The sequence below is a fragment of the Chromobacterium sp. ATCC 53434 genome (genome assembly GCF_002848345.1).
In the GTDB taxonomy this organism is placed as follows: domain Bacteria; phylum Pseudomonadota; class Gammaproteobacteria; order Burkholderiales; family Chromobacteriaceae; genus Chromobacterium.
Window position 1 is genome coordinate 4,295,420 of sequence record NZ_CP025429.1, and the last position, 55,783, is coordinate 4,351,202.

Genomic DNA, 55,783 nt, shown 5'->3' on the forward strand with positions numbered 1-55,783 from the left:
ACGTCCGATCATCTTGGCATTCTCATCATCTGGCCCGCGCCGGACTGGCGCGGCTGTCGGCATTATCCCACAAGCCGCGTCCGCGCCCACCCGGCTCGTCCGGCGAGGGCCAGCCCAGCCGCGCCAGCCCATGGCTGTCGGCTTTTGATATATCCAGACAGCCTATTCAAATATTAAAAAGTCACTGCGCTTGAAATAAGCCAAGTTCAGACTATTTTCCGGCATCCATCGGTGAATATTAACAAGAATGCTATTTCATTTAATTCGATGCTGGCCACGCCCTGGTGTTCAGCCGCTTTCGCTGCCATTCATTCAATAGGCAAGCAAATCGAAAATCAAATGTCATTCACAAGGACAGCGCCAATCCCAGCCCAGCCATTCCATAATCATTTCAACTGAGCATAATGAATCGGCAAGGCCACATTATCGGGAATCAAGAATATCAATACTGGGAATATCAGCCCAATCTTGCTGGGATCAGTTTTGATCGCGGTTGCCAAGCCGCCTTGATTCCCCATCGACAAGGAATGCATCCGTGAAGAAACTGCTTGCCGCCTCATGCCTGTTGGCATTATCCCATCTCGCCGCCGCCGCGCCTTTTTCCCCGCAGGAAACCAATTACATCAAGCTGGATTTCCAAAACCAGAACGGCAGCCGCAATATCTGCGGCGGCTCCTTGGTGGGAAAAGATCTGGTGCTGACCGCCTCGCATTGCATTCTGGACAACTGGACCGGCGTCACCGCCTACTACGGCCGCAATTTTGAAAACCAGGCCGGCGCCCGACGCGACAACGCCCAGCCCAACTGGATCAAGTTCGACCATCAAGGCGTCGCCGTCGACCTGGCCCTGCTCAAGCTGTCCCAGACCATCGCCGGCCGCAACGGCGCCCGCATCGTCCCGGTGGTGGCTCAGGAAGATTGCCAAGCCGGCATCGGCGCGATGCAGGCGCAGCGGCGGATGGACGACCAGGGCTATCAGCTGGGACAGAGCCTGATGCAGGTCAGCGTCGCCAACGTCGTCCGGCTGGGTCCGTCTCCGCTGGCCAACGGCGTCTCCCTGCTGACCAACGGCAACGTCGGCCGCGGCGGAGACTCCGGCAGCCCGCTGCTGTCGTCCAAGGGCGTGCAAGTGGGGGTATACAACGGCAACGCCGGCAATGCCTCCGCCTTCGCCGCGCTGTGCAAGTACGCCGGCCATATCCAGGCATGGTCGGAAACGCTCAGCCCGGGCGGCGGCCAGACGCCGCCTTCGGGCGACTGGGTATGGCCGGACGCCCGGCGCCGTTGACCGGCGGACATGAAAAAAAGCGGCCCGCAGGCCGCTTTTTTTTAATGGCCGGGAAGCGGCGCTCCGCCGGCCCCTGCGCTACACCAGCCGCCCGCCTTTCACCCGCAGTCCGCTCAAGGCCAGCTTGCCTATGGCCCCGCCGCTGTGGCCGGCGTGAGTCAGCGCCACCGCCAGCGCGTCGGCGGCGTCGGCCTGCGGCGTGCCGGACAGGTTCAGCATCCTGACCACCATGTACTGCACCTGCTCCTTCGGCGCCTTGCCCTGGCCGACCACCGCCTGCTTGACCTGCAGCGCGGTGTACTCGGCCACCGACAGGTCCTTCAACACCAGCGCGGTCATGCAGGCGCCGCGCGCCTGTCCCAGCATCAGCGTGGCCGCCGGGTTGACGTTGACGAAGACCCGCTCCAGCGCCGCCTCGGTCGGCTGATAGGTGTCGACCACCTGGTGTATGCCCTCGACCAGCACCTTGACCCGCTCCGCCAGCGGCGAGCCGCTCTTGGTCCGGATGGCGCCGGAGGCGACGTAATGGCGCTGGTTGCCGACGACGTCGATGACGCCGAAGCCGGTGATCAGGCTGCCGGGGTCGATGCCCAGGATGCGCCGCGTCATCGCGTCCAGCCGGCGGCGATGGCGTCGGCCTCAGCCAGCCGCTCCGGCGTGCCGACGTCCAGCCACAGGCCGGACTGCACCTCGCCGCGGATCCGGCCTTGCTCCATCGCCGCCAGCAACCATGGCAGCAGCGGGCTGGCCGCGCCGGGCCGGACGTCGCGGAAAAAGGCCGGGTGGTAGGCGGCCAGACCGCAGAAGGTGTACGGCATGTCGCCGTCGCCGCAAGCGGCCACGCGGCCATCGGCCCTCAGCGTCAGATCGCGGCCGGTCTTGTAGCCGGCCTTGGCCGTCAGCACCAGATGGGCCTGCGCGGCGTCGCCATCCAGGCCGGCGGCCGCCTCGACCAGCCGCTCGACCGGGAAATCGCTCAGCACATCGCCGTTCACCACCAGGAAGGGCGCGTCGCCCAGCAAGGGCAGCGCGGTGGCTATGCCGCCGGCGGTCTCCAGCGCCTCGCCTTCGGGCGAGTAGGCGATGGCGACGCCGAAACGCGATCCGTCGCCAAGCGCCTGTTCTATCCGTTCGCCCAACCAGGCGTGATTGATCACCAGCTCGGTGACGCCGGCGCGCGCCAGCCGCTCGATATGCCACGCGATCAGCGGCTTGCCGCCGGCCGTCAGCAATGGCTTCGGCGTGTGGTCGGTCAGCGGCCGCATCCGCTCGCCGCGGCCGGCGGCCAATATCATCGCCTTCATTGTCGTTCTCTCATTTCGGAAACAGCCGTTCGGCCGGGAAATCGCCCTCGTTTTCCCAGAAGCCGCGCTCGCTGCGCTCGGTCAGCAGCCAACGGCCGTCCTGCAATTTCAAGCGTCCGTAACGGACGCGGAAGGCCTGCCCGTCCCACTGCCCGCTGGCCGGAAAATCCGGCGCGCACGACAGCAGCAGAAAGCCGCCGCGGGTCTCGCGCCAGTCGCTTTTCAGCGCGCGCGCCATCACAAACGGTTTGGCCGCGTCGCGTCGCGGCGGCTGGACGAAGACCAGGCCGTGTTCGCCGACGGTGAACGGCCGCGCCTCGACGCCGGAGTAGGAGCCGAAGCCGGCGCCATGGTTCTCCTCCAGCAAGAAGACCGGCTTGCCGCCGTCGCTGAGCCGGGTGCGTTCCAGCTTGGACAGCCGGCCCACCCGCAGCCGCGACAGCTGGCCGCCCTGACTGTCGTAGATCCGCAACTCCGCCTGCGCCAGCGGCGGTTTCCGTTCGTCGTCGCCGTCGGAGGCGTCGTCGAGGCCCTGCGCTCCGGCGTCCTGGTACAGGCAAAGCTTGAACGACTGCGCCGGGAAGCACTGCCGCTGCTCGAGACCGGCGCCGACGGCGACCGTCGGCAGCAACAGCAGCGGCCACAGACGGCGCATCAGCCGCCCTTCACGCCGAGCACCGGGTAGCTGGACTGCAGCTCGGCGTCGGTATCGTCGCGGCCGACCAGGTCCACCAGCAGCTGGTAGAACGGCGCCAGCTCGCCATAGCGGCGCGTGGTCCGCTTCAGGTACTTGATGAAGCGCGGAATCTCGGCGCGGTACTTGTCCTTGCCGTCGCGGTGATGAAGCCGGGCGAAAATGCCGGCCACCTTCAGATGGCGCTGCACGCCCATCCACTCGAAGGCGCGGTAGAAATCGTCGAAAGCCTCCGGCACCGGCAGGCCGGCGGCGCGCGCCTTCTCCCAGTAACGGATGGCCAGATCGAGCACGAAGTCCTCCTCCCATTCGATGAAGGCGTCGCGCAGCAGCGATGCCACGTCGTAGCTGATCGGACCGTGCACCGCGTCCTGGAAGTCCAGCACGCCGGGCGCGCCGGCGGTCAGCATCAGGTTGCGGACGATGAAGTCGCGGTGGACGAAGACCCTGGGCTGGGCCAGCAGCGCCGGCAACAGCGCCTTGACGCCGGCGTCCCACAGCCGGCGCTGGGCCGCGCTCAGCGGCTTGTCCAGCTCCTTGGCGCAGAACCACTCCGGGAACAGCTCCAGCTCGCGCGTCAACAGCGCCGCGTCGTATTCGGGCAGCGCGCCGTCGCGGCTGCCGCGCTGGATCTCGATCAGCGTGTCCAGCGCCTCCAGCAGCAGATGGCGGTGCACCATCGGGCGCTCGTCGTGCTGCAGCGCGGCCAGATAGGTGACCTTGCCCAGATCCTCCAGCACCATGAAGCCCTGCTCGCGGTCGCGCAGGTAAATCTCGGGCACTTTCACCATGGCGAAGATGTCTCGCACCTTGACGTAGGCGTCGGTATTGATGTGTTCCGGCGGCGCGTCCATCACGATGCGGCTTGCGCCGTCGGGCCAGATCGCGCGGAAATAGCGGCGGAAGTCGGCGTCGGCGGCGGCGAATTCAACCTGGATTTCGTCGCCAGGGTATTGCTGCGCCAGCCATTTCTTGAGCTGTTCCAGTCTTTGCATGTCGCTTTATCGTGGTGCTGATAGAATTGAGCGATTTTATACTGCCCACAGCGGCCTGTTCACGCTAAATTTAGACGCGGCGCCGATCCTGCCGGCGTCGCCGAGACTTGGCGTCGACAAGCCCGAGCCCACAAGATATGGCTTTGTGCATGCCTAGACAAAAACTGAACCCGCTGGCGCTGGCCGTCGCCGCCGCCTTCGCCCTGAACGCCCATAACGCCCGCGCCGACGACGAGGCGCCGATCGCCCTGCCCACGCCGCCGAAGCAAGAAGGCCAGACCGTGGTCACCGCCGATAATCTCGACGGCGAAATAGGGGTGATCGTGCATGCCAAGGGCAATGCCGTGGCGACCCGCGACGACCAGAAAGTGGAAGCGGACTGGCTGGATTACTACCAGGCGAAAAACCGCGTCAAGGCCGGCGACCGCTTCCGCATGACCCGCGACGGCGACACGATAGACGGCACCACGCTCGATTACGACATCGGCGCCTACAGCGGCACCGGCATGGATCCGGTGTTCTCGATGAAGCGGCAGGACGCGACGCCGAAGGGCGCCAAGCCGGTGACGATGCGCGGCGACGGCAGCCAACTGGACTTCCAGGGCCAGAATCAGTACCGCGTTTACGGCAGCCGGATGACCACCTGCGATCCCGGCGACGATGCCTGGTATCTGCATTCGTCCAGCACCGACCTCGACTACAACAGCGGCGTCGGCGTCGCGCACAACGCCTGGATGCAGTTCTACGGCGTGCCCATCCTGTACACGCCGTGGCTGGATTTCCCGCTGAACGGCAACCGCAAGTCCGGCTTCCTCGCGCCGACGTTCAAGACCGGCACCGCCGGCACCGAGTTTGCGATCCCGTATTACTGGAATATCGCGCCGAACTACGACGCCACCATCACGCCGCACTTCAACGACAAGCACGGCAATATGCTGGCCGGCGAGTTCCGCTACCTGCAGCCCGACTACCGCGGCACCATCTATACCGAGCAGCTGCCGAACGACAAGGTGACCAACACTTCGCGCTATGCCTGGAGCGCGACGCACAGCCAGAATCTCGGCCACGGCCTGTCCTTCGGCCTGAACTACAACCAGGTCTCGGACAAGACCTATTTCACCGACTTCGGCGACCAGGTGGCGGTCGCCTCCAACGTCAACCTCGACCGCTCGGCCTGGGTCAACTACAACATGGACTGGACCGGCGGCGGCGCCAACGCGATGCTGCGCGTCCAGCACTATCAGAATCTGACGCTGAATCCGCAGCCGACCGACATCCCGTACGCGCGGATGCCGCAGCTGACGCTGAACGCCAGCCAGAAACTGCCGTCGAACTTCTCCGCCAGCCTGATCACCGATCTGACCCGTTTCGACCACCCCAGCCTGCAGACCGGCGACCGTTTCGTCGCCTACCCCAGTCTGACCTGGAACTTCGATCGCAGCTGGGGCTTCATCCGCCCGAAGATCGGCGTCAACTTCACCGAATACAATCTGAACGCCTACCAGGGCCAGCCTCAGGGCACGATCACCCGCACGCTGCCGATATTCAGCACCGACGCCGGGCTGTATTTCGACCGCGACACGCAGTTCATGGGCCGCGACCATCTGATGACGCTGGAACCGCGGCTGTTCTACGTCAACATCCCCAACAAGGATCAGAGCAAGCTTCCCAATTTCGACACCTCGGTCAACGACTTCAACTTCGCCCAGCTGTTCACCGAGAACCGCTTCTCCGGCTACGACCGCATCAACGGCGCCAACGAGATCACCACCGCGCTGACCAGCCGCTTCATCGACCAGAGCAACGGCCTGGAGCGGCTGCGCATCTCTATCGGCAAGCGCTACTACTTCAGCCAGCAGGACATCGTACTGGCCGGCACGCCCGCCCAGGTGACCAATACCGGCAACGACTGGATGCTGTCCGCCGGCGGCGACCTGAGCCGCTCGGTGCGGCTGGACAGCAACTACGAATACAACCCGACGATACAGGCGACGCAGCGCTATGACGTCCGGCTGCGCTACAACCCGGAGCCGGGCAAGATCGCCAGCTTCCGCTACCGCTACGGCGTCTACGAGCTGCAGGACGACAGCAACCTGCCCAACTATGGCGGTTACGGTCCGCTGCGCCAGGTCGACGTGGCCGCGCAATGGCCGATCGCCCGCCGCTGGTACGCCATCGGCCGCTACAATTACTCGCTGATCAGCCGCAAGCCTATTGATCAACTGGCCGGCTTTGAGTACAACGATGGCTGCTGGTCGGCGCGCTTCTATAGCCAGCGCTATGTCACCGACCTGACCACGACCCGGAACGCGATATTCTTCCAGCTGGAACTGAAGGGGCTGGGAGCCCTGGGCAGCAACGCTCTGCAAGACACGTTGCGCCTGGCCATTCCCGGCTACACCAAGACTAATGAGCAATAAAGCCTGACCATGAAAAAGACCCTGCTTGTCCTGTTGATTGCCGGCGCCATGCAAGCGGCGCTGGCAGCTCCCGTCTCCCCGGTCCCGGTGCGCGAAGTCGATCGCATCGTCGCCGTGGTCAACAAGAACGTGATCACCTGGCAGGAGTTGCAAGCCCGGGTGGATGAGGCGATCAAGCAACTGCAGGCGCAGAAGGTGACGCCGCCGTCCCGCGACGTGCTGGCGCGCCAGGTGCTTGAGCAGATGATCACCGAAGAGGTGCAGCTGCAGTACGCCACCAGCGGCGGCCTGAAGATAGACGACGCCGCCGTCGACCAGGCGATCGCCAACCTGGCCAAGCAGAACAAGCTGAGCAGCGACGGCCTGAAGGCCCAGCTGGCCAAGGACGGCATCACGATGAGCCAGCTGCGCGCCGACATCCGCCGCGAACTGACGATTTCGCGGCTGCGCGACAGCGAAGTCGCCTCGCGGGTATCGGTCAGCGACAGCGAGGTGGACCAGGTGCTGAAGAGCGCCCAGAGCGCCAACCGCACCGAATACCACCTGGCCAGCATCCTGATCAGCGTGCCCGAACGCGCCGACGCCAAGCAGATCGACGCGCTGTCGCAGAAGGTGCACAAGGCGCTGAGCGACCTCGACGCCGGCCAGCCGTTCGCCAAGGTGTCCGCCACCTACTCCGACGCGCCGAACGCGCTGAAGGGCGGCGACATGGACTGGCGCAGCGCCACCTCGCTGCCGGTGGAGTTCGTCCAGATGCTGGAACAGCTGAAAACCGGCGCGCATACCGATGTGGTCCGCACCCAGCAGGGCTTCTTCATCTTCCAGCTGCAGGACAAGCGCGCCGGCGGCGCGCCGATGATGGTGGAGCAATACCATGTCCGCCATATCCTGATCCGCACCAACGAGGCGGTGTCCGAAGCCGACGCCCGCGCCCGCATCGACCAGGTCCGCGACCGCATCATGCGCGGCGCCAAGTTCGCCGACATGGCCAAGCTGTATTCGGAGGACGGCAGCAACGCCAAGGGCGGCGACCTCGGCTGGGTCAATCTCGGCGATCTGGTGCCGGAATTCGAGAAGGCGATGGTGGCCCTGCCGGTCGACCAGCTGTCGCAGCCGGTGCGCAGCCCGTTCGGCTGGCACTTGATCCTGGTCGAGGGCCGTCGCAATCAGGACGTCTCCAGCGATCACGAGAAGATGGCGATCAAGCAGCAGATCCGTTCCCGCAAGATGGAACAGGCCTACGCCGACTGGGTGCGCCAGCTGCGCGACTCGGCCTTCGTCGAAGAGCATCTGGACGACAAGTGATGACGGACAGGCCCGTTCTGGCGGTCACCGCCGGCGAACCGGCCGGCATCGGCCCGGACCTGGCGCTGCGGCTGCCCGAGCTGGCGCCGGAAGCCCGCTGCGTCGTCGTCGCCGACCGCGGCCTCTTGGCCGGCCGCGCCGCGGCGCTCGGACTGGATGTCGGGCTGACCGACTACCGCGCGGGCCGGCCGGCGCCGGCCGGCGCGCTGGAGGTGCTGCACGTGCCGCTGGCCGCGGCGGCCGAGGCCGGCAGACTGAATCCTGCCAACGGCCGCTATGTGCTCGCCACGCTGGACGCGGCGATAGACGGCTGCGTATCCGGCGAATTCGCCGCGATGGTGACGGCGCCGGTGCACAAGGGCGTGATCAACGACGCCGGCGTGCCGTTCACCGGCCATACCGAATACCTGGCCGAACGCACCGGGACCAAGAAGGTCGTGATGATGCTGGCCGGCGGCGGCATGCGCGTCGCGCTCGCCACCACCCATCTGCCCTTGCGCGAGGTCGCCGACGCCGTCACCGCGCCGCTGCTGTTCGAAACCATCCGCATCCTGCACGCCGATCTGGTCGGCAAGTTCGGCATCGCCGCGCCGCGCATCCTGGTGGCCGGCCTCAATCCGCACGCCGGCGAAAGCGGCCACATGGGACGCGAGGAGATAGACGTCATCGAGCCGGCGCTGGAAGCGCTGCGCGCCGAAGGCATCCGCCTGATCGGCCCGCTGCCGGCCGACACGCTGTTCAACCCGGACAAGCTGGCCGCCGCCGACGCGGTGCTGGCGATGTACCACGACCAGGGCCTGCCTGTGCTGAAGCACGCCAGCTTCGGCGCCGGCATCAATATCACGCTGGGCCTGCCCATCGTCCGCACCTCGGTCGATCACGGCACCGCGCTGGATCTGGCCGGCACCGGCCGCGCCGATCCGGGCAGCCTGATCGAGGCGGTGCGGCTGGCCGCGCAACTGGCCGGCCGCTAACGGGCCCACTCGGCAGAACCGGCGCGCCGCGCGCCCAGGCGCCGCTGAGCGTCCTCCCCGGCCATTCTCCGACCCGCGCCTCGCGGCCGATGCCATCGGGCGTCTCTCCAGCCCAAAACAGCGCCGGCATCGCCGTCCCTCGCCATTCCCGCTGAATAAAATATCCAGATCAGCGTCAATGACGCCTGCCCGGTTCCGGCCGGCAATATCTTGATATAAAGAGGAAAAAACCCTGCCAAACGCGTATTTTTCGCAGCGCAGCAATTGGGATACACTGACAGACATTCCTCTAAATAAAATCCAGCTTGCGGACAAATGACAGCCATCACCAGCGAACAACGCCTGCGGGAGATCCCGTACAACTACACCTCGTACTCCGATCGCGAAATCATCATCCGCCTGCTCGGCGAACCGATGTGGCAGTTGCTGGACGCCTTGCGCGGCGAGCGCAAGACCGGCCGCTCCGCGCGCATGCTGTTCGAGGTGTTGGGCGACATCTGGGTGGTGGACCGCAACCCCTATCTGGTCGACGACCTGCTGGACAATCCGAAGCGCCTGTCGGCGCTGGTGGAGGCGATGCGCCACCGTCTCCACGAGGTGGAAAAGCGCCGCCACGGCAACGGCCGCGTCGAAGAGATGATCGCCGCCGCGCACGCGGCCGTCGACGCCTTCGCCCGCCAGTTCGACGAGACCCGCGAATTGCGCGCCCGCGTGCTGAAGAAGCTGACCCGGCTGACCCGCCGCGACAATATCCAGTTCGACGGCCTGTCCCGCGTCGCCCACGTCACCGACGCCACCGACTGGCGCGTCGAATATCCGTTCGTGGTGCTGAGTCCGGACAGCGAGGCCGAGATGGCGCCGCTGGTGCGCGCCTGCATCGAGCTGGAGCTGACCATCATCCCGCGCGGCGGCGGCACCGGCTACACCGGCGGCGCGGTGCCGCTGGACCGGATGAGCGCGGTGATCAACACCGAGAAGCTGGACCGCCACCTCGGCGTGGAGCACATCGAACTGCCGGGGCTCTCCGGCCGGCGCGCCACCATCTACTGCGGCGCCGGCGTGGTCACCGCCCGGGTGTCCGAGGCCGCGTCGGCCGCCAGCCTGGTGTTCGCGGTGGACCCGACCTCGGCCGAGGCCTCCTGTATCGGCGGCAATATCGCGATGAACGCCGGCGGCAAAAAAGCGGTGCTGTGGGGCACCACGCTGGACAACCTGGCCAGCTGGAAGATGGTGGATCCGGACGGCCGCTGGCTGTTCGTTGAACGGATAGGCCACAACTACGGCAAGATCCACGACGTCGACGTCGCCCGCTTCCGCGTGTCGCGGCTGGCCGACGACGGCAAGACCGTCGAGGAGAGCCGCGAACTGAACATCCCCGGCAGCGCCTTCCGCAAGGTGGGCCTGGGCAAGGACGTCACCGACAAATTCCTGGCCGGCCTGCCCGGCGTGCAGAAGGAAGGCTGCGACGGCATCATCACCAGCGCCCGCTTCGTGCTGCACCGGATGCCGGGCCACACCCGCACCGTGTGTCTGGAATTCTTCGGCACCGTAGCCGAGGCGACGCCGGCCATCGTCGAGATCACCGACCTGTTCAAGCCGGGCGGCGCCTGCCTGGCCGCCGGCGTGCAGCTGGCCGGCCTGGAGCACCTGGACTGGCGCTATGTGCGCGCGGTCGGCTACGCCACCAAGGCCAAGAGCCGCGGCCGGCCGAAAATGGTGCTGATCGCCGACATCGTCTCCGACGATGAGAATGCCGCCGCCGAGGCCGCCAGCCAGGTGGTCCGCATCGCCAACGCCCGCCACGGCGAGGGCTTCATCGCGGTGACGCCGGAGGCGCGCAAGACCTTCTGGCTGGACCGCAGCCGCACCGCCGCCATCGCCAAGCACACCAACGCGTTCAAGATCAACGAGGACGTGGTGATCCCGCTACCGCGCCTCGGCGACTACAGCGACGGCATCGAACGCATCAATATCGAGTTATCCATCGCCAACAAGATAGAACTGCTGGACACGCTGACCGAGTACTTCCACGGCCGGCTGCCGGTGGACAAGATGGACACCAACCTGCCGTCGGAAGAGCTGATAGGCGACCGCCGCGCCGCCGCGCTGTCGCTGCTGGCCGTCCATCGCGACCGCTGGCAGTGGCTGCTCGACCACATGGACGCGCCATTCCACGAATACGCCGCCCGCTGGCCGGACGCGCCGCGGGAAGGCGCCGCCGCGCGGCCGGACACCGTGTTCCACGCGCTGCGCGACTTCACGCTGCGCGTCAGCTGGAAACGCGAGGTGCTGGCCGAGCTGGAACAGCTGTTCTCCGGCAACGCCGCCGTCGGCATCCGCGCCGCCATCGGCGAGCTGCAGAAACACGTGCTGCGCGGCCGGGTCTTCGTCGCGCTGCACATGCACGCCGGCGACGGCAACGTGCACACCAATCTGCCGGTCAACTCCGACAACTACCGGATGCTGCAGACCGCCCACCACGCGGTCGAGCGCATCATGGCGCTGGCGCGCGCGCTCGGCGGCGTGATCTCCGGCGAGCACGGCATAGGCATCACCAAGCTGGAATTCCTCAACGACGACGAGATCGCCCCGTTCCGCAGCTACAAGCAGCAAGTGGACCCGAACGGCCACTTCAACCGCGGCAAGCTGCTACCGGGCGCCGACCTCAGCCAGGCCTACACGCCGTCGTTCTCGCTGTTGGGCGCCGAATCGCTGATCCTGGAACAGTCCGACATCGGCCAGATCAACGACTCGATCAAGGACTGCCTGCGCTGCGGCAAGTGCAAGCCGGTGTGCTCGACCCACGTGCCGCGCGCCAACCTGCTTTATTCCCCGCGCAACAAGATCCTCGGCGTCGGCCTGTTGACCGAGGCCTTCCTGTACGAGGAGCAGACCCGGCGCGGCGTCAGCCTGAAGCACTTCGAGGAGCTGTCCGACGTCGCCGACCACTGCACGGTCTGCCACCGCTGCGTCAAACCCTGCCCGGTGAAGATAGACTTCGGCGACGTGTCGGTGGCGATGCGCAACTTCCTCAGGAAGGCCGGCAAGAAGAAATTCAACCCCGGCACCGCGCTGGGCATGGCCTTCCTGACCGCCAAGGATCCGGCGACGATCAAGACCATACGCGCCGGCCTGGTCGGCGTCGGCTACCAGGCGCAGCGGCTCGGCAACAGCGTCGGCAAGCGGCTCGGCCTGCTCGCCGGCCAGAAGAAACAGCCGCCGGCCACCGTCGGCCCAGCGCCGGTCAAACAGCAGGTGATCCACTTCATCAACCGGCCGATGCCGGGCGGCCTGCCGAAAAAAACCGCGCGCGCGCTGTTGGACGTCGAGGATCCGCACATCGTGCCGGTGATCCGCAATCCGCAGGCGGCCGAGGACGCCGAGGCGGTGTTCTACTTCCCCGGCTGCGGTTCGGAACGGCTGTTCAGCCAGGTCGGCCTCGCCACCCAGGCGATGCTGTGGCATGTCGGCGCGCAGACGGTGCTGCCGCCCGGCTATCTGTGCTGCGGCTACCCGCAGACCAGCGCCGGCTACCAGGACAAGGGCGACGCGATCACCACCGAGAACCGCGTGCTGTTCCACCGCGTCGCCAACACGCTGAACTATCTGGACATCAAGACCGTGGTGGTCAGCTGCGGCACCTGCTTCGACCAGCTGGCGCACTACCGCTTCGAGGACATCTTCCCCGGCTGCCGCGTCATCGACATCCACGAATACCTGATGGAAAAAGGCGTCAAGCTGGACGGCATCCAGGGCCAGCAGTATCTCTATCACGACCCCTGCCACACGCCGATGAAGACCCACCAGCCGCTGAAGGTGGTCAACGAACTGATGGGCGGCGGCGTGCCGCTGACCGACCGCTGCTGCGGCGAGGCCGGCACCTTCGCCGCCAGCCGGCCGGACATCGCCACCCAGGTGCGCGCGCGCAAAGAGGAAGAGATCCACAACAATCTGCAAGCGCTGACCGGCGGCGCGGCGCCGGCCAAGCCGGTGAAGATCCTGACCTCCTGCCCGTCCTGCCTGCAGGGCCTGTCGCGCTACAGTCCGGACACCGGCACCGAGGCCGACTACATCGTCGTCGAGATCGCCCGCCACCTGCTGGGCGAAAACTGGCTGCCGGACTATGTGGCCCGCGCCCGCAACGGCGGCATCGAAAGAGTGCTGTTGTAAATCCGTTCCCGGCCCTTCCGCCCAGGAAGGGCCGGGGCTTGACCTTGCCGTTGCGGCAAGGTCCACACTGCCTCCATCCGCCACCACGCGACTCGATCGATGCTCACCATCGGACAACTGGCCCGCTGCTACCTGCCGGCGCAGGTGGCTATGCTCGGCCGCATCGTCATGCTGCGCGAACTGGGTCTGCCGCTGCGCGCTGACAGAGCTGTACATCCCGATACGCTGACCGATGGCACAGCTAGGCCCGGATCGGCGCCATTCCTGATCGGGCGCGCCGCGCGGAGCCCCGCCCCCCTCCCAATGCTTGCCCCCGGTGCTCAAGGCCTTCTCTGCCGGCGCCTGCCGATGCCGACGCCCCACGTTTTCCGCCGCTGACGATGCCGATGCGCAAGTGACGGCTTGGCGTGATGCGCGTAGCATCCTAGGCTGAAAGCCTGTTACGGGCTTTCAGCCATCCGCCACACTCCTCCGGAGGAGCCGCGTGTCCGCACCATTCGCGCCTTACCGCCTGGTCGTCATCGTCACGCTGCTGCTTCTGGGCGGCATCCTGCTGAACGCCGCGCTGTACTACCGCCAGACCAGCGACGACATCAGCCGCAGCCTGGTGGAGCAGGACCTGCCGCTGTCCGGCGACACCATCATGTCGGAGATAGACCAGGGCATACTGCGGCCGCTGTCGGTCGCCGAGCTGATGGCCCGCGACGTCTTTCTGCTCGACTGGCTGCAGCAGGGAGAGACAGACGCCAGCCACGCCAGCCGCTACCTCGCCGCCATCGACGGCCACTACGGCATCAGCGGCAGCTTTCTGGTGTCGGAGCGCACCCATCGCTACTACTACGCGCGCGGCGTGCTGAAGACCGTCTCCGCCAACGATCCGTCCGACAGCTGGTATTTCCGCAGCAGCAAGATGCGCGAGCCGCGCGAGATCAATATCGACTGGGACATGACCAATGGCGGCAAGGCCACCATCTTCATCAACCAGCGCATGGTCGACGCGCAGGGCAAGCTGCTCGGCGTCATCGGCGTCGGCCTGGAGCTGGACAGGCTGCGCGCGCGGCTGGCCGAATACGAGCGGCGCCTGCAACGCCGGATCTACTTCATAGACCGGGACGGCCGCATCATGCTGGACAGCGCGCCGCGGCCGCAGCGGCGGCTACAGGACCTGCCGGGCCTGGCCGGTCTGGCCGACGCCATCCTGGCCGGCGGCGAGCAGCCGCGACGGCTGGAATATCGGCTGAACGACAACCGCTACCTGCTGAGCAGCCGGCTGGTGCCGGAATTGGGCTGGCGCCTGCTGGTGGAGCAGAACGAGTCCGGTCCGCTGGAGCGGCTGCACCACCGGCTGCTGGTCAATCTGGTGATCAATTCCGCCATCCTGCTGCTGGTGGTGCTGGCGGTGCTGGCGACCTTGCACCGCCATCAGCGGCGGCTGCGCCAGCTGGCCACCACCGACCAGCTGACCGGCTGCCTGAACCGGCTGGCCTTCCTGGAATTGCTGCCCGGCTGGCTGCGCCATTGCCAGCGCATCGGCGCCCAGCCCCAGCTGCAGATTCTCGACATCGACCATTTCAAACAGGTCAACGATCAGCACGGCCATCAGGTCGGCGACCAGCTGCTGCGCGAAATCACCGAGCTGTTGCGCTCGCAGCTGCGCGGCAACGACCTGCTGATCCGCTGGGGAGGCGAGGAATTCGTCGTGCTGTCGGCCGGCCACGGCGACGACGACGCGCTGGCGGAACGGCTGCGCCTGGCGGTGTCGCGTCACGCGATGGACGCCGCGGCCGGCCCGATCCACGTCACCATCAGCATAGGCCTGTGCCAGTGGCGGGAGCCGGAAACGCTGGAGTCGGCGGTGTCGCGCGCCGACAAGGCGCTGTACGCCGCCAAGCAGGGCGGCCGCAATCGCGTCTGCCGCGCCGAACCGGTGAACGGCGCCGACATCGAGGACTCGGCGGCGACATGATAAATGATTACAATGTGGACTTTCCCCGCGAGGTCCGCCGATGTCTTCTATCCGCCTGCTGGTTCCCGACGACTACCAGAACATCGTCCCGCAACTCGCCGAACTGCATCGCCATCCGGACGTCGTCTGCCGCGGCGTCGGCGACCTGTCCCGCGCGCCCGACGCCGACGCCGCGCTGGCCGAAGCCGACGCGCTGCTGCTGATCCGCGAGCGCACCGTCGTCGACGCGGCGCTGCTGGCGCGCATGCCCCGCTTGAAGCTGGTCAGCCAGACCGGCAAGCTGGCGCGCAATATCGATGTCGACGCCTGCAGCCGCGCCGGCGTCGCCGTCGTCGAGGGCAGCGGCTCGCCGCACGCGCCGGCGGAACTGAGCTGGCTGTTGATCATGGCCGCGCGCCGTCGCCTGCTGGAATCGGTGGACAGCCTGCGCCACGGCGACTGGCAGGGACCGGCCGGCCGGGTCGTCCGCGACGCCACGCTGGGCATACTCGGCTTCGGCAAGATAGGCAAGCTGGTCGCCGGCTACGGTCGCGCCTTCGGCATGCAGGTGCTGGTCTGGGGCAGCGAGCGCGCCCGCGAGGAGGCGCTGGCGCTCGGCTACCGGGCCGCCGCCAGCCGCGAGGCCTTCTTCGCCGAGGCCGACATCGTTTCGCTGCACCAGCGACTGGTTCCGGCGACGACCGGCAATGTCGGCCCGGCCGACCTCGCGGCGATGAAGCCGGACGCGCTGCTGGTCAACACCAGCCGCGCCGAGCTGATCGCCCCCGGCGCGCTGCAGGCGGCGCTGGACGCCGGCCGCCCCGGCTTCGCCGCGCTCGACGTGTTCGAGCGGGAGCCGGTCTACGACACCGCCCACCCGCTGTTCGGCCGTCCCAATGTGCTGTGCACGCCGCACCTCGGCTACGCCGAGGAGGCCAGCTACCGCCAATATCTGGAAATCGCCTGCGACAACGCCCTGCGCTTCTTCGGCGGCGACACCGCCCACGTGCTCAATCCCGAAGTCCTGGGCTGAACGCCCGTCCCCGCGCCACAGGAGAACAAACATGTCCGATACCGCCCTGCTGATCATCGATGTCCAGGTCGACGTCGTCGAAGGGAAACAACGCGCCGCCCGCCTCGACGCCGTGCTCGACAATCTCAACCTCGCCATCGCCAAGGCCCGCCAGCGCGGCATGCCGGTGATCTTCGTCCAGCACGAGGAGGACGATCTGCCGCGCGGCTCCGACGGCTGGCAGCTGCATCCGAAGCTCGCCCGCGCAGCCGGCGACCAGATCGTCCACAAGCGCCACGGCGACAGCTTCTGCGAGACCGATCTGGCGCAATGGCTGTCGGCCCACGGGACCAGCAAGCTGTGGATAGGCGGCGCCGCGACCGATTTCTGCGTCGACAGCACGGTGCGCAACGCCGTGTCGCGCGGCTACCAGATCACCGTCATCGAAGACGGCCACTCCACCATCAGCGCTTTTGCCTTGAGCGGCGAACAAGTCATAGACCACTTCAATGCCATTTGGCGCGCCTCCAGCGCCACGCCGAAGCCGCTGCGGGTGCTGCCGGCGGCCGAACTGTAAGCCAGACGGAAGCGATAAAAAAAACGGCGGGGGCATGCCCCGCCGTTTTCCCGTCCTCCCCCTCCTACTTCTTCGCTGCCTTGGCTTTCGCCGCGGCGGCGGCCGCCGCAGCCGCGCGGCGCTTGGCCGCGGTCGCCGCGTCCTGCCGGACCTCGGCGCTGGTCTTCAGCAACGTCGCCTGCGCGTCGTCGCCGTCCAGCGACCAGCTGAACACGCCGCCGAGCTGCTGCTGGCGCACATAGTCCAGCTTGCCGCGTATCGTCGCCGGATCGTCGTAGCTCCAGAACTCGTTGCCGTCGTAGGTCCACAGCTGCTTGGCCACCGGGCTGTTGAACTGCTTCGCGCTGCGGTTCACCAGCACGCGGTAGTCCTCTATGCCCTGCTCGTAAGTGCCCTTGGCCGGGCCGGTGGCCACCTGGTACAGGCCATCGCCCTTGGCGCCCGCGGCCACGCCGGTCCAGCCGCGGCCGTAGAACGGCAGGCCGACGTTGATCTTGGCGCGCGGCACGCCGGCGCCCACCAGGGTCTTCACCGCGTCGTCGACGGTGTAGTAGACCTGGTCGCCGGTGACCGGCGCCGCCGGATCGCGGTAGAGGTTGGACTGGAAGTTGGTCGGTCCCTTGGCGTCCCAGCCGCCGTGGAAGTCATAGGTCATCACGTTGATCCAGTCGAGATAGCCGCTGTAGGCGGCCGGCTCGGTGTTGCGGATCTTGTCGACGCCGGAGCCGATCGCCACGGTCAGGTAGTAGCGGCGCTTGTTGGCCGTGGTCAGCGCGTTCAGCTGGTTGCGGAACTCGGCCAGCAGCAGCGTGTAGTTGTGCTTGTCGTTCGGATCGACGGTATTGGTCGGCAGGCCGCCGCCGCCCGGATATTCCCAGTCGATGTCGAAGCCGTCGAACACGCCCAGCGCCGAAGCCTGTCCGCCGGCGCTCTCGCCCACCGGCAGGTTGCCCTTGATGTAGAGGTCTATGCACGAGCTGACCATGGCCTTGCGGCCGGCGTCGGTGGCGGCGAACTGGCCGAAGTTCTTGGACCAGGTCCAGCCGCCCAGCGAGATCAGCACCTTCAGCGAGGGATTCGCCAGCTTCAGCTTGCGCAGCTGGTTGAAGTTGCCGCGCAGCGGATCGTTCCAGCTGTCGGCCTTGCCGTCCACCGATTCGTTGGCGGCGAAGGAGCGCTGGTAGTCGGCCCAGGCGTCGCCGCCGTCGCCGTTGCCGCTCTCGGCTCGGGTGACCATGCCGCACTTGCCATCTGCGTAGACATTGCCGAAGGCGTAGTTCAGGAAGGTCAGCTGCTTGTCGCCGCCGGCCTTGACCAGGTTGAACACCTTGTAGTTGCGGTCGTAGATGCCCCACTGGGTGAAGTAGGAGCCGACGTTGCGGCCGACGGTCGGGGTCGGTTCCGGCGGCACGCCGCTGCTGGGCTGGCCAGGCTGGCTGGGATCGCCGGGCGTGCACTCGCTGGCCGGACGCTGCTGCCAGGCGCCCCACTGATTGCTGCCCGGCTGCTCTCCCTGGGTCCACCAGCTGGCGCGCCAGGTCTGGCCGTTGAAGGTGGCGTAGTCGCCGGCGTTATAGACCTGGCCGCTACTCCAGGGCGAGCACGACGGCGCGGCCCAGGCGGCCTGCGCCAGCGCGAAAGCGGCGCCGACGGCCAACAGCGCGCGGGACAACGGAAAATTCAGCATGGTGGTTCTCCTCTTCTTGGACTGGATGGAAGGCAGAGGTCGATTCGCTCTTGCCGATGCAATCACCAGCATGAGCGCCTCACGTGGTATTACATTGGTATCAGAATCGAATATCCAGATCGGAATACAAGAAGAGAACTACTCGCCTGTCATTTTGAACAGGTTTTTACAATCACAATGGGCATATACGCAACAGAAAATTGAAAATGACGGCCAAAATAAAAAGGAGGCTGTTAGCCTCCTTCTCTCGCATCCGGCGATGACCGGGCCCGTCGGGCCGCCTTACTTCGGATTGTGGTGCTTCTTGTGGCCGTGATGATGGTGCTTGTGATGCTTCTTGGCGGCCTGCGCCTTTTGCGCGGCGGGCGCCGAGCTGGCCTTCTTCGCGTGGTGCTTCTTGTGATGCTTGTGATGCTTGGCCGGCGCGGCGGCCTTGGCGGCCGGCGCGGAAGCGTCGGCGGCGTAGGTGGCGGCGGACCCCAGGCCCAGGACGGCGGCCAGCAGAAGGGCGGTCAGTTTTTTCATGGTCATGCTCCCGAATCCGAGTGTGGGGATCTTGTTCCGGGGCGCCGTTTCCGGCGTCCTTGAATCCATGTTAGGCAGACCGCGCCATCCCGTCTGTGAGGCCTGTGTAAGCGGGTGTAACCAATCGTAATTCAGCGGTCCGACTCGGCCTCGGCCGGCGTCGGCGGGATCAGCGTCACCAGCAGCTGGTCTATCCGGTAGTTGTCGATGTCCACCACCTCGAACTTGTAGCCCTCGTATTCGACGCTGTCGGTGCGCTTGGGAATCTTGCGCAGCATATACATCATGAAGCCGGCGATGGTCTCGTAGTTCTCGTCGTCCGGGAACGACTCGATGTCCAGCGCGCGCAGCACGTCCTCCACCGGCGTCGCGCCGTCGACCAGCCAGGAGCGCTCGTCGCGGCGCACCACCTGCTCCTCCTGGAACTGGTTGACCAGATCGCCCATCACCGTGCTCATCACATCGTTCAGCGTGATCACACCGACCACCAGCGCGTACTCGTTCATCACCACCGCGAAATCCTCGCGCGAGGCCTTGAAGCGCTCCAAGAGCTCGGACAGCGTCAGCGTGTCCGGGATGATCAGCACATTGCGTATCGTCAGCTCGCGCTTCATCGACAGGCTCTGCTGATTGATCAGCCGCATCAGGATGTCCTTGGAGTCGACGTAGCCGATCACCGAATCGATCACGCCGTCGCAGACCAGGAACTTGGTGTGCGGATGCTCGGCGATCTTCTGCTTGATGCTGGACTCGTCCTCGTGCAGCGTGAAGTAGATGATGCTCTCGCGCGCCGTCATCGACGACGGCACGGTGCGGCTCTCCAGCTCGAACACGTTCTCGATCAGGTGGTGCTCCTTCTGCTGCAGCACCCCGGCCTCGGCGCCGGCGTCCATCATCGCCAGCAGATCGTCCGGCGTCAGGTCCTCGGGCCGCGCCGTCGGCACGCCGAACAGGCGGAAGAACACATTGGCCAGACCGTTGAACAGCCACACCAGCGGCCGGAACAGCTGCACGCAGAACATCATCGGCCGCACCACCAACAGCGCGATGCGCTCCGGCGCCACCATGCCCAGCCGCTTCGGCATCAGATCGGCGAACAGCACGAACAGCGAGGTCACGCACAGGAAGGACAACACGAAGCTCAGGTGCTCGACCCAGCCTGCCGGCGTCACCAGATGCAGCATCGTGGCGAAGTACGGCGTGAACGCCGCCTCGCCCAGGATGCCGGCCAGGATGGCCACGGCGTTCAGCCCTATCTGCACCACGGTGAAGAAATGGCCCGGCTGCTGCTGCAATTCCAGCACCCGGGCGGCATTGCCGTCGCCTTCCTCCGCCAGTTGCCGCAGCTTGATCTTGCGCGCGGCGGCCAGGGAGATTTCCGATACCGAGAAAAAGGCGCTGGCGGCGATCAGGACGGCAATGACAAATAGGCTGTTGACGAAACTCACGGCGATTCCCAGGCGGTTCTTACGATCGGAAAATGGCACGCCGGCATGCGCGCGGCGGACAGACAATCGTTTTAGTATAACAGACGCTTCGCCCTGCCCTGTTGACGCCGCTGCGCGTAGAATCAACAGCCTCTTATCAATACGGAGCCGAACATGGCATGCGAACTCTGCGGCGAGCCGAAAGGCGAGCTGCTGCACCAGGACGACAAGCTGCGGGTGCTGCTGGTCGACGAGGCCGGCTATCCGGGCTTCTGCCGCGTAGTCTGGCGCGGCCACGTCGCCGAGATGACCGATCTGGACGCGGCGGACCGCGCGCATCTGATGGACTGGGTCTACCGCGTCGAAACGGCGCTGCGCGCGGTGATGCGGCCGACCAAGATCAATCTGGCCAGCCTGGGCAATATGGTGCCTCACCTGCACTGGCACGTGATTCCTCGCTTCGCCGACGACGCCCATTTCCCCAGCCCGATCTGGGCCGCGCCGCAGCGCGGCGGCGCCGACCACGGCCGGCCCGGACTCGCCGACGCGCTGCGCGCGGCGCTGGCCGACTGAGCGGGCCCGGCTTGCCAAACGCCGCCGGCTGCCGCTAGGCTGGGGACTTTCCCTCGCTCAGGGTCCCCACCATGTACGCCACGCTGATCACGCCCGAACAACTGGCCGGCCTCGACGCCGACCGGCTGGTGCTGCTGGACTGCCGCTTCCAGCTGGACAACCCCGACTACGGCCACGCCGCCTACGAGCAGGGCCATCTGCCCGGCGCCCACTATCTGCATCTGGACTACCATCTGTCCGGCAGCAAGAACGGCCGCAACGGCCGCCATCCGTTGCCCGACGGCCAGCGGCTGGCGGTGGACCTCGGCGCGATAGGCGTCGACGAGCACGCCCAGGTCGTCGCCTACGACGACGGCGGCGGCCAGTACGCGGCGCGCGCCTGGTGGCTGCTGCGCTGGCTGGGTCACGAGAACGCCGCGGTGCTGGATGGCGGCCTGACCGCCTGGAAGGCCGCCGGCTTCGCCGTCGACACCGAGCCGCCGGGCCGCCGCTCTCGCCGTTTCGCCATCCGCCAGCCGCTGGTCGGCGCGGTCGACGCCGACGCGGTGCTGGCCAATCTGGACACGCCGTCGTTCACCGTCGTCGACGCCCGCAGCGCGGAGCGCTTCCGCGGCGTCGGCGAAACGGTGGACCCGGTGGCCGGCCACATCCCCGGCGCGGCCAACCGCTTCTTCATGAGCAATCTGGACGGCGATCAGCGCTTCAAGCCGGCGGCGCAGCTGCGCGCTGAATGGGAGGCGCAGCTCGGAGCCGGCTTCGACCCGGCCGCCATCGTCCACCAGTGCGGCTCCGGCGTCACCGCCTGCCACAATCTGCTGTCTATGGAAATCGCCGGCTATGCCGGCAGCCGGCTGTATCCGGGCTCCTGGAGCGAATGGTGCAGCGACCCGGAGCGGCCGGTCGCACGCTGAGCCCCCCTCTCCCCAAGCCCTCTCCCGCAAGGGGGAGAGGGGCTGCGAATCGCATCCAGTCTACCGCCCGGAAACGCACGCCGCGTGGCCGGCATCGCTCGCTTACGGTCAAGCGGCGCCTGTCTCGTGAAAACCACGACGGCGCAGCGCCCTCCCCTCTCCCCCCGCGGGAGAGGGGCCGGGGGAGAGGGGCGACATCACCCCAGAATCAGCCGCTGCAGCAGGCTCTGGCCCGCCGGCCAGCTGCCGAGGCCGGCCTGGCTGCCGATATGGCCGCAGGCGCCGGCATCGTGCAGTTCCGCGCCCCAGGCCGCCGCCATCCGCCCGGCCGCTTCGAAGCCGCAGAACGGATCGTCGCGGCTGGCGGCGACGATGACCGGCGCCGGCAGCCGCTGCGCCAGCGGTGCCTCGAAGCCGGAGAAGGCCGGCAGCGTCACGCCGGCCGGCAACTCGCCGCTGGCGCGCGCCACCGCTTCCGCGATCGGCAGCGCCGGCGGCGCGACCAGCAACAGGCCCTTCACCCTGCGCTGTTCCGACAGCGAAGCCTGCAGCAACCAGGCGACGGCGGTGTGGCAGCCCAGGCTGTGGGCGGCGATGACCAGCCGGCCCGGAATGCCGGCCGCGGCGGCGGACAGCCCCGCCACCCATTCGTCGCGGTCCGGATACAGCCAGTCGCGCTGCGCGGCCCGCCGCGCCAGCGGATAGCCGAGCTCCCAGCGGCTCTGCCAGTGCGCGTGGCCGGAGTCGCCCCAACCCGGCACCGTCAGCAATGTGACGTCATCGTCGTCCCACATCACGGCGCCCGCCGGTAATCGACGATCAGCGGCGCGTGGTCGGAGAATTTCTCGTCCTTGTAGACGCTGGCCGCTTCGGCCAGCTCCATCAGCGACGGCGTGACGATCTGGTAGTCGATGCGCCAGCCGACATCCTTGGCATAGGCCTGGCCGCGGTTGCTCCACCAGGTGTAGCCCGGCGCCTCCGGATACAGATTGCGCCAGGCGTCGCGCCAGCCGACGCGGCCCAGCAAGTCGGTCATCCACGCGCGCTCCTCCGGCAGGAAGCCGGAGTTCTTCAGGTTGCCCTTCCAGTTCTTCAGGTCGATCTCCTGGTGCGCGATGTTCCAGTCGCCGCAGATCACGATGTCGCGGCCGTCGGCGCGCAGCTTTTCCAGATGCGGCATGAAAACATCGAGGAAGGCGAACTTCACCTGCTGGCGCTCGTCGCTGCTGGAACCGGACGGCAGATACAGCGACACCACCGACAGCTTGCCGAAATCCAGCTGCAGGAAACGGCCCTCGGCGTCGATCCAGTCGACGCCCAGGCCTTCCACCACCGCGTCGGGCTTGTGGCGGGTGTACAGGCCCACGCCGCTATAGCCCTTCTTCTCGGCGTAGTGGAAGTAACCGGCCAGGCCGTCCGGATTGCGCATCCGTTCTGACAGGTCGCCGGCCTGCGCCTTCAGTTCCTGCACGCAGACGAAATCGGCGTTGATGGTGGCCAGCCAATCGAAAAAGCCCTTCTTGTCCGCCGAGCGGATGCCATTGAGGTTGGCGGAAACGATTCGAAGCATTGTGTCTCCCGTGCTATGCTTGCGGCGGTTTTTTTCAGCCGTTCAAACAGTTAACGATTCAGTGAGGAGTAAGGATGAGCGATTTCCGTCAGGATTTTATTCGTTTTGCGCTCGACAAGCAGGTTTTGAAGTTTGGCGAGTTCATCACCAAGGCGGGCCGCAAGTCGCCCTACTTCTTCAACGCCGGCCTGTTCAACGACGGCGCGTCCACGCTGAGCCTGTCGCGCTTCTACGCCCGATCCATTCTGGCCAGCGGCATCGAATTCGACATGCTGTTCGGGCCGGCCTATAAAGGCATCATACTGGCCGCCGCCGCCGGCATGGCGCTGGCCGAACAGGGTCGCAACGCGCCGTTCGCCTACAACCGCAAGGAGGCGAAGGACCACGGCGAGGGCGGCACCCTGGTCGGCGCGCCGCTGCGAGGCAAGGTGCTGATCATAGACGATGTGATCTCGGCCGGCACCTCGGTGCGCGAATCGGTGGCGCTGATCCGCGCCGCCGGCGCCGAACCGGCCGGCGTCGCCATCGCGCTGGACCGGATGGAGCGCGGCCAGGGCGAATTGTCGGCGGTGCAGGAAGTGGCCCAGCAACACGGTCTGCCGGTGGTGGCGATCGCCACGCTGAAAGACGTGCTGGGCTTCCTGGAAAACAGTCCGGAACTGGCGGCGCATCTGGACGCGGTCCGCGCCTATCGCGCCGAATACGGAGTCGATTACTGATGAAAACGCTTGCCGGATTGTCGCTGCTATTGTGCTCGCTGGCCCAGGCCGGCGTGTACAAGTGGGTGGACGAGACCGGCAAGACGCATTACAGCGACTCTCCGCCGCTGCAGAACCAGAGCCGCGGCGTCTCCGAGCTGAGCCGGCAAGGCGCCGTCACCCGGCAGGCGGAAACCGAGCCTCAGCGCAAGGCGCGCGAGGCTTCCGCCGCCGCCGCGCGGCAGGCGCTGCAGCAGCGCCAGGAACAGCAGCGCCACGACCAGGCCCTGAGCCAGAGCTATCCGACGCTGGCCGATCTGAAGGCCGACCGCGACAAGCAGTTGGCGGCGCTGCAGTCGGCGCTGCGGGCGCTGGAATTGCGCGCCCAGGGGCTGACGCTGCAGCAGCGCAATCTGCAGAAGGACGCCGACCTAGCCGCCCGCCAGCATCAGCCGCCGCGCGCCGCCACCCAGCACGATCTGCAGGTCTTGCAGCACGAGCAAAAGGACCTCGCCGCGATGCTCGCCGCCAAGCGCGCCGAAATCGACGCCTACCGCCAGAAAATGCAGCAGGATCTGCTGCGCTACCAGCAATTGAACGCCAAGTAAGTTACTGGCCGCCTTCCTTGCGCTGCCAGGCCTGGTTCAGCGTCTGCGTGGCCTGGTTCAGCCCCTGCTGCGCGCCGCTTTGCACGGCGCCGGCCGCCGCCAGCTCGGCATTGGCCTTGTCCAGCGCCGCCTGGGCGCCGGCCAAGCGCTGCTCGGCCAGCGCCTTGGCGTCCTCGGCCGCCTTCATCCTGGTATCGGCCAGCCGCTGCTGGCTCTGCGCCTGCTGGAACGCCATCTGCGCCGCCAGCAACTGCTCGTCGGCCGTCTGCGCCAGCGCGGCGCCCGCCCACAGGGCCGTCAGCAACGGCATGCTCTTGATCAGTGTCATCGAATCCCCCTTGGCCGCCCTCCGGCCATTCTGCCGCCATTATGCGGCAAGCCGGCCGGCAGCTCCATCGCGCCGGGCGACCGATCCGTCAACGCGGCCGCGACGGCCGGCCGAGCAGATAGGCCAGCACCGCCAGCTCGATCGCCGCCACCAGCCAGGGCACCCAGTGCGGGGGCCGCGCCAGCAGCAGCGCCGCGAAGCCGGCGCCCATGCCCAGCGCCGCGAAGCACTTGGCCTTGACCGGCACCACCCGCTGCTCGCGCCAGAGCCGCAGGCCGGGACCGTAGCGCGGATGCGCCAACAGCCTGGCCTCCAGGCGCGGCGACGACTTGCTGAAACAGGCCAGCGCCAGGATCAGGAAGATGGTGGTCGGCATCACCGGCAGCAAGGCGCCTATCACCGCCAGCGCCACCATCGCGAAGCCGCCCAGCAGATAGAGCCAGCGCACCGCCCGATGCGGCGCGGCGCTCAAGCGTACACCCGGTCCAGGTGGGCGTTCATGCAGGCGAAGGCCGCCACCGCGCCGGCGGTGACGCGCGCCTCGGCCTCGTCGTCCAGCTGCAGGCCGTCCAGCGCCGAGGTGAAGGTGCGCCAGTGCCGGGCGCGGCCGTCCGGATGGCCGGCCAGGTGGCGGGCGCCGAAGTTTTCGTCCAGGTCCAGTTTGCCGGCCAGCTTGTACAGGATGGCGGCGCCGAGCTTGGAGCCTTCCACCACGTACAGCCAGCCCATCGCGCTGGCCACGTCCAGGCTGGCGCTGACCGGCGCGGCATCGAGCTGAGGCAGCGGCCGGCCCAGATCGCCCATGTCGGCGGCGATGCTCAGATAACGGCGGCGCTCGGCCAGGTCGGAGAACAGCTTGGCCAGCTCCGGATTGTCGTACAGCGCGTCGGCGTCGCGCAGAAAGCGGTATTGAGCATCGAGGAAGCGCGCGTAATTGTCGCGGCTGGCGAACGGCTGATTGGCCATGATGCGCTGGTCGAGCTGATCATGGGTCTCGTGGGTGCGGGCTTTCAGGTCCTGGGTGCGGGTGCGTTCGATTACGGTGCTCATCACGGGTACATCCTGTTGCAGGGCGGAACATGGCCGCCGGCGATTAAATCGCAATGATAACCATTTTTATTTAAAAGAAAAAGCGGCAACGACGATGCGGCGGGAAAACGATGGGATCTAGAGGATGGAATACGTGGTGGGTCGTGCGGGATTCGAACCTGCGACCAACGGATTAAAAGTCCGCTGCTCTACCAGCTGAGCTAACGACCCGTTGTGGAATGCGTCTGGAGAGGTGCGGGAGGAGATGGTGGGTCGTGAGTGGCTCGAACACTCGACCTACGGATTAAGAGTCCGCTGCTCTACCAACTGAGCTAACGACCCATCGGCCTGCACTGAAAAACGAAATGAACTTGATTGGTGGGTCGTGCGGGATTCGAACCTGCGACCAACGGATTAAAAGTCCGCTGCTCTACCAGCTGAGCTAACGACCCGCACAACGTACGGCAAGCATGTCTTTGGATGGTGGGTCGTGAGTGGCTCGAACACTCGACCTACGGATTAAGAGTCCGCTGCTCTACCAACTGAGCTAACGACCCGTCCGGGACATGCTACTACACTATATCAAGCTTTCTCTTTGGTGGGTCGTGCGGGATTCGAACCTGCGACCAACGGATTAAAAGTCCGCTGCTCTACCAGCTGAGCTAACGACCCAACGAGAGTCCGCAACTATAGTGAAACCGATCAGGCGCGTCAAGCCATGTCGTGAAAAATATTTCGCGCGCGGCCTGTCTGCCGGGAACGAAACGCGCGCCGCGGAGGTCGCATCACGATGCGCCGCGTTCGCTCCCACTTGAAAGCACGCTGTCCGATACCCATGTCAGGTAGGCGGACAAGCCGAGCGCCAGCGGCAGGGCGACGATTTCCGGCACCTGGTACGGATGCAGCTGCGTCAATCGCCGCTCCAGCCTGTCGTAGACATCGCGACGGGTCTTGATCAGCAGCGGGATTTCCTCGGCCCGCTCCACCTGGTCCTGCCAGCGGTATACCGAGCGGCACGGCGCCAGGATGTTGACGCAGGCGGCCAGCCGCTCGTCCACCAGCGCCGCCGCGATCCGTTCGGCCACCGGCTGATCGGGCGCGTTGCAGACAACCAATAAACATTCGTCAGATGGAAAAGTATTCAAGATGCGCGCACTCCTGTTGTTGTTGCTGATCTACCCGTTCGCCGAAATCGCGGCCCTGGTCGCGCTGGCCGATCATATCGGCGGCCTCGCCGTCTTCCTGCTGGTCGTGCTGTCTTCGATGCTGGGCCTGTGGATGCTGCGCCACCAGAAGCTGGGCGCGCTGCTGACGCTGGGCAGCATGATGCGCCAGGGCGACAAGGTTTCGCTGTATTCGCTGCTGTGGCCGCTGCGCTACGCGCTGGCCGGCGTGCTCTTCCTGCTGCCCGGCCTGCTCAGCGATCTGGCGGCCATCCTGCTGCTGCTGCCGCTGAAAGGCCCGGACATCCAGCTGCGCACCGCGCCGCCGGCGCCCGGCGGCAACGCCAGCACCGGTGCCGGCGACGTGATCGAAGGCGAGTACAATCGCGTCGACGAGCAGACGCCGCCGGAACGCCGCATTCAGTGAACATCGAATTTCGCCAGCACCTCGCCCTCGGCCAGATCGCAGCGGATTTCCACCACCTTGTGGCAACTCTTGTCGCTGGGCTGCACGTAGCGCGTCAGGCGTACGCCGCCGGCTTGGCGGGACAGCCAGGGTTTCATCGCCATTTTCCGTCCAAAACGGGAAGTGTAGTTCAAAACGCGGCCCGCCAGAGCGGCCGTCACACAGGAGCATCGTCATGGATATCGGCATCAACGAACAAGACCGCCAGCGCATCGCCGAAGGACTGTCCCGGCTGCTGGCCGACAGCTACACCCTGTACCTGAAGACCCACAACTTCCACTGGAACGTCACCGGGCCGATGTTCAACACGCTGCACCTGATGTTCGAGACCCAGTACAACGAGCTGTCGCTGGCGGTGGACGCCGTCGCCGAGCGCATTCGCGCGCTCGGCCACTACGCGCCCGGCAGCTACGCCGATTACGCCCGGCTGACCTCGATTGCCGAAGCCAACGGCGTGCCCAAGGCCGAGGACATGATCCGCCAGCTGGTGGACGGCCACGAAACGGTGTGCCGCACCGCCCGCAGCATTTTCGAGGTGGTGGACCATGCCGGCGACGAGCCCAGCGCCGACCTGCTGACCCAACGCCTGCAGGTGCACGAGAAGACCGCCTGGATGCTGCGCAGCATGCTGGAAAAATAAGCGCGGACAGCGAAGGCGCCGCGCCATGCTTTGGTCCGGCGTCTCCGCGCCGCCGCCGTGCTACACTCCGGCAAAGTCCGGAATCTCGCCATGGCCGACCACCTGTACAGCACACGACCGAACGCCCCCGGCAACCGCCTGCTGTGGTTGACGGCGGCGTTGTCGCTGCTGGCGCATCTGCTGCTGTTCGGCGTCGGCGGCTTCTCGTCGTCCAGCCCGTTCGCCGCCGAGCCGGCGCCACGCCAGCTCAGCATCCGGCTGACGCGCCAGGCCTCGCCTACCGCGCCAGCCACCGCCCGCGCCGCCGAGGAGAACCACGGCGGCGCCGGCAACACCGCCGCTCCGGACCAGCTGCTCAGCCGCAGCGAACGCCACCGCCAGGCCGGCGAGCCGGCGCCGACGCCGCCGGTTCAAGCCCCGACGCCGCTCAATCCGATCACCCGGCCGGAACCGGCCAGGCCGCTGCAGCCGACGCCGGCGGTCAGCGCCGCCTCCTTGATGTCCCAGGTCCGCGATCTGGCCAATAGCAGCGGCGACAACGCCGTCGCCGACAACGACCGCGAGACCGGCCGCGACGGCGCCAACCTCGGCGAGGCCACGCGCGGCTATTCCTGGGCGCGCTACCAGGCCGACTGGCAGCTGAAGGTCGAGCGGATAGGCAATCGAAACTATCCGGAGGAGGCGCGCCGGCAGGGGCTGCACGGCGCGGTGACGCTGGAGGTGACGATAGCGGCCGACGGCAGCCTGCGCGGCCAGCGCGTCAGCCGCAGCTCCGGCAACGCCATTCTGGACGAGGCGGCCCGCCGCATCATCGACATGGCGGCGCCGTTCTCGCCGTTTCCGCCGGCGCTGGCGAAACGCTTCCCGACCCAGCGCCTGAGCCTGAGATTCATCTTCACCCGCGACAACCTGTTGTCCAGCCAATGAACAAGGATGCATCATGTTTGAAGTCAACCGCAGCATCGCCTTGCTGCGCCCGCAGGCGCCGTTCCTGGCCTGGCTGAAAAGCCTGCCCGGCGGCATCGATCCGCGACTGACGCTGGCCGAGCTCGCCGCCGGCGGCAACGCGCTGCTGATCCCGGCCGCCGACGACTACGACGACGCGCGCCATTTCGTCCAGCAGCGTTATCGCGAGCTGTTCGAGGCCGAACTGGCCGACTGGTGCGAGGACCAGAGCCTGTGGCCGCAGAACCTCAGTCCCAATCTGTTCCAGCAATGGTTTCAACTGGAGATCCACCCGGTGGTCACCGATCTGGCCGCCGAGCCGCTTGAGCGGGAGGCCTTCGCGCCGCTGGACCTGGACGGCAAGACCGAATAAGCGCCACGCCATACACAAGGGGGAAAACACATGGCACACCATACCCGGATCAAGGTCCGCGGCTATCATCTGGACCTGTTCGGCCACGTCAACAACGCCCGCTACCTGGAATTCCTCGAGGAAGCGCGCTGGAACAGCTTCGAGGACAGCGGCACGCTGCCGCAATTCCTGCAGAGCGGCCTGGGCCTCGCCGTGGTCAACATCAATATCGACTACAACCGCCCGGCGACGATGGGCGAGATGCTGCTGATCGAAACCACGGTCAAATCGATAGGCAACCGCAGCGCGGTGATACACCAGCGCGTGCTGCTGGACGGCAGCGACGCGCTGGTCGCCGAGGCCGACGTCACTTTCGTGGTGTTCGACACCCGCGCCGGCAAGGCAGTGGTGCTGGAAGGCCAGCTGAGAGAGGCGCTGGAACTGATACAGGCCAAGTCGGCCTGACACCGGATCGGAAATACGAAATGAAGAAAGCCCTGCTGATCGCCGTGGCGCTGCTGGTGGCGGCCGGCGTCGCCTACGCGCTGCTGTTCTCGAAAAATCCGGCGCCCGAGGTCAGCCTGACCTCGCTGAGCGGCGCCAGCACCAGCACCTCCGCGCTGAGGGGCAAGGTGGTGCTGGTGAATTTCTGGGCCACCAGTTGCCCCGGCTGCGTCGAGGAAATGCCGGAGATCAAGAAGCTGCACCAGCAATACGCCGGCCGCGGCCTCGATGTGCTGGCGGTGGCGATGAGCTACGACCCGCCGAACTACGTGCAAAGCTACGTCGCCAAGAACCAGCTGCCCTTCTTCGTCGCGCTGGACCCGCAGGGCGCGACGGCCAAGGCCTTCGGCGACATCCAGCTGGCGCCGACGACCTTTCTGATCGACAAGCAGGGCAATATCATCAAGCGCTACGTCGGCGTGATGAACTTCGCCGAAGTGCGGCAGCTGATCGAACAGCATCTCTGAGAGCCTGCTCAGCGCCGCCAAACGCCGCCCCGCTCGCCGGGGCGTTTTCTATCCGCCGCCGCACACCGGGCAGCCCGGATCGCGCGGCACGCCGATCTGCTTGAAGCCGCCGCCCAACGCGTCGTACAGCGTCAGCCGGCCCAGCGCCGGGCGGATGCCGGCCAACAGTTTGACCGCCTCCACCGCCTGCAGGCTGCCTATCGCGCCGACCAGCGGCGACAGCACGCCGAAGGTGGCGCACGGGCCGTCGTCGGCCTCGCCGTCTTCCGGAAACAGGCAGTGGTAGCACGGCGACGCCGCGTCGCCGCTGTCGAACACCGCCAGCTGGCCGGCGAAGCGCACCGCGGCGCCGGACACCAGCGGCACCCGCGCGGCGACGCAGGCGCGGTTGACGGCATGGCGGGTAGCGAAATTGTCGCTGCAGTCCAACACCAGATCGTGCGCAGCCACCTCTTCGATCAAGCGATCGCCGGATAGGCGCTCGGCCAGCGGCGCCACCGTGACCGACGGGTTCAGCGCCCGCATCCGCGCGGCCGCCGACTCCGCCTTGCCCCGTCCCAGGCTGGCGTTGTCGTGCGCGATCTGCCGCTGCAGATTGGACAATTCCACCGTGTCGTCGTCGACGATGGTGATATGGCCGACGCCGGCGCCGGCCAGGTACAGCGCGACCGGCGAACCCAGGCCGCCGGCGCCGACGATCAGCGCGCGCGCCGCCAACAGCCGGCGCTGGCCGGTGATGTCGATCTCCGGCAGCAGGATGTGGCGGCTGTAGCGCAGCAACGCCTCGTCGTCCAGTTCGCGTTCTTGCTCCATGCTCATGCTCCAGAATGCGAAACGCCAGCCGGAAAGGCTGGCGTCGATAAGTGATTTGTGTCGAGCAAAACGCCTGAGACAAGGCGCGCCTCCGCAGACAGTACCAATAGTCCGGCAAGGAGGCTCAACGCGGCATCAGGCGTTTTGCCTTACTCCTCCGCCACCTTGTCCAGCAAAGCGTCCGAGACAAGGAGCGCCTCCGCAGACAGTACAAATGGTACGGCAAGGAGGCGCAACGCGGTATCGGTCGTTTTGCCTTACTCTTCCGCCACCTTGTCCGGCAAAACGTCTGAGACAAGGCGCGCCGGCGCAGACAGTACAAATGGTACGGCAAGGCGGCGCAACGCGGTATCGGACGTTTTGCTTTACTCCTCCGCCACCTTGCGGGCGAACTTGATGCCCAGCTGCTTAAGCTTGCGGTACAGGTGGGTGCGCTCCAGGCCCACCTTCTGCGCCACCCGGCTCATATTGCCGTTTTCCAGCGAGATGTGGTACTCGAAATAGCGCCGCTCCAGCTGCTCGCGCAATTCGCGCAGCGGGATGTTGAAGTCGAAGCCCGACTCCTCCACCGGCTTCTCGTGGCGGAACTGCGCCAGCACCTTGTTGACCTCGCCGGCGTCGACCTCGTCGGACTCGGCGGTCAGCGCCAGGCTCTTGATGATGCTTCTGAGCTGCTCCAGATTGCCCGGCCAGTCGTACTGGCGCATCGCGTTCAGTGCCGCGGTGGTCAGCTTGCGCGCCGGCACCTGCTTCGACTCGACCAGCTCGACCAGGATCTGCTCGGCGATGAAGGTGATGTCCTCGGAATGCTCGCGCAGCGGCGGGATCGGCACGATGACGCTGGACAGCGCCGTCAGCAGCCGGTTGTCGCACTCCGGATCGACCAGCAGCTCCTGCAGCGGCCGGCTGCAGGAACAGAGCAGCCGGACATTGAAGCGGTCGAGCTTGGACAGCAGGAACAGCAGGCCCTGCTGCACGCGGCGGCTGTACTGGCCGATCTCCGGCAGATACAGCACGCCGTTATTGGCTTTCTGCAGCAACTCCAGCGGCGCGTCGGCCAGCTGCTCTAGCTTGGCCGGCGTCACCCACGGCGTGTTGCCCTGGTGGAAGAAGCGCGCCACCAGCTCGAAGCCGGAGCCGGACTCGCCGGTCAACAGCACCGGCGACTTGACCTTGGCCACGCGCTCCAACTGGCGCTTCAGCTCCTGTATCGGCTCGCTGCGGCCCAGCTTGTCCAGGTTCAGCGAGGTGTTCGCCTGCATGTCGCCGTACTTCAGCGCGCGCTGAACGGTGGTCAGCAGCTTCTGCAGGGCGATCGGCTTTTCCAGGAAATCGAAGGCGCCGATGCGGGTGGCCTCGACCGCGGTGTCTATGCTCGCATGGCCGGACATCATCACCACCGGCATATTGAGCAGGCCGGACTTGGCCCACTCCTTCAGCAGGGTGACGCCGTCGCAATCGGGCATCCAGATGTCGAGCAGCACCAACGCCGGACGCGTCTGGTTGCGCAACTGCCTGGCCACTTCGGCGTTTTCCGCCAGGGCCACGGTATAACCTTCGTCCTGCAGGATCTCGGAGAGCAGTTCTCGGATACCGATCTCGTCATCCACAATCAAAATATCGCTGCTACGCATTAGGCCTCCAGCAATGGCAGGGAGAGAAGGATACGCGCGCCTCGTCGTTCGGCATTACCCACGATGACCTGACCATGGTGTTCTTCCATAATCTTCTTGACCACGGCCAGTCCCAGACCGGTTCCCTTGGCTTTGCTGGTCACATAAGGCTCGAACGCGCGCCTGAGGATGTCGGGGCTGAAGCCCGCGCCATTGTCCTCGACGCAGACGAGCGCGTTTCCTTCTTCTTGTCGGCTGCTAATTTGAATCATCGGGATGCCAACGTCAAGGACTGCATCCTGAGCGTTCTGCATCAGATTATGCAGCACCTGGCGCAACAGGGCGGCATCGCCCATGACAGTCAACGGCACCTCTTCCAGCGCAATCTTAACAGCAGGATTGGATTCGTAAAGGGCCATCACCTCGCGAACCACCTGATTGAGATCAAGCTTGACCAGTTTGATCCTCGGCGCGCGGGCATAGTCGCGGAACGCGTCCACCATGCTTTTCAAGGCGCCGACCTGCTTGATGATGGTGTCGGTCGAGCGTTTCAGCATGTCGGCGTCCGCGCCTTCCAGCTTGTCCGCCAGCTTCATCGCCAGCCGTTCGGCCGACAGCTGGATCGGCGTCAGCGGGTTGCGGATCTCGTGCGCCAGCCGCTTGGCCACCTCGCCCCAGGCCGCGTCGCGCTGGGCGCGCCCCAGCTCGGTGATGTCGTCGAACACCAGCACATAGCCGTCGCTGGAGTGTTCCGGCAACCGCGCGCCGCGCACCAAGAGCGTGCGCTCGCCCTGGCTGGTCTCGTAGTTCAGCTGGGTCTGCCAATCGCTTTCGACGTCGCTGTCGGCATGCTCCATCACCGTTTCCACCAGCGGCGCCACCGCCGGGATCGCGCCGCCCCAGTCCGGGAAGCCGCGCTCGGCCAGTTGGCTGAAGTCTACCCCGAGTATGCGCGAGGCGCTGCTGTTGGCGGCGCGTATCTGCCAGTCCCGGCCGAAGGCGATGACGCCGGCCGACAGGTTGGCCAGTATGCTCTCCAGGTACAGCTTGCCGCCTTCCAGCTCGCTGCGGCTCTTGTCCGCCACCTGGCGCGCCTCGTCCAGCTGCTGGGTCATGCGGTTGAACAAGGTGGTCAGCATGCCCAGCTCGTCGCGGCGGTAGACCGGATGGCGCTTGGAGAAGTCGCCCTGCGCCACCGCCCGCGTGCCGGCCGCCAGTTCGGACAGCGGCGCCGACAGGCGCTCGGACAGGAACAGCGCGAAGGCCAGCGCGGCGGTCAGCGCCAGCAGCACCGCCAGCGCCAGCGTCAGCATGTAGAAAGTGCGCAGACCCTGGCGCGACAGCAACAGCTGGCGGTATTCGGAACGGGCGCTCTCTATCTGCTCGGCGTCGCGGCTGATGTCGCCGGGCGCCGCCTGCAACAGTTGCAGCACCCGCGACGATTCGTCCGGCGCCCGATAGGCCAGCAGCACCCGCAGGGCCAGGCCGTTATTGCCGTCGTTTTCTATGCTTTGCTGCGGCGCGCGCAGCTTGACGCCGCGCAGGGCCTCGCGCGTCGGCGCCGCCGGCGGCGGCCGGGAGCCGGAGGCGGCGAAAGCCACCAGCCGGCCGTCGGCGCGGCTGAAGACCGCGATTTCCTTCAGCCCCAGCTGCTCGCGCATCCGCTCCAGCTGCACCGGCAGCTGACCGTCCGGCAACGGCTCCACTTCCTCCAGCACCATCCGGCCCTTGCGGCCGACATCGTCGAGCACATAGTTCAGCGCGCTGCGGCCAAGCACCAGGCCGCGGTCCAGCGCCGCCTCGACGCGGACGTCGAACCAGCTTTCTATGCTTCGGGTCAGGAACTGCGCCGACACGGTGAACACCAACAGGCCCGGCACCAGCGCGACGCCGGCGAACATCAGCGCCAGCTTCTGCGTCAGCTTCGCGCCGAACACCCGGTTTCTGACCCGCTGCCGGAGCCGCCACAGCTGGCGGCCGACCACGCTGAGCAGCGCCAGCAGCAGCAGGCCGTTCAGGCCGAACACCCACCAGTAGTAATCGTTGAGCTTGGAGGCGTTGCCGGTCGCCACCGCCAGCAGGTAGAGCAGGATCGCGCCGACGGTCGCCATCGCGATGGTGGCGTAGCGCATCAGCCGGCGTCCTTGACGTCGAGCTTGATCCAGTCGGACTCCAGCGACCAGTCGTCGGAGCCGAAGGCGTTCATCTGGAACGGTTTGGGCAATTCGCTGATATCCAGCAGCAGCCGGACCTGGCCGGCGACCTGGCCCGGTTTCTTCGGATCCAGCGCGCCGGGCGTCAGCACGCGCCAGCCCTGGATCGCGCCGATGGCGGCCAAGGCTTCACGCAAGGTGGGATAGTAATTGGACAGGCTGCCTATGCTGACGCGGTAGCGGCCGGTCAGCGGCTGATAGGACAGCTTGAAGCCCAGTTGGGCGTGCGGATCGAACCACTCGCGCAAGCTGAGATAGTAGGCGGTGGTGCGCGGCCGCGTCAGCTGGAACTCCAGGCGGAAGCCCAGCACCACGCCCTGCTGCAGCGCCTCGCTGAGGCTGGGCGTCAGCTTGGTCAGAAAACGGGTGCTGACCGACAGCGTGCCGTCGGACATCACCTCGGCCTCGGCGCGGCGCGAAGCGATGGAGTCGGCCTGCGCCGCCGGCAACAGGCAGCACAACAGGGCCAACGCCAGACTAAGATTTCGCAAGCAGCGCGTAATAGAAGCCGTCATGTCGCTCACAGGGCAGCAGTTGCTCCTGCTTCAGGCACGCCGCATCCGGGTGGCGCGCGAGAAAGCTTTCCAATTGCTGGCGGTTTTCTTCGGGAAAAATCGAGCAGGTAGCGTATAGCATTTTGCCGCCGCTGGCGAGCAGCGACCACAGCGCGTCGGCCATCGCCGCCTGCTGGCGTCCCAGCGCGGCGAAATCGCCGGGACGGCGCAGCCACTTGATGTCGGGATGGCGGCGCACGACGCCGGAGGCCGAGCATGGCACATCGGCCAGGATGCGGTCGAACGGCTTGCCGTCCCACCAGTCCTGCGGCCGCGCCGCGTCGGCCTGGCGCAGCTCGGCGTTCAGGCCCAGCCGCTCCAGATTGTCGCCGACCCGCGCGAGACGAGCGGCGTCGATATCGAGCGCGGTGACTTCCAGATCGGCCAGCTCCAGCATGTGGCCGGTCTTGCCGCCCGGCGCCGCGCAGGCGTCCAGCACCCTCAGACCCGGCGCCAACTCCAGCCAGTGGGCCGCGCGCTGCGCGCCCTCGTCCTGCACCGACACGTCGCCGTCGGCGAAGCCCGGCAACTCGCGCACCGCCACCGGCTTGGCCACCCGGACGGCGTCGCCGCCCAGCGCCGAGGCGGCCATGCCGGCTTCCTCCAGCCGCGCCAGATACGCGTCGACCGTGCCGCGGCGGCGGTTGACCCGCAGCGTCAGCGGCGGATGGACGTTGCTGGCGTCGACGATGGCGCGCCATTCGCCGGGATAGCCGTCCTTCAGCCGCGCCACCCACCAGTCCGGGTGGTTGGACCAGGCCGCCTCATCGGCGGTCGCGGCGGCCAGCACCTCGTCGCGGCGACGCTGGAAGTTGCGCAGCACGCCGTTGACCAGGCCCTTGAACTTGCCGCGCGCCAGCAGGCCGGCCTGGGTCACCGCCTCGTTCACCACCGCGTACGGCGCGGCGCGGGTATGCTGCAACTGGTACAGCGCCACCAGCAGCAAACGCTCCACGCCCGGTTCCGGCAGCGGATTGGGCACCAGTTGGCGCAGGCAGTGGCGCAGCACGCCCAGATGGCGCAGGCTGCCGTAGCTGAGGTCCTGCAGCGCGCCGCGCTCGGCGGCGCTCAGCCCCGCCTGCTGGCGCTGGGCGTCGGCCAGCGCCTCGGTCAGGGTCGTGCCGTCCTCGATGCGGGCCAGGATGTCGGCGGCCAGTTGCTGGATATGATGCATGGCGATTCTTTCGATAAAACAAGGCCAGTCCGCGGGGACTGGCCGGGATGCGTGGAAGTCTGGCGCGCTCAGCGGCCGCCGCGCGCCAGCGCGTGCAGCCGCTCTATGCGTTCGGCGGTGTGCGGGTGGGTGCGGAACAAATCGCCCAGCGCGCCGCCGCCGGACAGCGGATTGATGATCATCATCTGCGCCGTTTCCGGATGGGCTTCGGCCGTCGGCATCGCGATGCCCTGGGCGTAATATTCTATCTTCTGCAGCGCGGCGGCCAGCGCCAGCGGATCGCCGCTGATCTCGGCGCCGCCGCGGTCGGCCTCGAACTCGCGCGCGCGCGAGATCGCCATCTGGATCAGGCCCGCCGCCATCGGCGCCAGCAAGGCCACCGCGAGGCGCGGCAGCCAGCCGACAGGCTGGCCGTTCTCGTCGCGGCCGCCGAAGAACATCGCGAAATTGGCCAGCGCCGAGATCGCGCCGGCCATCGTCGCGGAAATGGTGGAAATCAACGTGTCGCGGTGTTTGACGTGGGCCAGCTCGTGCGCCATCACGCCGCGCAGCTCGCGGTAGTCCAGCATGCGCATGATGCCGCTGGTGGCGGCCACCGCGGCGTTTTCCGGGTCGCGTCCGGTGGCGAAGGCGTTCGGCTGCTCCTCGTGGATCACGTAGACGCGCGGCATCGGCAGGCCGGCGCGCTGCGCCAGCTCGGCCACCATGCCGTAGAACTCCGGCGCGCTGCTGGCGTCCACTTCCTGCGCGTTGTACATCGACAGCACCATGCGGTCGGAATTCCACCAGGCGAACAGATTCATGCCGCCGCCGAACAGCAGCGCCAGCAACATGCCGCCCTTGCCGCCTATCAGGCCGCCGATCAGGACGAACAAGGCCATGATCGCGGCCATCAGCACCGTGGTCTTGAGCCAGTTGTCGTTCATGCTTTCCTTTCGAACCCGCTGTTTTACATCAGGCTTAGTGCGTCAAACGCCCAAACGGGTTCCCGCCGGCAGGCTCTTGCCGGCGACGAAGTCGCGCGCGGCCAGCCGCTTGCCGCCGGCGGCCTGCAGCAGGGCGACGCGCACCAGGCCTTGCCCGGCGCCGACCAACACCCCGTCGGCGTCGGCCGACACGACAACGCCCGGCTCGGCCGAGCCGGCCTCGGCGCTCGCCATCCACAGCTTCAGCGGCTCGCCGCCAAGCTGGGTGAAGGCGCCCGGCGCCGGATTGTAGGCGCGGATCGCCCGGGCGACGTCCTCGGCCGGCAGCGTCCAGTCCACCTCGGCCTCGGCCTTGGACAGCTTCTGCGCGTAGGTGACGCCGTCCTCCGGCTGCCGTTGCGGCCGGATCGCGTCCAGCCGGCCCAGCGTCTCGACGATGGCCTGGGCGCCGCAGGCGGCCAGCTTGTCGTGCAGCGTGGCGGCGGTCTCGTCGGCGGCGATCGCCACCGGGTGCACGCTCAGCATGTCGCCGGTGTCCAGGCCGACGTCCATCTGCATGATGGTGATGCCGGTCTCGCCGTCGCCCGCCAGGATCGCGCGCTGGATCGGCGCGGCGCCGCGCCAGCGCGGCAACAGCGACGCGTGGATGTTCAGGCAGCCGCGCGCCGGGATTTCCAGCACGTCCTGCGGCAGGATCAGGCCGTAGGCGGCCACCACCATCACATCGGCGCCGACGTCGCGCAGCATCTGCTGCGCCTCGAGGTTGCCGCGCAGCTTTTCCGGCTGTTCGACGCGCAAGCCGTGGGCCAGCGCCACTTCCTTGACCGGGCTCGGCTTCAGCTTCATGCCGCGGCCGGCCGGCCGGTCCGGCTGGGTCAACACCAGCGCGATCTGGTGGCCGGCGGCTATCAGCTCGCGCAGCGCGGCGGCGGCGAATTCCGGCGTACCGGCGAAAATCAGTTTCATCGTTCGGACTTTCCGCTACGAGCCTGTTTATGATCTTTTTGCGGCATCGGCGGTTTTCTGCCGGACGCAGGGCGCGGAAAACGGCCCGCCGCAGTGTCGCTCACTGCAAGGGGCGTTTGACAAAGCCATGCGCCGGCAGAAAACGGCCCCGAAGGGCAATCCAGCCTGCAGGCTGGACTGCGATGCTCGTAAAAAAGATCATAAACAGGCTCTAATGACAACGGCGCCGTCGCGCGGCGCCGCCAACTCCATGCCGTTCGGCCGGAGATTACATATTCTGTTTTTCGCGCTTCTTCAGCTTGGTCTTGATCCGTTGCTGCTTCATCTGCGACAGCCGTTCGACGAAGACCACGCCGTTCAGGTGATCGATCTCGTGCTGGATGCAGATCGCCAGCAGGCCGTCGGCCTCCAGCTCGTACGGCTTGCCGTCGCGGCCCAACGCCTTCACCCTGACGTGCTCGGCGCGGGTCACCTTGTCGTAGATGCCGGGCACCGACAGACAGCCTTCCTCGTAGACGGTCTCCCCGTCCTTCTCGACGATTTCCGGGTTGATGAACACGCGGCGCTCGTCACGCTCCTCCGAGATGTCCATCACCACCAGCCGGTAGTGGTAATCGACCTGGGTGGCCGCCAGACCGATGCCCTTGGCCTCGTACATCGTTTCGAACATGTCGTCGATCTGCTGCTGCAACGCGGCATCGAAAACCTCCACCGGCTTGGCCACGGTGTGCAGTCTCTCGTCCGGGTAATGCAAAATGTTCAACAGCGCCATTGCTTTTCATTCACTCCAAGTTGTCGTATCGCTGCGCCCGCGCCGATAATAGAGCCATCCGACGCAGCTTTCGTTCCGTTCCTGCCCCAGGCGCCCGCCTGGCGGCAACAAAAATGGGATTCATCCTTATGCGTAATCGCATTATATCGCTTGCGCTGCTTCTGGGGCTGGTCTCGCCGGCCTTTTCCGACGATCTGACGCTGAAATCCAACGCGCCGACACGCTATACCGTGGGCCGGGGCGACACGCTGTGGGGCATAGCGGGCCGCTATCTGAACAGCCCATGGCAATGGCCGCAGCTGTGGCGGATGAACCGCGGCCAGGTCCGCAATCCGCACTGGATCTATCCCGGCGACGTGCTGGTGCTCGACTACGCCGACGGACAGCCCAGGCTGTCGCTGGCCATGGACGTCCAGCGCGAGGTCAAGCTGTCGCCGCAGGTCCGGCCGGAACAGCTGGACCGCGCGATCTCCAGCATTCCCGCCGACGCGATCGAACCGTTCCTGGTCCGCCCGCTAGTGGTCGACGCGCAACAATTCGCCACCGGCCCGCGGTTGGTGGCCGGGCCGGACGAGCACCTCAGCATCAGCAGCGGCGACCGCGTCTACGCCAGCGGCGTCGGCGAAACCGGCACCTGGCAGGCCTATCGGCTGGGCAAGGAGCTGGTCGACCCGGACAGCAAGGAAGTGCTCGGCATCGAAGCGGTATATGGTGGCGATTTGATCGTTGACAAGCTGCGCCCCGACATCCAGTCGATGACCGTCGGCCGCGTCGCCGGCGAGGTGCTGGTCGGCGACCACCTGGTGCGCGCGCCGCAGGAACAATTCGTCAGCTATGTGCCGCACAGCCCGCCCGGCGGCCTGCGCGGCAAGATCATCTCCACCTACAAGGGCATAGACGGCGCCGCCCAGTATTCGACGGTGGCCGTCAACCTGGGCCGCCGCCAGGGCATGGAGCCCGGTCTGGTGTTCGGCGTGTTCAAGAAGGGCGGCGACATCGAGATCGTCGGCGCCGACGGCAAAAAGCGCCAGGCCCAGCTGCCGACCGAGCAGGCCGGCAAACTGTTCGTCTACCGCGTGTTCGACCGCGTATCCTACGCGCTGGTGCTGGACAGCCGAGGCGCCATCTACGTCGGCGACGGCATCGCCTCACCGGAAAGCGAATGAACGAGAGTATCGAAGACTGGCTGCGGCTGGCGCTGACCCCCGGCATCGGCCCGCTGGGCTTTCTAAAACTGATAGACGCCTTCGGCTCCGCCCGCCACGCCGTCGCCGCCCGAGCCGCCCAGACCGAGAAACTGGTGGGCCGCGAGGCGGCCGAGGCGCTGCGGGACGGCGCGGCCGACGAGGCGGTCGGCGCCGCCCTGGCCTGGGCAGACGGCGACGGCTGCCACCTGATCACGCTGCTGGACGCCGATTATCCGCCGCAGCTGGCCGAGGCCGCGTCGCCGCCGCCGCTGCTGTTCGCCCGCGGCCGACGCGAGCTGCTCTCGCGGACCATGCTGGCCATCGTCGGCAGCCGCGCCGCCACGCCGCAGGGCAAGCGCAACGCCGAGGACTTTTCGTCGGCGCTGGCCCGCCACGGCTACACCATCGTCAGCGGTCTGGCCAGCGGCATAGACGCCGCCGCCCATCAGGGCGCGCTGGCGCAGCCGGCGTCCACCGTCGCGGTGATCGGCACCGGCATCGACCGCGTCTATCCGGCGGCCAACCGCCAGCTGGCGCACCGCATCGCCGTCGAAGGCCTGATCCTGTCCGAATTCCCGCTGGGCATGGGGCCGCTGGCCGGCCACTTCCCGCGCCGCAACCGCATCATCGCCGGCCTGGCCCGGGGCTGTCTGGTGGTGGAGGCCGGCATCGCGTCCGGCTCCTTGATCAGCGCGCGGCTGGCGATGGAGAACAACCGCGACGTGATGGCGATACCCGGCAATATACACAACGCCCAGGCCCGCGGCTGCCACCGGCTGATCCGCGACGGCGCGCGCCTGGTCGAAAGCCCGGACGACGTGCTGGACGAAATCGGCCGCCTGTCCGCCGCGCCGCCGACGCCCCCCGCCACCCCGCCGCAGGCCACGCCGCTGCTGGCCGCGATGGGCTGGGAGCCGGTGCTGGCCGAGTCGCTGGCGGCCCCGCTCGGGTTGACGGCCGGGGAGGTTTACGCGATGCTGCTCGAACTGGAGCTGGACGGCCAGGTCGCCAGCCTCGCCGGCGGCCGCTTCCAGCGTCTGGCACAACTCTGAACGCCCGGCGTTCCATCATGAAAAATACCGATGTTTGACGTACTCACCTATTTATTCGAGCAATACAGCGATCCGGCTGCCTTCGGCGACCGTTCCGCGTTGACCCGGCAGCTGAACGCCGTCGGCTTCGACGACGACGACATCGGCGAAGCGCTGGACTGGCTGGACAGCGTCGGTTCGACCAGCGTCGAGGCCTATGCCGGCGCCGACGACGGCGACGGCCTGCGCGTCTACGCCGCCAGCGAGCTAGAGCATCTGCCGGCCGACGTGCGCGGCCTGATCCGCTTTCTGGAAGACAACGGCGCGCTGACCCCGTCCCAGCGCGAGATGGTGATAGACCGACTGCTGGAGCTGGACAGCGAAGAGCTGGATGTCGACAACGCCAAACTCTTGGTGCTGATGGTGTTGTGGGCGCAACAGGCCGAGCTGCCGATATTGCTGGGCGAAGCGCTGCTGGAAGCCGTGCACGGCGAGCCGACCATGCAATAACTTGTCAGGCCCCGCGCCGCGGCTTAACATGCCGCCGTCCGGCAAACCGGCTTTTCGCGACCAAGAGCGCCCTTGCGCTCTTGTTTCGTTTGACGGATATAACAAGATGTGTCCGCCGGAGACTCCGGCAATGGAATATTGAAAAGACAACATGCCCACCAGCCTCCTGATCGTCGAGTCGCCCTCGAAGGCGAAAACGCTGAAGAAATACCTGGGCCCGGACTTCGAAGTCCTGGCCTCCTACGGCCACGTGCGCGATCTGGTGCCGAAGAACGGCGCCGTCGATCCGGAAAAAGACTTCGCGATGAAGTACCAGCTGATCGCGCGCAACAGCAAACACGTCGACGCCATCGTCAGCGCGGTGCGCGAAGCCGACCACGTCTATCTGGCGACTGACCCGGACCGCGAAGGCGAGGCCATTTCCTGGCACTTGGTGCAGATCCTCAACAGCAAGAAGCTGCTGAAGGACAAGACCGCCCAGCGCGTGGTGTTCCACGAGATCACCAAGAACGCGGTGCTGGACGCGATCCAGAACCCGCGCGACATCGCGCAGGATCTGGTGGACGCGCAGCAGGCGCGCCGCGCGCTGGACTATCTGGTGGGCTTCAATCTGTCGCCGCTGTTGTGGAAGAAGATACGCCGCGGCCTGTCCGCCGGCCGCGTGCAGAGCCCGGCGCTAAGGCTGATCTGCGAGCGCGAGAACGAGATCAAGGCCTTCGTCCAGCAGGAATACTGGTCGGTCCATCTCGACAGCCACAAGAGCCGCACCAAGTTCTCGGCCAAGCTGACCACGCTCGCCGGCAAGAAGCTCGACCAGTTCGACATCCCGAACGAGGCCGAGCAGGCGTCGGTGCTGGCCCGGCTGCAAGGCCTGCCGGCCACCGTCGGCACCATCGAGAAGAAAAAGAAATCGCGCAGCCCCGCCGCGCCGTTCACCACCTCGACGCTGCAGCAGGAGGCCGTGCGCAAGCTGGGCATGACCACCGACCGCGCGATGCGCACCGCGCAGCAGCTGTACGAGGGCATGGACATCGGCCAGGGCACCGTCGGTCTGATCACCTATATGCGTACCGACTCGGTGGTGCTGGCCAATGAGGCGGTCGAGGAAATCCGCGGCTACATCGGCCTGAAATGGGACGCCGACTACCTGCCGAAAAACCCGGTCGCGTACAAGAGCAAGGCCAAGAACGCTCAGGAGGCACACGAGGCGATCCGCCCGACTTCCATTCTGCGCACGCCGGAGATGGTCAAGCCCTTCCTGACCACCGACCAGTTCAAGCTGTACGACATGATCTGGAAACGGACGCTGGCCTGCCAGATGGCCCCGGCCCGCTTCGACACCACCAGCGTCGACATCCTGGTCGGCGAAGGCGTGTTCCGCGCCAGCGGCCAGGTGCAGACCTTCGCCGGCTTCCTCGCCGTCTACGAAGAGGACGTCGACGACGCCGAGGACGAGGACAACGCCAAGCTGCCGGCGCTGACCGAGGGCGAGGACCTGCCGGTCGACAAGCTGTACGGCGAACAGCACTTCACCCAGCCCCCGCCGCGCTTCTCCGAAGCCAGCCTGGTCAAGGCGCTGGAAGAATTCGGCATCGGCCGGCCGTCGACATACGCCAGCATCATCTCGACGCTGAAGGACCGCGAATACGTGATCCTGGACAAGAAGCGCTTCCTGCCGACCGACACCGGCGACATCGTCAACAAGTTCCTGACCGAGCACTTCGCCCAGTACGTCGACTACAACTTCACCGCCAAGCTGGAGAACCAGCTGGACGAGATCGCCAACGGCGGCCGTCAGTGGGTACCGGTGATGGACACCTTCTGGAAGGGCTTCAAGAAGCAGATCGACGAGAAGGAAAGCATCTCCCGCGCCGAGGTCACCACCGAAAGCCTGGACGAAGCCTGCCCGAAATGCGGCCAGCCGCTGTCGATCAAGTTCGGCAAGCGCGGCCGCTTCATCGCCTGCACCGGCTATCCGGAATGCGATTACACCCGCAACCTGGGCGAGACGGCCGAGCAGGCCGCCGAGGAAGCCGAGGCGCCGACGGTGATCGAAGGCCGCTCCTGCCCGGACTGCGGCGGCGAGCTGCACATCAAGAAGGGCCGCTACGGCAAGTTCATCGGCTGCGCCAACTATCCGAAGTGCAAGCACATCGAACCGCTGGAGAAGCCGCGCGAGACCGGCGTCACCTGCCCGGAATGCAAGACCGGCCAGCTGATCGAACGCAAGAGCCGCTACGGCAAGCTGTTCTACAGCTGCAACACCTATCCGAAGTGCAAGTACGCGACGTGGAATCCGCCGATCGCCGAGCCGTGCCCGAAGTGCAACTGGCCGATCCTGACGATCAAGACCACCAAGCGCCGCGGCACCGAGAAGGTGTGCCCGCAGAAGGAATGCGGCTACGCCGAGCAGATCGCGCCGCCGGAAGGCAAGGACGCGGCGCCCGCCGAAGAGGCGTAAGCCCGACCGCCGAAACCGCTCCCCCGGGAGCGGTTTTTTTACGTTCGCCGCCCCTGAAAAGGCCAAGGCCCCGCTAGCGGGGCCTTGGCCTTTTCAACACGCGGACGCGGTCAGCCGAACAGCACGATGCCCCAGACCGTGGCCAGGTTGATCAGGCCAAGCAGCTGGGCGGCGCTGCCCATGTCCTTGGCCCGCTTGGCCAGCGGATGGCGCTCCAGCGAGGTATGGTCCACCGCCGCCTCTATCGCCGAGTTCAGCAATTCGATGATCAGCGTGGCCAGGCTGCTGGCCACCAGCATCGCGCGCGCCAGCGGCGCGGCGTGGATCAGGAAGGCCAGCGGGATCAGGATCAGCGCCAATATCGTCAGCTGGCGGAAGGCGTCCTCGTGGCGGAACGCCGCCTTCATGCCGTCCAGCGAGTAGCCGAAGGCGTTGATCAGCCGCGTCAGCCCGGTCTTGCCCTTGAACGGGCTCTCCTGCAGTTTTCCCATCATCGCTCCACGGCGTCAGGCGGACCTCAGTGCTGGCAGCGCCGCTCCAGCGCGTCGATGTACAGTCCGGCGACATTGATGTCGGTCTGATCCATGATCTCGCGGAAGCAGGTCGGGCTGGTGACGTTGACCTCGGTCAGATAGTTGCCGATCACGTCGAGGCCGGCCAGCAGGATGCCGCGCTTCTTCAGCTCCGGCGCCACCGTTTCGACGATCTCGCGGTCGCGCGCCGTCAACGGCCGCGCCTCGCCGCGGCCGCCCGCCGCCAGATTGCCGCGGGTCTCGCCGGCGGCAGGAATCCGCGCCAGGCAGTAGTCGACCGGCACGCCGTCTATCACCAGGATGCGCTTGTCGCCGTCGCGGATCTCGGGAATGTAGCGCTGCGCCATCACCGTGCGCTTGCCGCGCCAGGTGATGGTCTCGATGATCACCGACAGATTCGGATCGTCCGGCTTGACGCGGAAGATGCTTTCGCCGCCCATGCTGTCCAGCGGCTTCAGGATCACGTCCTGGTGCTGGTTGACGAAGGCGCGCAGCCGCTGCGCCTCGCCGCTGATCAGCGTCGGCGAGGTCAGCTCCGGGAAGTTCAGGATGGCCAGCTTTTCATTGAAATCCCGCAAGGCCTGGCCGCTGCTGAACACCTTGACGCCCTGCGCCTCGGCCAGCGTGAACAGCTGGGACGCGTACAGATACTCCAGGTCGAACGGCGGGTCCTTGCGCATCACCACCGCGCTGAACGCGGTCAGCGGCTGGCGCAGCGTCTGTCCAAGCCGATACCACTGCGGCCGTTCGTCGGTGATCGCGAGATCGCGGGCATCGATCTGCAGCCGGCCGCCCTCGACCGACAGCTGTTGCGACTCGGCGAAACTGATGGCGTGGCCGCGGCGGTGCGCCTCCTCCATCATCGCGAAGGTGGTGTCCTTGTATATCTTGAAGTGTTCCAGCGGGTCGGCAATAAACAAGATGCGCATGGTGGTGCTCCAGGGTTATTCGGCGTCCGGATCGGTGGCTTCCAGCTCCAGCGCCGACGCCAGCAGCGCCAGGCGCGAGATCACGCCATAGGCGTAAAAGCGGTTCGGCGCGCAGTCGGGCAGGCCTTTGCGGTCCGGCAGACACGGCGTTTCAAACGACAGCGGCACGAAATGCATGCCCGGCGCGTTCAGGTTCTCGTCTATGCCGCGGCCGGTATGGACGCGGTAGAAGCCGCCGATCACGTAGCGGTCCATCATGTAGACCACCGGCTCGGCCACCGCCTCGTTGACGGTCTCGAAGGTGTATACGCCCTCCTGGACGATGACCTCGGACACCTCCAGGCCTTCCTTGACCACCGACATCTTGTTGCGCGCCTTGCGGTTCAGGCCTATCACCTCGTCCGGACTCTTGACGCTCATCACGCCCATGCCGTAGGTGCCGGCGTCGGCCTTGACGATGACGAAGGGGTCGTTGTCTATGCCGTATTCGCGGTATTTGCGGCGGATCTTGTCCAGCATCTGCGACACCGTTTCGGCCAGCTGCTCCTCGCCGGTGCGGGCATGGAAGTCCAGGCCGCCGCAACTGGCGAAGTAGGGATTGATGGTCCACGGATCGATGGAGATCAGCCGCGCGAACTCGTCGCTGACCCGGTTGTAGGCCTCGAAATGATGGGTCTTGCGCCGCACCGCCCAGCCGGCGTGCAGCGGCGGCAGCAGCGTCTGCTCCAGATTCTTCAGCATGTCGGGGATGCCGGCCGACAAGTCGTTGTTCAGCAGCAGCACGCAGGGATTGAAGCCGTCGGCCAGCGCCACGCGGTTGCCGCGGCGCTCCAGCGGCTCCAGCGTCAGCGTGTCGCCGTTCGCGGTGACCAGCTCGGTCGGCTCGGTGATTTCCGGATTCAGCGAACCGAGCCGGACTTTCAGGCCGGCCTGCTCGAAGATATGCACCAGCGTGGCGACGTTCTGCAGGTAGAAGGTGTTGCGGGTGTGGTTTTCCGGAATCAGCAGGATGCTGCGCGCCTCCGGACACACCTTGTCCACCGCGCTCTGCGCCGCCTGCACCGCCAGCGGCAGGAATTCGGGATTCAGATTGTTGTGGCCGCCGGGAAACAGATTCATGTCGACCGGCGCCAGCTTGAAACCGCTGTTGCGCAGGTCCACCGAGCCGTAGAACGGCGTCGCGTGCGCGTGCCATTGGCTGCGGAACCAATGCTCGATCTGCGGCTGCGCCGCCAGGATGCGGCTTTCCAGCTCGTGGAGCGGACCGGTGAGAGCGGTGGCCAGGTGCGGTACGGGTGACATGGACTCCCCTTGGAACTGACGTTGAATTCGCTAATGGTGGGGGTGGCGGCGACCATATTCAAGTGCCGGCGCGCAATGGACGCCGGCCGGCAACGGGACGCCGACCCCGCCGGCTTCGATTCAGGTCGCCCGGAGCGTCCGCGCCCCCCGTCATCCGCGCGGCAAAGACCCTCATCATACAAACAAAAAGGCGCCGCGAAACGCGGCGCCTGCTAAAAACGCGAATCCGGACCGGCTACAGCGGCCATGCCTCGCCATAGGCCTCGAAGTAGATGTCCTTCAGCGAGTCCCAGTCGAAGAAGTGGTTCTGGCAGCCCGGCGTCGTGACCTTGATCGCGCCGATCACATTGGCCAGCCGGCCGGTGATCTTCCAGTCGACGCCGCGGCTGATGCCCCACAGCAGGCCGGCCCGGAACGCGTCGCCGCAACCCATCGGGTCCACCGGCTTGATCGGCATCTGCACGCGCGGAATCAGGTGCACGGTATCATCGACATAGATCTCCGCGCCCTTGGAGCCGCGGGTGACGATCAGCGCCTTGACCTTCTTGCGCAGGTCGTCGACGGTCAGGCCGGCGCGCTCGCGCATCAGCTCGCTCTCGTAATCGTTGATCGCCACGTAGCTGGCCAGCTCGACGATCTCGTGGATCTCGTCGCGCGACAGCAACGGCAGCTCCTGGCCCGGATCGAAGATGAACGGGATGCCGGCCGCGGCCAGCTCTCGCGAGTGCTGGATGAAGGCGGTGTAGCCTCCCGGCGACAGAATGGCCAGTTCGATCGGGTCCTCGATGTCCGCCACGTGATTCTCGGTGGCGAAGTCCATCGCGCCCGGGTGGAAGGCCATCAGCTGGTTGCCGTCCTTGTCGGCAATGCCGAAGCATTGCGGGGTATACTGCTTGCGGATCAGACGGATGAAGCGGTCATCGACGCCCACCCGTTTCAGGTGTTGCCGGTACGGTTCGAAGTCCTCGCCGACCACGCCCATCACGATCGGCTTTTCGCCCAGCAGGCACAGGCTGTAAGCGATGTTGCCGGCCATGCCGCCGAATTCGCGGCGCATCGTCGGCGCCAGGAAGGTGGTGGAAATCTTGTGCAGCTGATCCGGCAGGATCTGGCTGTCAAAACGGCCGTGAAACGAGAACAGGGTATCGTATGCGAGCGCCCCGCAGACGAGGATAGACATGCCCACTCCGCAAAGAAATCAATCGAACATTTTAACATGAAGTTTGTTTACGCCGCACCTGTGCCGGGCGCAAGTGGCGGAAACGCAAGACAATTCCAACGACATCACAGGAAACGCCGATGAACTCGAAACGCTTTCTCGCCACCCTGCTGCTGGCCGCGCTGCCGCTGGCCGCCGGCGCCGCCCCGACGCTGGAACAGAGCCGCTTCGCCGACCTGAGCGCCAAGCCGGTCGCGCTGTCCGCCTACAAGGGCAAGGTGACGGTGCTGAACTTCTGGGCCACCTGGTGTGGCCCGTGCCGCGAGGAGATGCCGATGCTGAATGGCCTGCGCAAGAAGCTCGCGTCGAAGGGCGTCGAGATCGTCGGCGTGGCGCTGGACAGCAAGGAGCAGGTCGAACCGTTCGTCAAGCAGCTGAAGATAGGCTACCCGATCCTGCTCGGCAACGACGACACGCTGGACCTGATGCGCGCCCTCGGCAACAAGACCGGCGGCCTGCCGTACACGCTGGTGCTGGACCGCCAGGGCAAGGTGGCGGCGACGCTGACCGGCAAGCTGGACGAGAAGAAGCTGGAAGCGGCGGTCAGGCCGTATCTGTAATCCTTCCCTCCCCCTCTCCCCCGGCCCCTCTCCCGCGAGGGGAGAGGGGGGACGCGCCGATGTCGTTTTATCGGCCGGATTCCCTCCGCCGCGCAAACTCAAGGCATCGACGCCGAGACTAGCCCCTCTCCCGCGAGGAGTGAGGGGCCCGCGCGCCGACGTCGTTTTATCGGCCGGACTTCCCTTCGCCGCGCAAGCTCAAGGCATCGACGCTGAGGCCAGCCCCTCCCCCGCGAGGAGTGAGGGGGCCGCGCGCCGACGTCGTTTTATCGGCCGGACTTCCCTTCGCCCCGCAAACTCAAGACATCGACGCCGAGGCCAGCCCCTCTCCCCTCACGGGAAAGCGGTTGGGGAGGAGGGAACGTTCCGATGTCGTTTACCGGCCGGCCCTCCCTCCCCAGCGCAAGCTCAAGACATCGACGCCGAGACCAGCCCCTCTCCCCTCGCGGGAGAGGGGTTGGGGAGAGGGGGACGCGCCGACATCGTTTTATCGGCCGGACTCCCTCCGCTGCGCAAACTCAAGACATCAACGCCGAGACTAGCCCCTCTCCCCTCGCGGGAGAGGGGTTGGGGAGAGGGGGCGGCGCAAAGCCGCCTGCTCGATCAACTCCGCCATCGCCTCCGGCACCGTCGGTTCCAGCAGCCAATACCGCCGGCAGTCGTCGGTGCGGCCCATCCAGCCGCCCTCCACCAGCTCGCGCCGGATCAACACGTGGTCGCCGAAGGCCTCCAGCGCGCGGATCGCCGCGTTGGCGGCCGGCTCGTCCCACGCCTCGCCGCGCGGCAGGCCGGCCCACAGCGCCCACAGGCAGGCGCGCTGTTCGCTGAATTTCTTCGGCCAGCGCGCCAGCCGGCCTTCGGCGTCGAAGTGGCGCAACAGCCGCCGGGTTTCAACCGACATGGCTTTCGCTTCGGCCGGAACGGGGCGATCGTGCTCGGCGCGCAGATGCTGGAAGTTCTGGAAGCCGGCGGCGCGCGCCAGCATATTGAGGATTTGCAGATGGCCGGGCGGCCGCGCCTCCTCGACCCACTGCTGTTTCAGCGAACGGGCAAGGGATGAGATGTCGCTGCTGTAGAACGGATAAACGGTGCGAGACATGGTTCGAATCCTGTCTGCGTGCCAAGTCGGGGGAAGGACTGCCGCGGTCGCCGTTGCGGCCTGGCACGGAGTTCGAGCCAAGCATCGGAGGTATTGCAAGCCAAGACAGGTTTAGCGTGGCGAAATCGCCGGCGACGCCTGGGTGAACTGTTGACCCGCCCCCATGCTATCACCATGAAACGGCGACTGCCAAGCAGGCGGCGACGCCGATGAAAAAAGCCGACGCTCACGCGTCGGCTTTTTCTCGGACTGCGGGCTGCCTCACTCCAGGCGGCCGTGGCACTGCTTGTACTTCTTGCCGCTGCCGCACGGGCACGGATCATTGCGGTTGATCCGCAGGCCCTGCGAGGCCAGCGCTTCCGGCGACAAGGGATTGTCCTCGTCGTTGCCCAGCGCCGAACCCGGCTCGGCGTGCTGCATCTCGAAATCCTGCAGCGAATGCGGCTCGACCGCGTCGACGTCGTCCTGACCGCGGATCTGCACCGTCATCAGCACCTGCACCACGCTGCGCTTGATGCGGTCCAGCATGTCGGCGAACAGCTCGAAGGCTTCGCGCTTGTATTCCTGCTTCGGGTTCTTCTGCGCGTAGCCGCGCAGATGGATGCCCTGGCGCAGATGGTCCATCGCCGCCAGGTGCTCGCGCCAGTGGTTGTCCAGCATCTGCAGCACCAGGCTGCGCTCGAACTGGCGCATCACGCCGTCGCCGGCCTGCTCGACCTTGGCCTGGTAGGCGGCGGTGGCCAGCTCGACGATGCGCTGGCGGATGTGGTCGATGTCCAGATTCGGCTCGGCCTTGATCCACTCGGCCACCGGCGCGTCCAGCAGGAAGTCGGACGACAGCGTCTTCTCCAGGCCGACCAGATCCCACTGCTCCTCAAGCGACTCCGGAGGCAGGTGCAGGTCGACCAGATCGGAAATCACGCCTTCGCGCATATTGACGACCACGTCGGACACGTCGTCCTCGACCAGTATCTCGCTTCGCTGCTGGTAGATCACCTTGCGCTGATCGTTGGCGACGTCGTCGTATTCCAGCAATTGCTTGCGGATGTCGAAGTTGCGGCCTTCCACCTTGCGCTGGGCGTTCTCGATCGAGCGGCTGACCCACGGGTGCTCGATGGCCTCGCCTTCCGGCATTTTCAGCCGGTCCATGATCGCGGCGACGCGGTCGGACGCGAAGATGCGCAGCAGCGGATCTTCCAGGCACAGGTAGAAGCGGGACGAGCCCGGATCGCCCTGGCGGCCGGAACGGCCGCGCAGCTGGTTGTCGATGCGGCGCGACTCGTGGCGTTCGGTGCCGACGATGTGCAGGCCGCCGGCTTCCAGCACCGCGGCGTGGCGCTGTTTCCACTCGACGCGGATCGCTTCGACCTTGGCGTTCTTGTCGGCGTCGGACAGGCTGTCGTCGCCGCGCACCGCCTTGATTTCCGGTTCCGGGTTGCCGCCGAGCACGATGTCGGTGCCGCGGCCGGCCATATTGGTGGCGACGGTGATCATGCCGGGACGGCCGGCCTGCACGACGATGTCGGCCTCGCGGGCGTGTTCCTTGGCGTTCAGCACATTATGCGGCAACTTGGCCTGGGACAGCAGATTGGCCACCAGCTCGGAGTTCTCGATGCTGGTGGTGCCCACCAGCACCGGCTGGCCGCGCTCGTGGCAATCCTTGATGTCGGCCAGGATGGCGTCGTACTTCTCCTTGGCGGAGCGGTAGACCTTGTCCTGCGAATCCTTGCGGATCATCGGCTTGTTGGTCGGAATCACCACGGTTTCCAGATTGTAGATGCTCTGGAATTCGTAGGCCTCGGTGTCGGCGGTGCCGGTCATGCCGGACAGCTTGCCGTACAGGCGGAAGTAGTTCTGGAAGGTGATCGACGCCAGCGTCTGGTTCTCGCGGTTGATCTCGACGCCTTCCTTGGCCTCGACGGCCTGGTGCAGGCCGTCCGACCAGCGGCGGCCGGCCATCAGGCGGCCGGTGAATTCGTCGACGATCACCACCTCGCCGTCCTGCACCACGTAGTGCTGGTCGATGTGGAACAACGAGTAGGCGCGCAGCGCGGCCATCAGGTGGTGCATCAGCGTGATGTTGGTCGCCGAATACAGGCTGTCGCCGTCCTTCAACAGGCCCAGGCGGGTCAGGATGTCTTCGCTGTGCTCGTGGCCGGCTTCGGACAGCAGCACGGTGTGCGCCTTTTCGTCGACCCAGTAGTCGCCTTCGCCCTCTTCAGTCTCCTGGCGGACCAGCAGCGGCGGCACCGCGTTCATCCGCTGGTACAGGTCGATATTGTCCTCGGCCGGGCCGGAGATGATCAGCGGCGTGCGCGCCTCGTCGATCAGGATGGAGTCCACTTCGTCGACCACGGCGAAAGCCAGCTTGCGCTGCACTTTTTCCTCGGTGCTGAACACCATGTTGTCGCGCAGGTAGTCGAAGCCGAATTCGTTGTTGGTGCCGTAGGTGATGTCGCAGGCGTAGGCGGCCTGCTTGTCGTCATGGGCCATCTGCGACAGGTTCACGCCGACCGACAGGCCGAGGAAGTTGTACAGCGGCGCCATGATGCCGGCGTCGCGGCTGACCAGGTAGTCGTTGACGGTCACCACGTGGACGCCGTCGCCGGTCAGCGCGTTCAGGTAGACGGCCAGCGTGGCGACCAGGGTCTTGCCCTCGCCCGTCTTCATTTCGGGAATCTTGCCGTGGTGCAGCGCCATGCCGCCGATCAGCTGCACGTCGAAGTGGCGCATGCCCATCACGCGGCGCGAGGCCTCGCGGCAGACGGCGAACGCCTCCGGCAGCAGGCCGTCCAGCGTTTCGCCCTTGCCGAGCCGGTCGCGGAATTCCTGGGTCTTGGCGGCCAGCGCCTCGTCGGACAGGGCTTGCATGTCCTGTTCCAGGGCATTGATGCGTTCCACCGTCTGGCGGAACTGCTTCAGCAGACGATCGTTGCGGCTGCCGAACACCTTCTTGAGTAGCGAAGAAATCATGTAGTCGAATCCAGAAACCAGCGGGCCGGAAAGAGTGTCCGCAAAAAATGCTGAAAAGTGTAGCACATTCGCAGACAAGGTTATGGGGGCAACCATGTCCGACATCAAGAGGAGGCCGCAAAAGCAGTGTTGGTTTTCGGCGACTCAAACTAGAGCAAACGCTCGATTCAATTGACCGAACCATTAATGCAATCTAAATATTGACCGACGATAATCCGCGACTTTATCCCGGCTACGGCCCTTCACAGGAGAGACAATGGACAGGCGGCAATTTTTGAAATGGGGCAGTTTCCTGACGGTATCGACAGCCAGCAGCGGCCTCACCGGCTGTTTCGACGGCGGCTCCGGCACCAACGCGATGGCCCAGAACCTGAATGCCGCCGGCAGGGGTTTCAGCCTCGGCGTGGCCTCCGGCGACCCGCGGCCGGACAGCATCGTGCTGTGGACCCGCGTCGACGGCGGCGACGGCGCGACGGCGCAGAACGTCACCGTGCAGCTGTCGGACAGGGCCGACTTCTCCCGCTTGCTGGTCAACCAGCCGCTGTCCGCCGATCCGGGCTGGGACTACACGGTGCGCCACAAGGTGACCGGCCTCGCCAGCGCCACCACCTATTACTACCGCTTCCTGTCCGGCCGCAACGTCAGCGCCGCCGGCCGCACCAAGACCGCGCCGGCCGCCGGCACGCCGCTGTCGCAGCTGAAGTTCGCCTACATCACCTGCCAGGACTGGAGCGTCAACCACTGGGGCGCCTTCGACGAGATCGCCCAGCTGGACCTGGACTTCGTCATGCACGTCGGCGACTACATCTACGAAACCGTCGGCGCCGGTTTCCAGACCGGCAACAACGAGACCCGCCATCCGCCGCTGACGCTGCCGAACGGCACCCGGCGGGCCGACGGCGCGATCTACGCCACCACGCTGGCCGACTACCGCTACCTGTACAAGAGCTATCGCGCCGACCCCCGCATCCAGGCACTGCACGCCAATTTCCCGGTGATCTCGATCTGGGACGACCACGAGTTCTCCGACGACTGCTGGCAGGATCGCCAGGTCTACTACCCCGGCGACGACAGCGTGCCCAACACGCCGCGCCGCCGCAGCGCCAACCAGGCCTGGTTCGAATACACGCCGGCCGATGTCCAGCTGAACCTGGCCAACCCGTCGTTCCAGAACATCCAGATCTACCGCAGCTTCGCCTTCGGCAACCTGGCCACGCTGGTGATGACCGACCAGCGGCTGTACCGCGCCGACCACATCATCCCGGAAACCGCGGTGCCGAACACCGGCCTGGCCAATCTGGGCAGCCGCTACTTCGTGCCGAAGGCGACGCTGGCCCAGGCCGAGGCCGCCAAGATCGCCGCGGCCGGCGGCGACCTGCAGCCGGTGTCCATCCTCGGCGACAGCCAGCGCGCCTGGTGGCAGCAGCAGATGCAGGGCGCCGCCACCACCTGGCGGCTGTGGGGCAACGAGGTGTCGCTGCTCAGAATGGGCGTGGACGGCACGATGGCGGTGGCGGGCCTGTTGGAGCAGGGCCTGTCGGCCTCGCTGGCGCAGAACTTCGGCCTGAATCTCGGCGCCGCCCAGCAGCAACAGCTGAGCGGCGCGCTGTACCTGGACCTGAAGGCGGCCGACACCAGCGGCGCGACGCCGGTGCTGAGCTACGCCAACACCCAGCCACTGCTGGCCAGCCTAAGCGGCGGCGCCATCGGAGCCGGCGTATTCGCCGCCGCGGTGAAACCGGCGCTGGACGCCAATCTGCCGCCGACGATGCTGCTGAACCAGTATATCCTCAACGCCGACCAGTGGGACGGCTACAACGCCGAGCGCAAGGCGCTGATGGCCTTCCTGAAAAACAACAATATCGGCAATGTGGTCGGCATCACCGGCGACATCCACGCCTTCTTCGCCGGCCCCGTGATGGACGACTTCGACGCCGCCAGTCCGACGCCGGTGATGGTGGACCTGGTGACCGCCGGCATCTCCAGCAACTCCTTCTTCAGCTACTTCAAGAACGTCGTCGACACCGTGCCGGCCTTCGCCAAGGCCGCCCCGCTGATCTACCAGACCGTGAATGGCCAGACGGTCAACACCTTCACCGGCACGCTGCAGGCCTTCAATCCGTGGCTGAAGTACGCCGACACCGACGCCCAGGGCTATGCGGTGGTGACGCTGACCCCGGCCAAGCTCAGCTGCACCTTCCACAAGATGGCCAGACTGGTGAACGGCGTCGCGCCGACGCCGGCCACCGCCAGCACGCAGACGCTGGAAGTGCTGTCCGGCGCGCCGGCGGTCAACCTGCTCTGAGCCGGCCGCCCGCGACCTTGCGCAAACCGCGCCGCCGGCCCGCCCGGCGGCGCCCTCCCCCATCCC

54 protein-coding genes and 5 tRNA genes (1 of these 59 only partly in view) are annotated in these 55,783 nt (G+C 66.4%); 25 read left to right on the top strand and 34 right to left on the bottom strand.

The genetic code is table 11. The features are described 5' to 3' along the window. Positions 1-12, bottom strand: the beginning of a protein-coding gene (gene ruvA, locus CXB49_RS19075) for a Holliday junction branch migration protein RuvA (protein WP_101709833.1). Its footprint begins 582 nt before the window's first position; the window shows 12 of its 594 coding nt (coding positions 1-12); its start codon is at positions 10-12; the stop codon falls past the left edge of the window. A 523-nt stretch (positions 13-535) separates the two neighbouring features. Between ruvA and CXB49_RS19080 the strand changes: the two genes are divergently transcribed. After that, the gene (locus CXB49_RS19080; RefSeq protein ID WP_158300952.1) at positions 536-1,288 is read left to right on the top strand and encodes a trypsin-like serine protease; all 753 of its coding nucleotides are present in this window, start codon (positions 536-538) and stop codon (positions 1,286-1,288) included. Positions 1,289-1,366: 78 nt separating this feature from the next. On the opposite strand, the gene ruvC is transcribed toward CXB49_RS19080, so the two are convergent. Genes ruvC through amgK form a run of 4 tightly spaced genes read right to left on the bottom strand, consistent with a single transcriptional unit; the run spans position 1,367 to position 4,281 of the window. Then, positions 1,367-1,897, bottom strand: coding sequence for a crossover junction endodeoxyribonuclease RuvC (ruvC, locus tag CXB49_RS19085; RefSeq protein ID WP_101709835.1), 531 nt, complete (start codon positions 1,895-1,897; stop codon positions 1,367-1,369). Next, positions 1,894-2,592 carry an N-acetylmuramate alpha-1-phosphate uridylyltransferase MurU gene (gene murU / locus CXB49_RS19090; RefSeq protein ID WP_199406717.1) on the bottom strand — a complete coding sequence of 233 codons (699 nt, stop codon included), beginning with the start codon at positions 2,590-2,592 and terminating at the stop codon, positions 1,894-1,896. The genes ruvC and murU overlap by 4 nt, the downstream gene beginning before the upstream one ends. A 10-nt stretch (positions 2,593-2,602) precedes the next feature. Further along, entirely contained in the window at positions 2,603-3,247 is a 645-nt protein-coding gene (locus CXB49_RS19095; RefSeq protein ID WP_101709836.1) for a hypothetical protein, read from the bottom strand. Then, positions 3,247-4,281, bottom strand: coding sequence for an N-acetylmuramate/N-acetylglucosamine kinase AmgK (gene amgK, locus CXB49_RS19100; protein ID WP_101709837.1), 1,035 nt, complete (start codon positions 4,279-4,281; stop codon positions 3,247-3,249). The genes CXB49_RS19095 and amgK overlap by 1 nt, the downstream gene beginning before the upstream one ends. A gap of 149 nt (positions 4,282-4,430) precedes the next feature. Between amgK and CXB49_RS19105 the strand changes: the two genes are divergently transcribed. The 7 genes from CXB49_RS19105 (at position 4,431) to CXB49_RS19140 (ending at position 16,684) form a co-directional block, all read left to right on the top strand. After that, positions 4,431-6,701: an LPS-assembly protein LptD gene (locus CXB49_RS19105; RefSeq protein WP_101709838.1), complete on the top strand. Its 2,271-nt coding sequence runs from the start codon at positions 4,431-4,433 to the stop codon at positions 6,699-6,701. Between the two features lie 9 nt (positions 6,702-6,710). Continuing rightward, entirely contained in the window at positions 6,711-8,006 is a 1,296-nt protein-coding gene (locus CXB49_RS19110; protein ID WP_199406718.1) for a peptidylprolyl isomerase, read from the top strand. Beyond that, on the top strand, positions 8,006-8,980 hold the full coding sequence (gene pdxA / locus CXB49_RS19115) for a 4-hydroxythreonine-4-phosphate dehydrogenase PdxA (RefSeq protein WP_101709840.1): 975 nt from the start codon (positions 8,006-8,008) through the stop codon (positions 8,978-8,980). The genes CXB49_RS19110 and pdxA overlap by 1 nt, the downstream gene beginning before the upstream one ends. A 315-nt stretch (positions 8,981-9,295) precedes the next feature. Beyond that, complete coding sequence (locus tag CXB49_RS19120; RefSeq protein ID WP_101709841.1) at positions 9,296-13,150, top strand: DUF3683 domain-containing protein; 3,855 nt, start codon at positions 9,296-9,298, stop codon at positions 13,148-13,150. A gap of 484 nt (positions 13,151-13,634) precedes the next feature. Beyond that, positions 13,635-15,116: a diguanylate cyclase gene (locus CXB49_RS19130; protein WP_101709843.1), complete on the top strand. Its 1,482-nt coding sequence runs from the start codon at positions 13,635-13,637 to the stop codon at positions 15,114-15,116. A gap of 40 nt (positions 15,117-15,156) precedes the next feature. Further along, positions 15,157-16,128: a D-2-hydroxyacid dehydrogenase family protein gene (locus CXB49_RS19135; protein ID WP_101709844.1), complete on the top strand. Its 972-nt coding sequence runs from the start codon at positions 15,157-15,159 to the stop codon at positions 16,126-16,128. Between the two features lie 31 nt (positions 16,129-16,159). Beyond that, positions 16,160-16,684 (top strand): cysteine hydrolase family protein, encoded by a 525-nt coding sequence (locus CXB49_RS19140; protein ID WP_101709845.1) that lies wholly within the window; start codon positions 16,160-16,162, stop codon positions 16,682-16,684. Between the two features lie 64 nt (positions 16,685-16,748). Here the strand turns inward: CXB49_RS19140 and CXB49_RS19145 are convergent, their stop codons facing one another. Then, a complete protein-coding gene (locus tag CXB49_RS19145) occupies positions 16,749-18,371 on the bottom strand; it encodes a glycosyl hydrolase family 18 protein (protein WP_101709846.1) in 1,623 nt (540 codons plus the stop codon). Between CXB49_RS19145 and CXB49_RS23740 the strand changes: the two genes are divergently transcribed. Then, entirely contained in the window at positions 18,370-18,687 is a 318-nt protein-coding gene (locus CXB49_RS23740; protein ID WP_158300953.1) for a hypothetical protein, read from the top strand. The genes CXB49_RS19145 and CXB49_RS23740 overlap by 2 nt on opposite strands. Here CXB49_RS23740 and CXB49_RS19150 read toward each other — a convergent pair. Then, positions 18,654-18,896 (bottom strand): acid-shock protein, encoded by a 243-nt coding sequence (locus CXB49_RS19150; protein WP_101710774.1) that lies wholly within the window; start codon positions 18,894-18,896, stop codon positions 18,654-18,656. The two genes, CXB49_RS23740 and CXB49_RS19150, sit on opposite strands and share 34 nt — an antisense overlap. A gap of 131 nt (positions 18,897-19,027) precedes the next feature. Next, on the bottom strand, positions 19,028-20,344 hold the full coding sequence (locus CXB49_RS19155; protein WP_101709847.1) for a hemolysin family protein: 1,317 nt from the start codon (positions 20,342-20,344) through the stop codon (positions 19,028-19,030). A gap of 153 nt (positions 20,345-20,497) precedes the next feature. On the opposite strand from CXB49_RS19155, the gene CXB49_RS19160 reads away from it, so the two are divergent. Beyond that, on the top strand, positions 20,498-20,896 hold the full coding sequence (locus tag CXB49_RS19160) for an HIT family protein (protein ID WP_101709848.1): 399 nt from the start codon (positions 20,498-20,500) through the stop codon (positions 20,894-20,896). Between the two features lie 71 nt (positions 20,897-20,967). After that, the gene (locus CXB49_RS19165) at positions 20,968-21,807 is read left to right on the top strand and encodes a sulfurtransferase (protein ID WP_101709849.1); all 840 of its coding nucleotides are present in this window, start codon (positions 20,968-20,970) and stop codon (positions 21,805-21,807) included. A gap of 197 nt (positions 21,808-22,004) precedes the next feature. On the opposite strand, the gene CXB49_RS19170 is transcribed toward CXB49_RS19165, so the two are convergent. After that, positions 22,005-22,601 carry an alpha/beta hydrolase gene (locus CXB49_RS19170; protein WP_101709850.1) on the bottom strand — a complete coding sequence of 199 codons (597 nt, stop codon included), beginning with the start codon at positions 22,599-22,601 and terminating at the stop codon, positions 22,005-22,007. After that, complete coding sequence (locus CXB49_RS19175) at positions 22,601-23,377, bottom strand: exodeoxyribonuclease III (protein WP_101709851.1); 777 nt, start codon at positions 23,375-23,377, stop codon at positions 22,601-22,603. Before CXB49_RS19175 ends, CXB49_RS19170 begins: the two co-directional genes overlap by 1 nt. 74 nt (positions 23,378-23,451) lie before the next feature. On the opposite strand from CXB49_RS19175, the gene pyrE reads away from it, so the two are divergent. Beyond that, entirely contained in the window at positions 23,452-24,096 is a 645-nt protein-coding gene (gene pyrE / locus CXB49_RS19180) for an orotate phosphoribosyltransferase (protein ID WP_101709852.1), read from the top strand. Further along, on the top strand, positions 24,096-24,683 hold the full coding sequence (locus CXB49_RS19185) for a DUF4124 domain-containing protein (RefSeq protein ID WP_101709853.1): 588 nt from the start codon (positions 24,096-24,098) through the stop codon (positions 24,681-24,683). The genes pyrE and CXB49_RS19185 overlap by 1 nt, the downstream gene beginning before the upstream one ends. A gap of 1 nt (position 24,684) precedes the next feature. On the opposite strand, the gene CXB49_RS19190 is transcribed toward CXB49_RS19185, so the two are convergent. From CXB49_RS19190 to cutA, 9 genes are all read right to left on the bottom strand, one after another. Continuing rightward, positions 24,685-25,011 (bottom strand): hypothetical protein, encoded by a 327-nt coding sequence (locus CXB49_RS19190; protein ID WP_101709854.1) that lies wholly within the window; start codon positions 25,009-25,011, stop codon positions 24,685-24,687. Positions 25,012-25,099: 88 nt separating this feature from the next. After that, positions 25,100-25,483, bottom strand: coding sequence for a YbaN family protein (locus tag CXB49_RS19195; RefSeq protein WP_199406719.1), 384 nt, complete (start codon positions 25,481-25,483; stop codon positions 25,100-25,102). After that, positions 25,480-26,061 carry a biliverdin-producing heme oxygenase gene (locus CXB49_RS19200; protein WP_101709855.1) on the bottom strand — a complete coding sequence of 194 codons (582 nt, stop codon included), beginning with the start codon at positions 26,059-26,061 and terminating at the stop codon, positions 25,480-25,482. The genes CXB49_RS19195 and CXB49_RS19200 overlap by 4 nt, the downstream gene beginning before the upstream one ends. A 134-nt stretch (positions 26,062-26,195) precedes the next feature. Continuing rightward, a tRNA-Lys gene (locus CXB49_RS19205) sits at positions 26,196-26,271 on the bottom strand. Positions 26,272-26,306: 35 nt separating this feature from the next. Beyond that, positions 26,307-26,382, bottom strand: a tRNA-Lys gene (locus tag CXB49_RS19210). Positions 26,383-26,416: 34 nt separating this feature from the next. Then, positions 26,417-26,492: transfer RNA gene (locus CXB49_RS19215), tRNA-Lys, on the bottom strand. 29 nt (positions 26,493-26,521) lie between these two features. Then, positions 26,522-26,597, bottom strand: a tRNA-Lys gene (locus CXB49_RS19220). Between the two features lie 39 nt (positions 26,598-26,636). Next, positions 26,637-26,712: transfer RNA gene (locus CXB49_RS19225), tRNA-Lys, on the bottom strand. 113 nt (positions 26,713-26,825) lie between these two features. Beyond that, positions 26,826-27,155, bottom strand: a complete 330-nt coding sequence (gene cutA / locus CXB49_RS19230) for a divalent-cation tolerance protein CutA (protein ID WP_233492862.1) — start codon at positions 27,153-27,155, stop codon at positions 26,826-26,828. A gap of 31 nt (positions 27,156-27,186) precedes the next feature. Here cutA and CXB49_RS19235 point away from each other — a divergent pair, with 31 nt between their 5' ends. After that, positions 27,187-27,630, top strand: a complete 444-nt coding sequence (locus CXB49_RS19235) for an FxsA family protein (RefSeq protein ID WP_101709857.1) — start codon at positions 27,187-27,189, stop codon at positions 27,628-27,630. Here the strand turns inward: CXB49_RS19235 and CXB49_RS23745 are convergent. Next, the gene (locus CXB49_RS23745; RefSeq protein WP_158300954.1) at positions 27,624-27,767 is read right to left on the bottom strand and encodes a hypothetical protein; all 144 of its coding nucleotides are present in this window, start codon (positions 27,765-27,767) and stop codon (positions 27,624-27,626) included. The genes CXB49_RS19235 and CXB49_RS23745 overlap by 7 nt on opposite strands. A 77-nt stretch (positions 27,768-27,844) precedes the next feature. On the opposite strand from CXB49_RS23745, the gene CXB49_RS19240 reads away from it, so the two are divergent. The 5 genes from CXB49_RS19240 to CXB49_RS19260 all read left to right on the top strand — a co-directional run bounded on the left by CXB49_RS19240 (position 27,845) and on the right by CXB49_RS19260 (position 30,577). Then, a complete protein-coding gene (locus CXB49_RS19240; RefSeq protein WP_101709858.1) occupies positions 27,845-28,309 on the top strand; it encodes a Dps family protein in 465 nt (154 codons plus the stop codon). Positions 28,310-28,399: 90 nt separating this feature from the next. Next, complete coding sequence (locus tag CXB49_RS19245) at positions 28,400-29,236, top strand: energy transducer TonB (protein ID WP_101709859.1); 837 nt, start codon at positions 28,400-28,402, stop codon at positions 29,234-29,236. A 13-nt stretch (positions 29,237-29,249) separates the two neighbouring features. Next, positions 29,250-29,627, top strand: a complete 378-nt coding sequence (locus CXB49_RS19250) for a VacJ (protein ID WP_101709860.1) — start codon at positions 29,250-29,252, stop codon at positions 29,625-29,627. Between the two features lie 30 nt (positions 29,628-29,657). Continuing rightward, positions 29,658-30,071 (top strand): thioesterase family protein, encoded by a 414-nt coding sequence (locus CXB49_RS19255; RefSeq protein ID WP_101709861.1) that lies wholly within the window; start codon positions 29,658-29,660, stop codon positions 30,069-30,071. Positions 30,072-30,091: 20 nt separating this feature from the next. Next, positions 30,092-30,577 (top strand): TlpA disulfide reductase family protein, encoded by a 486-nt coding sequence (locus CXB49_RS19260; protein WP_101709862.1) that lies wholly within the window; start codon positions 30,092-30,094, stop codon positions 30,575-30,577. Between the two features lie 48 nt (positions 30,578-30,625). Here the strand turns inward: CXB49_RS19260 and CXB49_RS19265 are convergent, their stop codons facing one another. From CXB49_RS19265 to def, 8 genes are all read right to left on the bottom strand, one after another. Then, on the bottom strand, positions 30,626-31,390 hold the full coding sequence (locus CXB49_RS19265; protein ID WP_199406720.1) for a molybdopterin-synthase adenylyltransferase MoeB: 765 nt from the start codon (positions 31,388-31,390) through the stop codon (positions 30,626-30,628). A 365-nt stretch (positions 31,391-31,755) separates the two neighbouring features. Next, a complete protein-coding gene (locus CXB49_RS19270; protein ID WP_043571914.1) occupies positions 31,756-33,024 on the bottom strand; it encodes a sigma-54 dependent transcriptional regulator in 1,269 nt (422 codons plus the stop codon). Beyond that, on the bottom strand, positions 33,024-35,135 hold the full coding sequence (locus CXB49_RS19275; RefSeq protein WP_101709863.1) for an ATP-binding protein: 2,112 nt from the start codon (positions 35,133-35,135) through the stop codon (positions 33,024-33,026). Before CXB49_RS19275 ends, CXB49_RS19270 begins: the two co-directional genes overlap by 1 nt. Continuing rightward, complete coding sequence (locus CXB49_RS19280; protein WP_233492863.1) at positions 35,135-35,707, bottom strand: DUF4390 domain-containing protein; 573 nt, start codon at positions 35,705-35,707, stop codon at positions 35,135-35,137. The genes CXB49_RS19275 and CXB49_RS19280 overlap by 1 nt, the downstream gene beginning before the upstream one ends. Further along, positions 35,694-36,950: a 16S rRNA (cytosine(967)-C(5))-methyltransferase RsmB gene (gene rsmB, locus CXB49_RS19285; protein ID WP_199406904.1), complete on the bottom strand. Its 1,257-nt coding sequence runs from the start codon at positions 36,948-36,950 to the stop codon at positions 35,694-35,696. Before rsmB ends, CXB49_RS19280 begins: the two co-directional genes overlap by 14 nt. Positions 36,951-37,012: 62 nt before the next feature. Then, entirely contained in the window at positions 37,013-37,870 is an 858-nt protein-coding gene (gene htpX / locus CXB49_RS19290) for a zinc metalloprotease HtpX (protein WP_101709866.1), read from the bottom strand. A gap of 42 nt (positions 37,871-37,912) precedes the next feature. Then, positions 37,913-38,836 (bottom strand): methionyl-tRNA formyltransferase, encoded by a 924-nt coding sequence (gene fmt, locus CXB49_RS19295; RefSeq protein ID WP_101709867.1) that lies wholly within the window; start codon positions 38,834-38,836, stop codon positions 37,913-37,915. A 268-nt stretch (positions 38,837-39,104) separates the two neighbouring features. Then, a complete protein-coding gene (def, locus tag CXB49_RS19300; protein WP_101709868.1) occupies positions 39,105-39,608 on the bottom strand; it encodes a peptide deformylase in 504 nt (167 codons plus the stop codon). A gap of 128 nt (positions 39,609-39,736) precedes the next feature. Here def and CXB49_RS19305 point away from each other — a divergent pair, with 128 nt between their 5' ends. The 4 genes from CXB49_RS19305 (at position 39,737) to topA (ending at position 44,797) form a co-directional block, all read left to right on the top strand. Next, positions 39,737-40,774 carry a LysM peptidoglycan-binding domain-containing protein gene (locus CXB49_RS19305; protein ID WP_101709869.1) on the top strand — a complete coding sequence of 346 codons (1,038 nt, stop codon included), beginning with the start codon at positions 39,737-39,739 and terminating at the stop codon, positions 40,772-40,774. Beyond that, positions 40,771-41,847: a DNA-processing protein DprA gene (dprA, locus tag CXB49_RS19310; RefSeq protein WP_101709870.1), complete on the top strand. Its 1,077-nt coding sequence runs from the start codon at positions 40,771-40,773 to the stop codon at positions 41,845-41,847. Before CXB49_RS19305 ends, dprA begins: the two co-directional genes overlap by 4 nt. A 30-nt stretch (positions 41,848-41,877) precedes the next feature. Beyond that, positions 41,878-42,336: a DUF494 family protein gene (locus CXB49_RS19315; RefSeq protein ID WP_101709871.1), complete on the top strand. Its 459-nt coding sequence runs from the start codon at positions 41,878-41,880 to the stop codon at positions 42,334-42,336. 151 nt (positions 42,337-42,487) lie between these two features. Continuing rightward, entirely contained in the window at positions 42,488-44,797 is a 2,310-nt protein-coding gene (gene topA, locus CXB49_RS19320; protein ID WP_101709872.1) for a type I DNA topoisomerase, read from the top strand. A 110-nt stretch (positions 44,798-44,907) separates the two neighbouring features. Here topA and CXB49_RS19325 read toward each other — a convergent pair whose 3' ends face one another. The 4 genes from CXB49_RS19325 to CXB49_RS19340 form a co-directional block, all read right to left on the bottom strand. After that, positions 44,908-45,288 carry a diacylglycerol kinase gene (locus CXB49_RS19325; RefSeq protein ID WP_101709873.1) on the bottom strand — a complete coding sequence of 127 codons (381 nt, stop codon included), beginning with the start codon at positions 45,286-45,288 and terminating at the stop codon, positions 44,908-44,910. Positions 45,289-45,314: 26 nt separating this feature from the next. Then, positions 45,315-46,259, bottom strand: a complete 945-nt coding sequence (gene gshB, locus CXB49_RS19330) for a glutathione synthase (protein ID WP_101709874.1) — start codon at positions 46,257-46,259, stop codon at positions 45,315-45,317. Between the two features lie 15 nt (positions 46,260-46,274). After that, positions 46,275-47,561: a glutamate--cysteine ligase gene (gene gshA, locus CXB49_RS19335; protein ID WP_101709875.1), complete on the bottom strand. Its 1,287-nt coding sequence runs from the start codon at positions 47,559-47,561 to the stop codon at positions 46,275-46,277. 235 nt (positions 47,562-47,796) lie between these two features. Then, positions 47,797-48,741, bottom strand: a complete 945-nt coding sequence (locus CXB49_RS19340) for a carbohydrate kinase family protein (RefSeq protein WP_101709876.1) — start codon at positions 48,739-48,741, stop codon at positions 47,797-47,799. A 119-nt stretch (positions 48,742-48,860) separates the two neighbouring features. On the opposite strand from CXB49_RS19340, the gene CXB49_RS19345 reads away from it, so the two are divergent. Then, positions 48,861-49,340 carry a TlpA disulfide reductase family protein gene (locus CXB49_RS19345; RefSeq protein ID WP_101709877.1) on the top strand — a complete coding sequence of 160 codons (480 nt, stop codon included), beginning with the start codon at positions 48,861-48,863 and terminating at the stop codon, positions 49,338-49,340. 538 nt (positions 49,341-49,878) lie between these two features. Here the strand turns inward: CXB49_RS19345 and CXB49_RS19350 are convergent. Together CXB49_RS19350 and secA are read right to left on the bottom strand one after the other, a co-directional pair. After that, positions 49,879-50,439 (bottom strand): DUF2087 domain-containing protein, encoded by a 561-nt coding sequence (locus CXB49_RS19350; protein WP_101709878.1) that lies wholly within the window; start codon positions 50,437-50,439, stop codon positions 49,879-49,881. A gap of 261 nt (positions 50,440-50,700) precedes the next feature. Beyond that, positions 50,701-53,412 carry a preprotein translocase subunit SecA gene (gene secA, locus CXB49_RS19355; RefSeq protein WP_101709879.1) on the bottom strand — a complete coding sequence of 904 codons (2,712 nt, stop codon included), beginning with the start codon at positions 53,410-53,412 and terminating at the stop codon, positions 50,701-50,703. Positions 53,413-53,668: 256 nt separating this feature from the next. Between secA and CXB49_RS19360 the strand changes: the two genes are divergently transcribed. Continuing rightward, on the top strand, positions 53,669-55,717 hold the full coding sequence (locus CXB49_RS19360) for an alkaline phosphatase (protein ID WP_101709880.1): 2,049 nt from the start codon (positions 53,669-53,671) through the stop codon (positions 55,715-55,717). Positions 55,718-55,783 lie beyond the last annotated feature (66 nt).

Excerpts from the sequence above, each read along its gene's own strand:
- CXB49_RS19305 (WP_101709869.1), top strand. The coding sequence starts at position 39,737 with ATGCGTAATCGCATTATATCGCTTGCGCTGCTTCTGGGGCTGGTCTCG.
- CXB49_RS19360 (WP_101709880.1), top strand. The coding sequence starts at position 53,669 with ATGGACAGGCGGCAATTTTTGAAATGGGGCAGTTTCCTGACGGTATCG.
- CXB49_RS19350 (WP_101709878.1), bottom strand. The coding sequence starts at position 50,439 with ATGTCTCGCACCGTTTATCCGTTCTACAGCAGCGACATCTCATCCCTT.
- pdxA (WP_101709840.1), top strand. The coding sequence starts at position 8,006 with ATGACGGACAGGCCCGTTCTGGCGGTCACCGCCGGCGAACCGGCCGGC.
- CXB49_RS19325 (WP_101709873.1), bottom strand. The coding sequence starts at position 45,288 with ATGGGAAAACTGCAGGAGAGCCCGTTCAAGGGCAAGACCGGGCTGACG.
- CXB49_RS19315 (WP_101709871.1), top strand. The coding sequence starts at position 41,878 with ATGTTTGACGTACTCACCTATTTATTCGAGCAATACAGCGATCCGGCT.
- amgK (WP_101709837.1), bottom strand. The coding sequence starts at position 4,281 with ATGCAAAGACTGGAACAGCTCAAGAAATGGCTGGCGCAGCAATACCCT.
- pyrE (WP_101709852.1), top strand. The coding sequence starts at position 23,452 with ATGAGCGATTTCCGTCAGGATTTTATTCGTTTTGCGCTCGACAAGCAG.
- CXB49_RS19240 (WP_101709858.1), top strand. The coding sequence starts at position 27,845 with ATGGATATCGGCATCAACGAACAAGACCGCCAGCGCATCGCCGAAGGA.
- gshA (WP_101709875.1), bottom strand. The coding sequence starts at position 47,561 with ATGTCACCCGTACCGCACCTGGCCACCGCTCTCACCGGTCCGCTCCAC.
- topA (WP_101709872.1), top strand. The coding sequence starts at position 42,488 with ATGCCCACCAGCCTCCTGATCGTCGAGTCGCCCTCGAAGGCGAAAACG.
- CXB49_RS23745 (WP_158300954.1), bottom strand. The coding sequence starts at position 27,767 with ATGAAACCCTGGCTGTCCCGCCAAGCCGGCGGCGTACGCCTGACGCGC.
- CXB49_RS19150 (WP_101710774.1), bottom strand. The coding sequence starts at position 18,896 with ATGAAAAAACTGACCGCCCTTCTGCTGGCCGCCGTCCTGGGCCTGGGG.
- CXB49_RS19135 (WP_101709844.1), top strand. The coding sequence starts at position 15,157 with ATGTCTTCTATCCGCCTGCTGGTTCCCGACGACTACCAGAACATCGTC.
- CXB49_RS19345 (WP_101709877.1), top strand. The coding sequence starts at position 48,861 with ATGAACTCGAAACGCTTTCTCGCCACCCTGCTGCTGGCCGCGCTGCCG.
- CXB49_RS19140 (WP_101709845.1), top strand. The coding sequence starts at position 16,160 with ATGTCCGATACCGCCCTGCTGATCATCGATGTCCAGGTCGACGTCGTC.
- CXB49_RS19260 (WP_101709862.1), top strand. The coding sequence starts at position 30,092 with ATGAAGAAAGCCCTGCTGATCGCCGTGGCGCTGCTGGTGGCGGCCGGC.
- CXB49_RS19170 (WP_101709850.1), bottom strand. The coding sequence starts at position 22,601 with ATGTGGGACGACGATGACGTCACATTGCTGACGGTGCCGGGTTGGGGC.
- ruvC (WP_101709835.1), bottom strand. The coding sequence starts at position 1,897 with ATGACGCGGCGCATCCTGGGCATCGACCCCGGCAGCCTGATCACCGGC.
- CXB49_RS19255 (WP_101709861.1), top strand. The coding sequence starts at position 29,658 with ATGGCACACCATACCCGGATCAAGGTCCGCGGCTATCATCTGGACCTG.
- def (WP_101709868.1), bottom strand. The coding sequence starts at position 39,608 with ATGGCGCTGTTGAACATTTTGCATTACCCGGACGAGAGACTGCACACC.
- CXB49_RS19235 (WP_101709857.1), top strand. The coding sequence starts at position 27,187 with ATGCGCGCACTCCTGTTGTTGTTGCTGATCTACCCGTTCGCCGAAATC.
- secA (WP_101709879.1), bottom strand. The coding sequence starts at position 53,412 with ATGATTTCTTCGCTACTCAAGAAGGTGTTCGGCAGCCGCAACGATCGT.
- CXB49_RS19245 (WP_101709859.1), top strand. The coding sequence starts at position 28,400 with ATGGCCGACCACCTGTACAGCACACGACCGAACGCCCCCGGCAACCGC.
- CXB49_RS19160 (WP_101709848.1), top strand. The coding sequence starts at position 20,498 with ATGGCATGCGAACTCTGCGGCGAGCCGAAAGGCGAGCTGCTGCACCAG.
- CXB49_RS19120 (WP_101709841.1), top strand. The coding sequence starts at position 9,296 with ATGACAGCCATCACCAGCGAACAACGCCTGCGGGAGATCCCGTACAAC.
- CXB49_RS19110 (WP_199406718.1), top strand. The coding sequence starts at position 6,711 with ATGAAAAAGACCCTGCTTGTCCTGTTGATTGCCGGCGCCATGCAAGCG.
- CXB49_RS19185 (WP_101709853.1), top strand. The coding sequence starts at position 24,096 with ATGAAAACGCTTGCCGGATTGTCGCTGCTATTGTGCTCGCTGGCCCAG.
- CXB49_RS19275 (WP_101709863.1), bottom strand. The coding sequence starts at position 35,135 with ATGCGCTACGCCACCATCGCGATGGCGACCGTCGGCGCGATCCTGCTC.
- CXB49_RS19165 (WP_101709849.1), top strand. The coding sequence starts at position 20,968 with ATGTACGCCACGCTGATCACGCCCGAACAACTGGCCGGCCTCGACGCC.
- CXB49_RS19200 (WP_101709855.1), bottom strand. The coding sequence starts at position 26,061 with ATGAGCACCGTAATCGAACGCACCCGCACCCAGGACCTGAAAGCCCGC.
- fmt (WP_101709867.1), bottom strand. The coding sequence starts at position 38,836 with ATGAAACTGATTTTCGCCGGTACGCCGGAATTCGCCGCCGCCGCGCTG.
- CXB49_RS19270 (WP_043571914.1), bottom strand. The coding sequence starts at position 33,024 with ATGCGTAGCAGCGATATTTTGATTGTGGATGACGAGATCGGTATCCGA.
- CXB49_RS19145 (WP_101709846.1), bottom strand. The coding sequence starts at position 18,371 with ATGCTGAATTTTCCGTTGTCCCGCGCGCTGTTGGCCGTCGGCGCCGCT.
- CXB49_RS19265 (WP_199406720.1), bottom strand. The coding sequence starts at position 31,390 with ATGGAGCAAGAACGCGAACTGGACGACGAGGCGTTGCTGCGCTACAGC.
- CXB49_RS19175 (WP_101709851.1), bottom strand. The coding sequence starts at position 23,377 with ATGCTTCGAATCGTTTCCGCCAACCTCAATGGCATCCGCTCGGCGGAC.
- CXB49_RS19340 (WP_101709876.1), bottom strand. The coding sequence starts at position 48,741 with ATGTCTATCCTCGTCTGCGGGGCGCTCGCATACGATACCCTGTTCTCG.
- CXB49_RS19250 (WP_101709860.1), top strand. The coding sequence starts at position 29,250 with ATGTTTGAAGTCAACCGCAGCATCGCCTTGCTGCGCCCGCAGGCGCCG.
- CXB49_RS19105 (WP_101709838.1), top strand. The coding sequence starts at position 4,431 with ATGCCTAGACAAAAACTGAACCCGCTGGCGCTGGCCGTCGCCGCCGCC.
- CXB49_RS23740 (WP_158300953.1), top strand. The coding sequence starts at position 18,370 with ATGGTGGTTCTCCTCTTCTTGGACTGGATGGAAGGCAGAGGTCGATTC.
- murU (WP_199406717.1), bottom strand. The coding sequence starts at position 2,592 with ATGAAGGCGATGATATTGGCCGCCGGCCGCGGCGAGCGGATGCGGCCG.
- htpX (WP_101709866.1), bottom strand. The coding sequence starts at position 37,870 with ATGAACGACAACTGGCTCAAGACCACGGTGCTGATGGCCGCGATCATG.
- dprA (WP_101709870.1), top strand. The coding sequence starts at position 40,771 with ATGAACGAGAGTATCGAAGACTGGCTGCGGCTGGCGCTGACCCCCGGC.
- CXB49_RS19095 (WP_101709836.1), bottom strand. The coding sequence starts at position 3,247 with ATGCGCCGTCTGTGGCCGCTGCTGTTGCTGCCGACGGTCGCCGTCGGC.
- gshB (WP_101709874.1), bottom strand. The coding sequence starts at position 46,259 with ATGCGCATCTTGTTTATTGCCGACCCGCTGGAACACTTCAAGATATAC.
- CXB49_RS19190 (WP_101709854.1), bottom strand. The coding sequence starts at position 25,011 with ATGACACTGATCAAGAGCATGCCGTTGCTGACGGCCCTGTGGGCGGGC.